Annotated in this window: 54 protein-coding genes, 1 tRNA gene and 4 pseudogenes (1 of these 59 cut by a window edge); 25 read left to right on the top strand and 34 right to left on the bottom strand. The window is 65.7% G+C overall.

From position 1 onward, the window contains the following. The 11 genes and pseudogenes from FJT57_RS04190 to FJT57_RS04140 all read right to left on the bottom strand — a co-directional run. Positions 1–314 carry the 5' portion of an Lrp/AsnC family transcriptional regulator gene (locus tag FJT57_RS04190; protein WP_144901975.1) on the bottom strand. The gene continues 181 nt to the left of window position 1, outside the view, so the window shows 314 of its 495 coding nt (coding positions 1–314); its start codon is at positions 312–314; its stop codon lies beyond the left edge, outside the window. Between the two features lie 159 nt (positions 315–473). Continuing rightward, on the bottom strand, positions 474–2684 hold the full coding sequence (locus FJT57_RS04185; RefSeq protein WP_144901973.1) for an amino acid permease: 2211 nt from the start codon (positions 2682–2684) through the stop codon (positions 474–476). Between the two features lie 430 nt (positions 2685–3114). After that, positions 3115–4797 (bottom strand): Na(+)/H(+) antiporter subunit D, encoded by a 1683-nt coding sequence (locus FJT57_RS04180; RefSeq protein WP_394348805.1) that lies wholly within the window; start codon positions 4795–4797, stop codon positions 3115–3117. Between the two features lie 131 nt (positions 4798–4928). Continuing rightward, a complete protein-coding gene (locus FJT57_RS04175) occupies positions 4929–6857 on the bottom strand; it encodes a cation:proton antiporter (protein WP_144901969.1) in 1929 nt (642 codons plus the stop codon). Then, the gene (locus FJT57_RS04170; protein ID WP_144901967.1) at positions 6854–8398 is read right to left on the bottom strand and encodes a monovalent cation/H+ antiporter subunit D family protein; all 1545 of its coding nucleotides are present in this window, start codon (positions 8396–8398) and stop codon (positions 6854–6856) included. Before FJT57_RS04170 ends, FJT57_RS04175 begins: the two co-directional genes overlap by 4 nt. Next, entirely contained in the window at positions 8391–8750 is a 360-nt protein-coding gene (locus tag FJT57_RS04165) for a cation:proton antiporter subunit C (protein WP_144901965.1), read from the bottom strand. Before FJT57_RS04165 ends, FJT57_RS04170 begins: the two co-directional genes overlap by 8 nt. Before the next feature lie 149 nt (positions 8751–8899). Further along, positions 8900–9331 (bottom strand): annotated as a pseudogene (locus FJT57_RS04160) (MnhB domain-containing protein); the annotation flags it as partial. Continuing rightward, positions 9328–9870 (bottom strand): DUF4040 domain-containing protein, encoded by a 543-nt coding sequence (locus tag FJT57_RS04155; protein WP_144901961.1) that lies wholly within the window; start codon positions 9868–9870, stop codon positions 9328–9330. The gene FJT57_RS04155 and the pseudogene FJT57_RS04160, both read right to left, overlap by 4 nt. Positions 9871–9998: 128 nt before the next feature. Further along, positions 9999–10301: pseudogene (gene mnhG / locus FJT57_RS04150) on the bottom strand (monovalent cation/H(+) antiporter subunit G); the annotation flags it as partial. After that, a complete protein-coding gene (locus FJT57_RS04145) occupies positions 10302–10586 on the bottom strand; it encodes a cation:proton antiporter (protein ID WP_144901957.1) in 285 nt (94 codons plus the stop codon). Continuing rightward, positions 10586–11677, bottom strand: coding sequence for a monovalent cation/H+ antiporter subunit E (locus FJT57_RS04140; protein ID WP_144901955.1), 1092 nt, complete (start codon positions 11675–11677; stop codon positions 10586–10588). The genes FJT57_RS04145 and FJT57_RS04140 overlap by 1 nt, the downstream gene beginning before the upstream one ends. A 250-nt stretch (positions 11678–11927) precedes the next feature. Between FJT57_RS04140 and FJT57_RS04135 the strand changes: the two genes are divergently transcribed. The 8 genes and pseudogenes from FJT57_RS04135 (at position 11928) to FJT57_RS04100 (ending at position 20757) form a co-directional block, all read left to right on the top strand. Further along, a complete protein-coding gene (locus FJT57_RS04135; RefSeq protein WP_144901953.1) occupies positions 11928–12359 on the top strand; it encodes a type IV pilin in 432 nt (143 codons plus the stop codon). Between the two features lie 136 nt (positions 12360–12495). Further along, positions 12496–13062 carry a hypoxanthine/guanine phosphoribosyltransferase gene (hpt, locus tag FJT57_RS04130; RefSeq protein WP_144901951.1) on the top strand — a complete coding sequence of 189 codons (567 nt, stop codon included), beginning with the start codon at positions 12496–12498 and terminating at the stop codon, positions 13060–13062. A gap of 201 nt (positions 13063–13263) precedes the next feature. Next, positions 13264–15090, top strand: a complete 1827-nt coding sequence (locus FJT57_RS04125; protein ID WP_144901949.1) for an ABC transporter substrate-binding protein — start codon at positions 13264–13266, stop codon at positions 15088–15090. Between the two features lie 148 nt (positions 15091–15238). After that, the gene (locus FJT57_RS04120; RefSeq protein WP_144901948.1) at positions 15239–16222 is read left to right on the top strand and encodes an ABC transporter permease; all 984 of its coding nucleotides are present in this window, start codon (positions 15239–15241) and stop codon (positions 16220–16222) included. Between the two features lie 101 nt (positions 16223–16323). Continuing rightward, positions 16324–17541 carry an ABC transporter permease gene (locus FJT57_RS04115; protein WP_144902563.1) on the top strand — a complete coding sequence of 406 codons (1218 nt, stop codon included), beginning with the start codon at positions 16324–16326 and terminating at the stop codon, positions 17539–17541. Positions 17542–17544: 3 nt separating this feature from the next. Beyond that, positions 17545–18381, top strand: a pseudogene (locus FJT57_RS04110) (ABC transporter ATP-binding protein); the annotation flags it as partial. A gap of 32 nt (positions 18382–18413) precedes the next feature. Next, the gene (locus FJT57_RS04105; protein ID WP_144901944.1) at positions 18414–19721 is read left to right on the top strand and encodes an ABC transporter ATP-binding protein; all 1308 of its coding nucleotides are present in this window, start codon (positions 18414–18416) and stop codon (positions 19719–19721) included. Between the two features lie 142 nt (positions 19722–19863). Next, positions 19864–20757, top strand: a complete 894-nt coding sequence (locus FJT57_RS04100) for an alpha/beta fold hydrolase (protein ID WP_238993897.1) — start codon at positions 19864–19866, stop codon at positions 20755–20757. A 106-nt stretch (positions 20758–20863) separates the two neighbouring features. Here the strand turns inward: FJT57_RS04100 and FJT57_RS04095 are convergent, their stop codons facing one another. Continuing rightward, a complete protein-coding gene (locus FJT57_RS04095) occupies positions 20864–21166 on the bottom strand; it encodes a transcriptional regulator (RefSeq protein WP_144901942.1) in 303 nt (100 codons plus the stop codon). 203 nt (positions 21167–21369) lie between these two features. Between FJT57_RS04095 and FJT57_RS04090 the strand changes: the two genes are divergently transcribed. Further along, positions 21370–22329 carry a sugar phosphate nucleotidyltransferase gene (locus tag FJT57_RS04090; protein ID WP_144901940.1) on the top strand — a complete coding sequence of 320 codons (960 nt, stop codon included), beginning with the start codon at positions 21370–21372 and terminating at the stop codon, positions 22327–22329. A gap of 81 nt (positions 22330–22410) precedes the next feature. Here FJT57_RS04090 and FJT57_RS04085 read toward each other — a convergent pair whose 3' ends face one another. The 5 genes from FJT57_RS04085 to FJT57_RS04065 all read right to left on the bottom strand — a co-directional run bounded on the left by FJT57_RS04085 (position 22411) and on the right by FJT57_RS04065 (position 27477). Continuing rightward, entirely contained in the window at positions 22411–22803 is a 393-nt protein-coding gene (locus FJT57_RS04085; protein ID WP_144901938.1) for a cupin domain-containing protein, read from the bottom strand. A gap of 106 nt (positions 22804–22909) precedes the next feature. After that, positions 22910–23644 carry a diphthine--ammonia ligase gene (locus FJT57_RS04080; RefSeq protein ID WP_144901936.1) on the bottom strand — a complete coding sequence of 245 codons (735 nt, stop codon included), beginning with the start codon at positions 23642–23644 and terminating at the stop codon, positions 22910–22912. A 69-nt stretch (positions 23645–23713) separates the two neighbouring features. Then, the gene (locus FJT57_RS04075; RefSeq protein ID WP_144901934.1) at positions 23714–23986 is read right to left on the bottom strand and encodes an NAD(P)(+) transhydrogenase (Re/Si-specific) subunit beta; all 273 of its coding nucleotides are present in this window, start codon (positions 23984–23986) and stop codon (positions 23714–23716) included. A gap of 150 nt (positions 23987–24136) precedes the next feature. After that, the gene (locus FJT57_RS04070) at positions 24137–24856 is read right to left on the bottom strand and encodes an HD domain-containing protein (RefSeq protein WP_144901932.1); all 720 of its coding nucleotides are present in this window, start codon (positions 24854–24856) and stop codon (positions 24137–24139) included. A 263-nt stretch (positions 24857–25119) separates the two neighbouring features. Continuing rightward, entirely contained in the window at positions 25120–27477 is a 2358-nt protein-coding gene (locus FJT57_RS04065) for a BGTF surface domain-containing protein (protein ID WP_144901930.1), read from the bottom strand. Between the two features lie 1229 nt (positions 27478–28706). Between FJT57_RS04065 and FJT57_RS04060 the strand changes: the two genes are divergently transcribed. Further along, the gene (locus tag FJT57_RS04060) at positions 28707–29108 is read left to right on the top strand and encodes a hypothetical protein (protein WP_144901928.1); all 402 of its coding nucleotides are present in this window, start codon (positions 28707–28709) and stop codon (positions 29106–29108) included. A 29-nt stretch (positions 29109–29137) separates the two neighbouring features. On the opposite strand, the gene FJT57_RS04055 is transcribed toward FJT57_RS04060, so the two are convergent. The 4 genes from FJT57_RS04055 to FJT57_RS04040 form a co-directional block, all read right to left on the bottom strand. Next, a tRNA-Gln gene (locus FJT57_RS04055) sits at positions 29138–29210 on the bottom strand. Between the two features lie 72 nt (positions 29211–29282). Further along, positions 29283–29519, bottom strand: coding sequence for a hypothetical protein (locus FJT57_RS04050; RefSeq protein WP_203229084.1), 237 nt, complete (start codon positions 29517–29519; stop codon positions 29283–29285). A gap of 68 nt (positions 29520–29587) precedes the next feature. Further along, complete coding sequence (locus FJT57_RS04045; protein ID WP_144901926.1) at positions 29588–30037, bottom strand: metal-dependent transcriptional regulator; 450 nt, start codon at positions 30035–30037, stop codon at positions 29588–29590. Between the two features lie 34 nt (positions 30038–30071). After that, entirely contained in the window at positions 30072–30563 is a 492-nt protein-coding gene (locus FJT57_RS04040; RefSeq protein WP_144901924.1) for a ferritin-like domain-containing protein, read from the bottom strand. 142 nt (positions 30564–30705) lie between these two features. Between FJT57_RS04040 and FJT57_RS04035 the strand changes: the two genes are divergently transcribed. The 4 genes from FJT57_RS04035 (at position 30706) to FJT57_RS04020 (ending at position 34554) form a co-directional block, all read left to right on the top strand. Next, positions 30706–31137, top strand: coding sequence for a DUF5791 family protein (locus tag FJT57_RS04035; RefSeq protein ID WP_144901922.1), 432 nt, complete (start codon positions 30706–30708; stop codon positions 31135–31137). Further along, on the top strand, positions 31137–32048 hold the full coding sequence (locus tag FJT57_RS04030) for an SDR family oxidoreductase (RefSeq protein WP_144901920.1): 912 nt from the start codon (positions 31137–31139) through the stop codon (positions 32046–32048). The genes FJT57_RS04035 and FJT57_RS04030 overlap by 1 nt, the downstream gene beginning before the upstream one ends. A gap of 108 nt (positions 32049–32156) precedes the next feature. Beyond that, positions 32157–33350: a DHH family phosphoesterase gene (locus FJT57_RS04025; RefSeq protein ID WP_144901918.1), complete on the top strand. Its 1194-nt coding sequence runs from the start codon at positions 32157–32159 to the stop codon at positions 33348–33350. Between the two features lie 109 nt (positions 33351–33459). Then, positions 33460–34554, top strand: coding sequence for an aldo/keto reductase (locus FJT57_RS04020; protein WP_144901916.1), 1095 nt, complete (start codon positions 33460–33462; stop codon positions 34552–34554). Between the two features lie 103 nt (positions 34555–34657). Here FJT57_RS04020 and FJT57_RS16585 read toward each other — a convergent pair whose 3' ends face one another. After that, positions 34658–34828 (bottom strand): HVO_0758 family zinc finger protein, encoded by a 171-nt coding sequence (locus FJT57_RS16585; RefSeq protein WP_203229083.1) that lies wholly within the window; start codon positions 34826–34828, stop codon positions 34658–34660. 134 nt (positions 34829–34962) lie between these two features. On the opposite strand from FJT57_RS16585, the gene FJT57_RS04015 reads away from it, so the two are divergent. The 4 genes from FJT57_RS04015 (at position 34963) to FJT57_RS04000 (ending at position 38828) form a co-directional block, all read left to right on the top strand. Further along, entirely contained in the window at positions 34963–36090 is a 1128-nt protein-coding gene (locus FJT57_RS04015) for an MFS transporter (protein ID WP_144902555.1), read from the top strand. A 325-nt stretch (positions 36091–36415) separates the two neighbouring features. Further along, positions 36416–37561, top strand: coding sequence for a glycosyltransferase family protein (locus FJT57_RS04010; RefSeq protein WP_144901914.1), 1146 nt, complete (start codon positions 36416–36418; stop codon positions 37559–37561). Further along, the gene (locus FJT57_RS04005; RefSeq protein ID WP_144901912.1) at positions 37558–38034 is read left to right on the top strand and encodes a DUF7109 family protein; all 477 of its coding nucleotides are present in this window, start codon (positions 37558–37560) and stop codon (positions 38032–38034) included. The genes FJT57_RS04010 and FJT57_RS04005 overlap by 4 nt, the downstream gene beginning before the upstream one ends. Before the next feature lie 194 nt (positions 38035–38228). Continuing rightward, positions 38229–38828: an NUDIX hydrolase gene (locus FJT57_RS04000; RefSeq protein ID WP_144901910.1), complete on the top strand. Its 600-nt coding sequence runs from the start codon at positions 38229–38231 to the stop codon at positions 38826–38828. Positions 38829–38870: 42 nt separating this feature from the next. Here the strand turns inward: FJT57_RS04000 and FJT57_RS03995 are convergent, their stop codons facing one another. The 6 genes from FJT57_RS03995 to trpC all read right to left on the bottom strand — a co-directional run bounded on the left by FJT57_RS03995 (position 38871) and on the right by trpC (position 43573). Next, positions 38871–39356: an Hsp20/alpha crystallin family protein gene (locus tag FJT57_RS03995; RefSeq protein WP_144901908.1), complete on the bottom strand. Its 486-nt coding sequence runs from the start codon at positions 39354–39356 to the stop codon at positions 38871–38873. Next, on the bottom strand, positions 39353–39511 hold the full coding sequence (locus tag FJT57_RS16580; protein WP_203229082.1) for a DUF7559 family protein: 159 nt from the start codon (positions 39509–39511) through the stop codon (positions 39353–39355). The genes FJT57_RS03995 and FJT57_RS16580 overlap by 4 nt, the downstream gene beginning before the upstream one ends. 186 nt (positions 39512–39697) lie before the next feature. Next, complete coding sequence (locus FJT57_RS03990; RefSeq protein WP_144901906.1) at positions 39698–40492, bottom strand: 2-amino-3,7-dideoxy-D-threo-hept-6-ulosonate synthase; 795 nt, start codon at positions 40490–40492, stop codon at positions 39698–39700. A 27-nt stretch (positions 40493–40519) separates the two neighbouring features. After that, positions 40520–41491, bottom strand: coding sequence for a tryptophan synthase subunit alpha (trpA, locus tag FJT57_RS03985; RefSeq protein WP_144901904.1), 972 nt, complete (start codon positions 41489–41491; stop codon positions 40520–40522). 1 nt (position 41492) lies between these two features. Beyond that, positions 41493–42740, bottom strand: a complete 1248-nt coding sequence (gene trpB, locus FJT57_RS03980) for a tryptophan synthase subunit beta (RefSeq protein ID WP_144901902.1) — start codon at positions 42738–42740, stop codon at positions 41493–41495. After that, complete coding sequence (gene trpC / locus FJT57_RS03975) at positions 42737–43573, bottom strand: indole-3-glycerol phosphate synthase (protein ID WP_144901900.1); 837 nt, start codon at positions 43571–43573, stop codon at positions 42737–42739. Before trpC ends, trpB begins: the two co-directional genes overlap by 4 nt. A 99-nt stretch (positions 43574–43672) precedes the next feature. Between trpC and FJT57_RS03970 the strand changes: the two genes are divergently transcribed. Continuing rightward, positions 43673–44137 carry an MGMT family protein gene (locus tag FJT57_RS03970; protein ID WP_144901899.1) on the top strand — a complete coding sequence of 155 codons (465 nt, stop codon included), beginning with the start codon at positions 43673–43675 and terminating at the stop codon, positions 44135–44137. A 77-nt stretch (positions 44138–44214) separates the two neighbouring features. Here the strand turns inward: FJT57_RS03970 and FJT57_RS03965 are convergent, their stop codons facing one another. From FJT57_RS03965 to lonB, 3 genes are read right to left on the bottom strand one after another with little or no spacing between them, the layout of a single operon-like run. Next, on the bottom strand, positions 44215–44544 hold the full coding sequence (locus FJT57_RS03965) for a hypothetical protein (RefSeq protein WP_144901897.1): 330 nt from the start codon (positions 44542–44544) through the stop codon (positions 44215–44217). Positions 44545–44589: 45 nt separating this feature from the next. Continuing rightward, positions 44590–45597 carry a CPBP family intramembrane glutamic endopeptidase gene (locus tag FJT57_RS03960; protein ID WP_144901895.1) on the bottom strand — a complete coding sequence of 336 codons (1008 nt, stop codon included), beginning with the start codon at positions 45595–45597 and terminating at the stop codon, positions 44590–44592. 6 nt (positions 45598–45603) lie between these two features. Then, complete coding sequence (gene lonB, locus FJT57_RS03955; RefSeq protein WP_144901893.1) at positions 45604–47799, bottom strand: ATP-dependent protease LonB; 2196 nt, start codon at positions 47797–47799, stop codon at positions 45604–45606. Between the two features lie 166 nt (positions 47800–47965). Between lonB and FJT57_RS03950 the strand changes: the two genes are divergently transcribed. Together FJT57_RS03950 and FJT57_RS03945 are read left to right on the top strand one after the other, a co-directional pair. Then, positions 47966–48493 carry a nicotinamide-nucleotide adenylyltransferase gene (locus tag FJT57_RS03950; protein WP_144901891.1) on the top strand — a complete coding sequence of 176 codons (528 nt, stop codon included), beginning with the start codon at positions 47966–47968 and terminating at the stop codon, positions 48491–48493. Between the two features lie 10 nt (positions 48494–48503). Then, the gene (locus tag FJT57_RS03945) at positions 48504–49310 is read left to right on the top strand and encodes an SAM hydrolase/SAM-dependent halogenase family protein (RefSeq protein WP_144901889.1); all 807 of its coding nucleotides are present in this window, start codon (positions 48504–48506) and stop codon (positions 49308–49310) included. 109 nt (positions 49311–49419) lie between these two features. Here FJT57_RS03945 and thsA read toward each other — a convergent pair whose 3' ends face one another. Further along, on the bottom strand, positions 49420–50988 hold the full coding sequence (gene thsA, locus FJT57_RS03940; protein WP_144901887.1) for a thermosome subunit alpha: 1569 nt from the start codon (positions 50986–50988) through the stop codon (positions 49420–49422). A 312-nt stretch (positions 50989–51300) separates the two neighbouring features. Between thsA and FJT57_RS03935 the strand changes: the two genes are divergently transcribed. Beyond that, positions 51301–52128, top strand: coding sequence for an amidohydrolase family protein (locus FJT57_RS03935; RefSeq protein ID WP_144901885.1), 828 nt, complete (start codon positions 51301–51303; stop codon positions 52126–52128). A 23-nt stretch (positions 52129–52151) separates the two neighbouring features. On the opposite strand, the gene FJT57_RS03930 is transcribed toward FJT57_RS03935, so the two are convergent. Together FJT57_RS03930 and FJT57_RS03925 are read right to left on the bottom strand one after the other, a co-directional pair. Beyond that, positions 52152–53054 carry a glycosyltransferase family 2 protein gene (locus FJT57_RS03930; protein ID WP_144901883.1) on the bottom strand — a complete coding sequence of 301 codons (903 nt, stop codon included), beginning with the start codon at positions 53052–53054 and terminating at the stop codon, positions 52152–52154. A 127-nt stretch (positions 53055–53181) separates the two neighbouring features. Beyond that, on the bottom strand, positions 53182–53904 hold the full coding sequence (locus FJT57_RS03925; RefSeq protein ID WP_144901881.1) for a class I SAM-dependent methyltransferase: 723 nt from the start codon (positions 53902–53904) through the stop codon (positions 53182–53184). 207 nt (positions 53905–54111) lie between these two features. On the opposite strand from FJT57_RS03925, the gene FJT57_RS03920 reads away from it, so the two are divergent. From FJT57_RS03920 to FJT57_RS03910, 3 genes and pseudogenes are all read left to right on the top strand, one after another. Further along, a complete protein-coding gene (locus tag FJT57_RS03920; RefSeq protein WP_144901879.1) occupies positions 54112–54384 on the top strand; it encodes a helix-turn-helix domain-containing protein in 273 nt (90 codons plus the stop codon). Between the two features lie 145 nt (positions 54385–54529). Further along, positions 54530–55330, top strand: a complete 801-nt coding sequence (locus tag FJT57_RS03915; protein WP_144901877.1) for an MBL fold metallo-hydrolase — start codon at positions 54530–54532, stop codon at positions 55328–55330. 116 nt (positions 55331–55446) lie between these two features. Beyond that, positions 55447–55735 (top strand): annotated as a pseudogene (locus FJT57_RS03910) (YkgJ family cysteine cluster protein); the annotation flags it as partial.

The following is a 55735-nucleotide window of genomic DNA, read 5'->3' as shown; positions in this document are numbered from 1 at the left end:
TCGCCGGTCATAATCTCTCTGACGAAGATCACGCCGTCGACTTCGAGCGCGCGCTCGGCCAGCCGCTCGCGCTTCGGGATCGGTGCCGTGCAGAAGATGATCGTGTAGAGCTGAAAGCCCATCTTCTCGTAGTCGACGTCGACGTGGGTCCCCCGGATGATGCCCGCCGATTCGAGCTTCGAGATTCGGTTTCTGACGGTGCTGGCTGAGACGCCTTTCGCCTCCGCGATGTCGCTGCTGGAGGTGTGTCTGGCGTCCTTCTGGAGCGCGTAGACGATGTAGCGGTCGAGATCGTCGAGATCGACTGCGGCCATACACTGTGTGCAAATCGAATACTAAATAGGTGTTGTGCTCGGCGGTGACCGCTCCCGTCGTCACTGGGATCCCGAAAAATCCACAGGAAAGCTCCGTTGTCGAAGCCGGGCAGCGATCGTTTCGGTTTCTACTCAGAACAGCGATTGTTCCGTCGCGACTCAGAACAACCGTCGTTCGAGCGCGCGCCCGATCCGCCCTCGCAGTTCGGTCTCCTGCTGGTGGACGATGAGGACGGGCCTGTCAGTCCCGGTGAGGTACGCGGCGATCGCGTCGTTCGTCCGTTCGGTCGCGCTGACGACGAGTAAATCCGCGTCCGAGAGATCCTCGTCGGACCTCATCTGGTGCGGGTCGCCGAACGAGACGCAGCTCTGAACCGGAACCGAACAGAGCGCGGCGACCGATGCGTGGTAGTCCTGGAGGGTTCGCCCCTGGATGTCGGAGGCGTCCGAGCGGCCCGCGTAGGCCAGCGTGATCGACCCGCCCGCGGCCGCGGCGATCGCATCGGCGACGGCGATCTTCACCGGATCGTACGGTCCCTCGTCGGAGAGGACCCCGACGACGTCGCAGTCGCCCAATCCGTTCGCACCCGGGTTCAAGAGACCGACGTCGCAGGGGGCGTGTCGGAGGACCCACTCCACGTCGGAGCCGAACAGGAGGCCCCGGAGGCCAGCGGGCGAGGCGTCCTCCATCAGGAGCATATCCGCGTCCTCGTGCTCGGCGTAGTTGACGACGGCGTGGCGGACGTCGTGGCAGACGATGCTTCCGCTGCTGATGGGCACGTCGAACTCGGCGTCGAGTTCGCCCGTCTGGGTCTCGAACTGGACGTCCGCTGGCGATTCCGTCTCGGAGGCGTACGTGAGCGAGATCTGATCGGGGACCTGCTCGAACCGCGCGACGACGACCTCGCCGTCGTTCGCGCGGGCGACGGCGGCGGCGATGCGAAGGAACCAGCGCTCCTCGTCCTTCGAGAGCTCGTGATCGAGCGCGACGAGCACGCGATGGTCGCGTTCGGTCTCGTCGATCGTCTCTCGCGTTCGGTCGACGGCGTTGCGACCGACCTGTCGACGGACCGCATCGACTGCGGCACCCTCGCGGTCGACGCGTCTCCGTCCGTAGGCGAGGAACCAGCCCACGCCCGCGGCGGTCATCACCACCGCGCCGACGAGCGGAACGGTTCCCATCTGCGTCAGTAAGACTACCCCGCCAATGGCTCCGAAGATCTGTATCCACGGGTACAGCGGCGACGAGAACGACGGCTCGTACTCGGCGCTCCCCTCGCGGAACGCGATGACGGCGAGGTTGATCAACACGAAGACGAGGATCTGGAAGGCGCTCGCGAGCTTCGCGATTTCGAGCAGCGGCACGAACGCGATCAGTAGGAGCAACACCACGCCGGTGAGCGTGATCGAGTTAGACGGCGTTCCGAACCGCTCGTGGACCGAGGCCATCAGATCCGGAACGAGGTCGTCGCGCGCCATCGCGAAGGGGTACCGCGACGAGGAGAGAATCCCCGCGTTCGCCGTGCTCACGAGCGCGAGGATCGCGGCCAGTACGACCGCTGCGACGCCAGCGGTTCCCAGCGTCGCGTCGGCGGCGACGGCCATCGGCGTCTCGCTGTCGGCGATACTCGCGGGGTCGGTGACGCCGATCATCACCGTCACGATGAGCGCGTAGAGAACCGTGGTGAACGCGAGCGAGCCCAAGATGCCGATCGGGATGTTCCGGTCCGGGTCAGAGACTTCCTCGGCGACGCTGGCGACTTTCGTCACCCCGGCGTAGGAGACGAACACGAGGCCGGTCGCTTCGAGCAGTCCCCCCGCGCCGCCGCGGAAAAACGGCGTGTAGTTCGCTCCCCGCAGCGAGGGTACTCCGCCGATGACGAACCAGACGAGCGCGGCGAGCATCACCACCACGATCCCGACCTGGAGCCGTCCGGTCTGTTTCGCGCCGAGCAGGTTCACGACGACGAGCAGGGTCGCTAGACCCAGCGCGACCGGCGTCGTAACGCTCGGCGGGACGTCGAAGACTAAAAGCAGGTAGGGAACGCCGCCGACGAGCGCGAGCGCGCCCTTGAACGAGAGCGCGAACCACGTGCCGATCCCGGCGACGGTTCCGAGGAGCGGTCCCATCCCCCGCTCGATGAACAGATAGGTCCCGCCCGCTTCGGGCATCGCCGTCGCCATCTCGGATTTCGAGAGCGCCGCGGGAAGCACGAGAACGCCGGCGACGACGTACGCGAGAATGACGGCCGGTCCGGCGATGTCGACCGCGAGGGCCGGAAGGATGAAGATCCCACTGCCGACCATCGCGCCGATGCTGATTGCGAGCACCGCGTAGAGGCCGAGGTCGCGTTCGAGCTCCTTCGGCACGTCAGTTCACCGCCCGTGAGCGCGTCGACTCCGGGGCCTTTCCGTCGGGCCAACCCCCCAAATTTTCGTCGCGGCGCCGCCACAGGCGGGTTCCGGACGTTCGAACGGTCCCGACGCTCTCTGGTCGATGGCCTGTGATCGATTCCCCTCCAGACGTGGGCCCGACGACCTGCGGATCGTTTCGGACGCGGTAGATGGCGCTTTGTCCTGTCATCGTGTCGTATCGCGGGACGGCGCGCGTGGCAGTCACGTGTTCGACTGTATCGGACAGAACGGAATAAGAACTTCGAACAGATACTGATCTGTCCTTCAAACTAGTATATGCTACCAAAACGTCTATTTTGATGGAGTGATAACAACTACCTTCCGCTGACTGGTTCCTGGCGGGCACCGCTTACGATATTGAACCGCGAAACAGAGATTCGGGAGGTTACAGCAGACCGACGAGCGTCGCACCCAACACGACGAGTACCAAGAGGACGCTCGTTGCGATGCTCGCCCGGAGGCTGCCGTCGCGGAGGTTTTCGCCGTCTCCGCCGACGAGCGCACCGAGTGGCCCGCGAACAGCGCCGTAGGGATCGGCCGCGGCTCGGAGCGACCGCGTCGTGAGATCGACCACGATGTGGTCGACGACCGCGAACAGGCCGGTGACGCCTCGGACGAGTCCGCGCATCCCGTAGAACGTCGCGGGTTCGATCACGGCGTCGACGTCGACGCCGGGACCGACCTTCGACAGCGGCTTTTTGAGGATCGCGAAGCCGACGACGCCGAGCGCCGCCAGCACGAATCCCTCGCCGAGGTGCCCCAGGGTGAAGGGGTGGGCGTCGGCGGTGCTGCCGGGCAGGAGTGCGAACAGCGCGTCGGGGTAGAGCCCGAGCGCGACGCACAGTGACGCGACGCTGAGCATCGCGACCCGTTGGCCGGTGACAGAGCGCTTCAGGTTCCACGTCCCTTTGCTCTCCTTGAGGAACGCGTAGTAGCCGAACTTGATGAACGACATAAACGTCCCGACGCCCGCGGCGAGCAGGATGTAGAAGATGCCGTCCAGATGCTCGTTGTGCGCGGCCGCGGTGATCATGCCCTTGCTCACGAAGCCGTTGAAGCCCGGGAAGCCGCTGATCGACAGGGCCGCGACGGTGAACGCCAGCGCGGTCACCGGGAGCGCGCGACCGAGGCCGCCGAGATACTTCAAGCGCTGCTCGCCCGCCCGCGCGATCACGACGCCCGCGGTCATGAACAGGAGCGCCTTGTACAGGATGTGGTTGAACACGTGCGCGAACGCACCGGCTGTCGCGAGCGCCGTACCGATGCCGACGCCCGCGACCATGTAGCCGACCTGCGACTGGATGTGGTAGGAGAGCAGCCGTCGCATATCATCCTGCAGGAGCGCGTAACAGACGCCGACGAGCGCCATCGCCGCGCCCATGTAGGCGATCGCGAGGTTGCCGTCGGGGAAGGCGCGCGCGAGGCCGTAGACGCCCGTCTTCGTGGTGTACACGGAGAGGAAAACGCTCGCGGCGACGTGCGGGCGCGGGTAGGTGTCGGGCAGCCAGGTGTGCAGGCCGACGAAGCCGACGTTGACCCCGATCCCGACGGCGGCGAGCGCGGCCGGGATCCCCACGACGATGCCGTCGCTCGCGCTGAAGAGGAACGAGCCCACGCTCGCGTAGTGCCAGACGACCGCGACCATCAGCAGACTCCCGCCGAGGCCGTGATAGATGGCGTACCGGAAGCCCGCGCGGACGGCCTCTCCGCCGTAGTCCCACACCAGTAGGGTGGAGGTGACGGCCATCAGCTCCCAGAAGAACACCATCGTCAGCCAGTCACCGGCGAAAACGGTCCCGATGCTGGTGCCGACGTAGCCGAGCGCGAACGCGGTCTGCCGGTTTCGCGCCTCCGAAGAGTACGAATACAGCACGGCGGCCGCGCCGATAAAGCCGAAGATGACGCCCATCAGCTTCGAGAAGGCGTCGACGTTGAACAGCACGGCGTCGAAGCCGAGGAAGGTGACGGAGAGGTACGTCCCCGCGGGCGCGAGGAGCGACCAGACGGCGACCCCGCCGGTGGCGAGCACGCCCAGCGCGTGCCCGAGTTTCCGCGAGAGGAACGGCATCACTAGCGCGACGGCGAGCACGACGAACGCGGGCGGAATCGCTGTCGGCACGTCGGCGGTCGGTATCGACACCGACGGCTCGCTGGCGAGGATCGTCGCTGTCGCGGCCGCGGCGGAGAACGCGCCGCTCATCAGAACACCACCCCCGTCGCGTCGGCGACGACGCGCTGGACGAGCGCGAGGAACACCATTCCCCGCGGCGCGATTCCGAGCGCGACGGCCCCGGCGACAGCGGCCGTGATCGGGCCGAGCATAAACCACGTGCTCTCCTCGCCGAACCCGCGGCGCTCCCACCCGGACGGCGGCGGGCCGCCGTGGTGGTGGCCGTGGTCGTCGTGGTGATCATCAGCGTCGTGGGCCGCTTCAGCGTAGTGATCATCAGCATCGTGGGCCGCTTCGGCGTGATCGTCGTCATCCTCGTTCGCGTCCGAACCCTTCGCGTCCGCACCGAGGTGATCACTCGGATTTCGGTCGACCGCGTACTCGCCCTCGACGCGGGCCTCGATCTCGACTCGGCCCTCGCTCTCGGACGGTTCGACGTCGGGCTCGACCCGGCTGGCGGTGTCGATCGGGACGTCGGCGTCGGTCTCGCCGCGGGATGAGTCGGGTGCGTCGCTCTCTGTGGTGTCGCCTCCCCCCTCTTCGGCTTCGTCGACCCGTTCGCCGCCGTCGGCCGCCAGGCGCGTGCCGCCGATCGGGAACTCGATGAGCGGTTTGGCGTCGGAGTCCTCTGGCGTCTGGAAGAACGCCTGATAGACGATCGGCCAGAAGTAGCCGATGTTCAGCAGGCCCGACACGAGCAGCACGACCGCGAAGATCGCGTTTCCTCCGTTGATGCTCCCGATCAGGAGGTACCACTTGCTCACGAACCCGGCCAGAAGCGGCAGCCCGGCCATCCCGAGGCTCGCGACGGCGAAGGCGACCATCGTGAGCGGCATCCGTCGACCGATTCCGGCCATATCGCTGATGTCGTCGGTGTGGGTCTCGACGTGGATCGCGCCCGCGCAGAAGAACAGCGTGAGCTTCATAAACGCGTGCGCCGGGATGTGAAGGAGGCCGCCGATCAGCGCGGCGGGCGAGAGCAGTCCCAAGCCGAGGACGATGTAGGAGAGCTGACTGATCGTCGAGTACGCGAGCCGTCGTTTCAGGTTGTCCTGCCGGAGGGCGATGATACTCGACACGACGATCGTCACCGCGGCGACCGCCGCCAGCGGCAGTCCCATCCCCAACTGCTGGACCGTTTCGGGGCCGAACACGTCGAGGACGACGCGCGCGATGCCGAAGACGCCGCTCTTGACGACGGCGACGGCGTGAAGCAGTCCCGAGACGGGCGTCGGCGCGACCATCGCGTCCGGTAGCCACGAGTGGACGGGGATGAGCGCGGCCTTCACGCCGAAGCCGCCCGCGAGCAGCGCGAACGCCGCGCGGGCCACGAGCGGATCGGCCGTCGCCAACTCGGCGATGCCGCCGGGCGTGAACGCGACGGTGCCGGTCGTCCAGAAGACGAGGACGGTCCCAGCCAGCACCGCGACGCCGCCGCCGAACGTGTAGGTCAGATACTTCCGTCCGGCCGCGCGCGCCTCGTCGCTCTCGTCGTGGGCGACGAGCGGGTACGTCGCGACCGTCAGGAGTTCGTAGAAGACGTACAGCGCGACGAGGTTCGACGCGAACGCGACGCCGAGCGCCGCGCCGACGCTGCCCGCGAACGCCGCGAAGTAGCGGGTCTGGGAGTGCTCGTCGAGCCCGCGCATATAGCCGATGCTGTAGAAGCTCGTGACGAGCCAGAGCGTGCTCGCCAGGAGCGCGAAGATCATCCCGAGCGGGTCCGCCCGCAGCGTCAGCTCCACGCCGGGGACGAACGTGCCAAGCCGCGAGACGTGGGGCGACCCCGAGAGTGCGGCGGGGACGAGGCTGGCGACGACGCCGAACGTCGCGAGCGCGGTGAGGATCGTGAACCCTTCCCTCACATTGGGTCTCCGGTGCGATGCCACGATCGTGAGAATGCCGAGGGCGGGGAGCAGCACCGCCACCAGCGGTCTGAGAGAGTCGATTTCGCTCATTCGAAGTACACCTCCAGAACCGGCTCGAAGACGGCCACGAGATCAGTCGCGAACAGTCCGAGAACGACCGCACCGACCGCGGCGACAACGACCACGACCTTCGCCTCCGTCGAGATCCCCGCCGCATCGTCCGAAGACGGCTCCGAACCGCCGTCGGAAGCCAAGGTGCCGTCGGTCGCACCGTTGTCGCCCACGGTCGAGTCGTCGGCATCGGCCGACGCGTCGATCGGTGCCTCGCGGAAGTACATCCGCTCGACGACGCGGGCGAAGTACGCGAGCGTCAGGAGCGTGCTCACGACCGCGACGACTGCGACGCCCCAGCGACCGCCCTCGACCGCACCGAGGACGATGTGCCACTTCCCGGCGAACCCGACGGCGGGCGGGACGCCGACGAGCGCGAACGCGAGCACGGCGAAGGCGGCGCTCGTGACCGGCGCGCGGTCCGCGATCCCCGCGAAGTCGTCGACGGTGCGACCGCCCGCAACGCCAGCGAGCGCGCCGACACCGACGAAGAGACCGGCTTTCATAATCGCGTGGCCGACCAGGTGGATCAGCCCGCCGGTCACGGCCGTCGCGTTCGCGACGGCGAACCCGGCGACGATCAGCCCGAACTGCGCCACCGAGGAGTACGCCAGCATCCGTTTGAGATCCGACTGCAGCACCGCGAGCACGGAGCCGACGACGACGCTGACCGCGGCAAGGATCACGAGCGCGTCGAGCGCGAACGGGGCCGCGGCGTCGAACGCGGGCGTGAACACCGCGTAGATGATGCGGAACAGCGCGTACGCCGCGGCCGTCGAAACAAGCGCCGAGATGTACGCGGTGACGCTGTCAGGCGAGTCCGCGTACGCGTCCGGCTGCCACGTGTGCAGCGGGAACAGCGCGGCCTTAACTGCGAGGCCGACGACGATGAGGCCGAAGCCGGTCAGCACCAGCGGCGAGTCGTAGCCGACTTCGGGGATCGTCGCCGCCAGATCGGCCATATTCAGCGTCCCCGTCGAGATGTACAGGTACCCGACGCCCAGCAGGTACAGCGATGCGCCGATCGTTCCGACAAGGAGGTATTTCAGGCTCGACAGCGCCGCGTCGGGCGAGCGACCCGTCGCGACCAGCGCGTACGTGGCGAGCCCGGTGATCTCGATGAACACGTACAGATTGAACAGGTCGCCGGTGACGAACACGCCCGAAATCCCGGCCGTCAGCAGCAGTAGCCCGCTGTAGAACCCGTTGGAATCGGGACCTGCCCGTCGGGCGTAGATCACGACCGCGAGCGTCACGACCGAGACGAGCAGCGCGAGCGTCGCGCTCACGCCGTCGGCGACGAGTTCGATGCCGAACGGCGGCGCGTAGTCGCCGACGGCGTAGGTGAACCGGCCGGTCGCCGCGACCTGACTGGCGACGACCAGCGCGAGACCCAGGTGTGCGAGCGCGGCCACGACGGCCGCGAGCCAGCCGGTGCGGTTCCACAGGCGGCCGAACGCGATCGGTGCGAGCGCCAGCACGATCGGGACCACGACGAGCAGCGCGATCGCGTCAGTCATTCAGCTGCACCTCCCGGATCGCGTCCTCGTCGAGCGTCCCGTACGCCTCGTAGATGCGGACGATGAGCGCGAGCGCGACGGCCGTCAGGCTGACGCCGACGACGATGGCCGTCAGGATCAGCACGTGCGGCAGCGGGCTCGCGTAGGGGCCCGATCCGTGGCCGACCAGGGGCGGGGCCGCGCCGTCGACGTACCCGCTGGTGACGAAAAACAGGAAGATCCCCACCTGGAAGATGTTCAGCCCGATGATCTTCTTCACGAGGTTCGTGCTCGCCGTCACGCCGTACAGCCCGATAGCGACGAGCGCGACGAACACTAGGTAGTTGTAGTGCGTCCCGAGGAGGTCGATCACGCGAGTTCACCTCCCGTCGCCCCGACCGAGGCGTCGACGCCGTCATCGCTCCCGTTGTCGGAGTCGCTGGCGGCATCGTCGCTGCCGTTCGCGGCGTTCTCGGACGGCTCCGCCTCGATGCCGTTATTCGCGGAAACGACGAGGAAATCGCCGCTCGCGAGGCTGAAGAACAGGCTGATGAGGACGCCGGAGACGATCGCGCCGATCGCGAGTTCGACGAGTTCGATGCCGTATTTCACGCCGTCACTTCCGAACCCGTAGGCCTCGTACTCGAGGAACGCGCCGTTCATAGCCAGCGCGCCGAGGCCGACGAACGCGAACGTCGCGCCGCCGACCGCGATTGTCGTCTTCACCAGCGGGCCTTCGAGCCACTCGCGCGTCGGTTCGATCCCGAACGCGAACGCCAGCAGCAGGACGGCCGAGGCGACGATGACGCCGCCCTGGAAGCCGCCGCCAGCGGACTCCGCGCCGTGGAACATCACGAACAGGCCGAAGGTGAAGACGAACGGGACCACCACCCGGACGGTCGTCATAATGATCGTACTCTCGACGTAGGTTTGGTCGGAATCGGCGTGACTCATACGTAGGCCTCCTGTCTGAGAACGAGAAGCACCGCGACACCGGCGGCGATGACCACCGTCGCCTCCCCGAGTGTGTCGAAGCCACGGTAGGCGGCTAACACGGCGGTGACGGCGTTCTCGACGCCGGTCTCGGGATAGGCGTTCTGCAAGTAGTACTCCGTGACCCGCGAGGTCGCCACCGGCGCGTCGGCCGATCCGACGGCGGGCAGCGACCGCACGGTGGTCAGAAGCGTTCCGACCAACAGCACGACGATCGCGACCGACCGCCATTCGACGGCTTCGAGAAGCCGTTCGCCGCTCGGTCGGACTGTCTTGGCGATCGTCACGAGAAACAGGACCGTCGTGATTCCCGCCCCCACGGCGGCTTCCGTCAGCGCGACGTCGGGCGCGGCGAGGAGGATCCACGCCACGGCGATGCCGAAACTGAACGCGGCGAAGGCGATGATCGCGTTGAGGACGTCTCTCAGGAAGATCGCGGCGAGCGCCGCGAGGACGGAGAACGTGAGCACGATGGCGAGCGTGGTCGACACGGTCGTCATTGGTCTCCCTCCGCCGACTGTGCCGCGTCGTTTCCTGCTGGTGACTGCGGCGCGTCATTCCCCGTTGTCGGCTGCCCGGTGTCGTTCCCCGCTACCGGTCCCGCCGACTCGTCGATTGCGTGGCGTCCGTCACCTCTCATCCACGGCGTGATGTCCTGATCGTAGGCAGCGCGCGTGATCGCGTGCGCGGCCGTCGGGTTCGTCACGAACAGGAATATCCCGAGGATGACCGTTTTCGCGACGGAGACGTCCGCTCCCAGCACCAGTGCGACGCCGCCGAGCGTCAGGATGATGCCGAGCGTATCACTCTTGGATGTCGCGTGCGCCCGCGTGTACAGGTCCGGTAGGCGGACGATGCCGACGACGGCCACGAGCCCGAAGAACGTCCCCGCGACGACGAGGAGTATCGCCACCAGTTCGACGGGGGTCATCTAGATCACACCCCCGCGCTCGACGGTGAACTTCGAGATGGCGATGCTCATCAGGAAGTTCAACATCCCGTAGACGAGCGCTACGTCGAGGAATCCCGGTTGATCGAGGGCCGCGGCCAGGAGCGCGAGGACGACGACCGCGTTCGTCCCGATGCCGTTGACGGCGATGACGCGGTCCTGCATTGTCGGTCCCGCGACGATCCGGTATACCAACACGATGGCGAACAGGACGAACGCGCCAGCCGCCGCGAGGAGCACCGTATCGATGATTCCGGAGACGGCCATCAGCTATCGTCCTCCCGTATCTCCGGCGGCGTTTCGACATCGTCGTCGCCGAGAAGCGAGATGCTCTCGCGTTCTTTCGGCGTCGGGATGCGCGCTCCCTTCCGCCCGTAGAAGACGAAGCGAACGGCGCGCTCTAACCCGCCAGCGGCGAGGTCGTCGCGGGCGTCGGCCGTCAGCGTGTGGATGACGAGGCCGTCGCGTCCGACGTCGACGGTCAGCGTGCCGGGCGTGAGCGTGATGCTGTTTCCGAGCGTCGTGACCGGGAGACTCCCCCAGACCGCCCCGCGGAACCGCCGCATCTCGGGGTCGATCGGGAGGTCGGGATGGAGGATGATGTACGCGATCGAGATGTTGGCTTTCGTGATCTCCCAGACCAGGTACGGAACGAACAGCGCCAGCCGGACGAGCCTGCGACCGGTCCGCCGCAACGAGGGCGACGTGACGAAGGAGACGTTCGAGAACGCGACTGCCGCGAGCAGTGCGGTCACCCCGCCGGTCGCGAGGTCGAACGGTGACAGCGAGCCCGCCACCGCCAGATAAAACACATAGGTGGCTCCGAACGTGAGGATCCCCTTCGAGAGCGTCGCGGCTGAGACGAGCCGCGTCCGCGTCGTCTGCCGCTCGACCGGTGCCTCCTCGACGGAGAGGTCGGTGCGCGCCAGCTCGACCTCGAACGGTCGCAGCATCGGGGCGTTGCCGCCGGGTCGGAACTCCGGATCGACGACGACGCGGTCGAGATCGAACTCCCGGGCGTACTCGACGAGCACCGCGGCGAAATCGCCGGGGCTGAACAGATAGCGATCGATGCCGACGACCGCCGTCTCTATCTCGATATCGGGTTCGTCGCCGTCGTCGACGTCGAGATCTTCGTCCGCCCACACGGTCACGCGTTCGAGCAGGTCGGCGGCGGCCGAATCGTCGAGCGCGTTGCCGTCGACGGCGCGCCAGCGCGCGGGGAACACGAAGTGAACGGCCCCCGTTTCTTCGCCCTCCGCAGCGGCTTGCGCCTCTCGGAGCGCGTACGCCACCGTGTTGCGGAACGTGGAGGATTCGCCCACCGGAACCAGGATGCGAGCGCTGTCGGCCGCCACTAGCCACCACCCACCAGGGTAGACACCGACCGATACCCGTCGGACTCACGACTCATACGTTACTGTACCGTTTACTAAGGGGGTCAAATACGTCTTCCGCTCTTTCGTTCACACGCTCTCGAATCGATACTGTTCTTTTTATACAATATGCTGATCTGTCCGTATTTCGGCGGTGTTCAGTCGACAACGCGTGGGGCGTGCTACGCTACATCCCATTACTATTATATGCTCATACTTCCTATAACTTACTATGAACATAATACAATTATTCAACGATGAGAAGGCGGTGTCCCCGGTGATTGGGGTCATCCTGATGGTCGCGATCACGGTCATCCTCGCCGCCGTCATCGGCGCGTTCGTGCTCAACCTCGGTCAGGGACTCCAGCAGACGGCCCCGCAAGCGAGCTTCGGCTTCGATTACAACAGTGCCACCAATGTCACAATCACTCACGAGAGCGGCGATTCGATCGATACGGCGCAGCTCAGTACGAGCGGCCTCGCGGCGGATTCTGTCGAGTGGGACGGGCACAACGGGCTGACGGGTACGGTGTCAGCCGGGACCTCCGCGGAATTCAACAACACTGCGGACTGGAGCGGTGAAACCGTCCGCGTCGTCTGGGAATCCACTGACGGATCCTCTTCCGCGACGCTGAGCCGATCGACGGCTCCGACGATCAACTGATCGTCGTAAAACGCTGTTTCTGTCTTTTTGGTTGACACTATTTGTTTGTGCTCCCCGTTGACGCACACCGTGTCCCGTCCTGTACCAGCGCGGACCGAACCGCCAGTTTTTATTTTGGACCCGAGGAATCGTCGGCATGGATCAACTGCGGCAGTCGCTCCTCGACGCGCCAATTATCGAGAAGGGCAAGTACGAGTACTTCGTGCACCCGATCAGCGACGGGGTGCCGATGCTCCGCCCGGAACTCCTCCGCGAGATCGTTATCAAGATCATCCGCAAGGCCGAGATCGACGACGTCGACAAGATCGTCACGCCCGCTGCGATGGGAATTCACATCTCTACGGCGGTCTCGCTGATGACCGACATCCCGTTGGTCGTCATCCGCAAGCGACAGTACGGCCTCGAAGGCGAGCAGCCGCTGAGCCAGGAGACCGGCTACTCCGAGAACGAGATGTACATCAACGACGTCGAGGAGGGAGACCGCGTGCTGGTCCTGGACGACGTGCTCTCGACGGGCGGAACGATGCGCGCGGTCCTCGACGCGCTCACTCACATCGGCGCGGACATCGTCGACACTGTCGCCGTGATCAAGAAGGCCGGTCCCAACGAACTCGACGACAGCGGCCACCACGTCAAGACGCTGATCAACGTCCGCGTCGAGGACGGCGAGGTCGTCATCGTCGACGAGCACGGCGATGACTGACCGCCACGACTGGCAACGACCTCCATAGGACGATTGCCGGGATACGGCTGGAACGGCTGACTCGAGTCAAGACCACTATCAAATCTGCGAGTGCGCCCCGTCTGACCGGACTCCCCACATTCGGATAATACGGCCGACAGAACCCGAAATTTTCGCTGAGTGATCGAAGAGTATTTCAGCGGATAGTCGCACGTAGACGCTATGCCATCCGGTACCAGTCTTGACGACTGTCGACCGACTCTCCGCGGTCGGTCCCGACGGTCGTTTCTCTCGCTTTTAGGCCTCGGTGGGGCGGCGGCGCTCGCGGGATGCAGTGCACCCGAAAGCGACGGGACAGTCGCAGAACCCGTCGAATACGTCGAGGGAACGGCGACGGGGACGCGAACGTTGAACTTCCTCAGCGTCGACGACAACCCCGCTGTGAACCGCGTCCAGTTGGCGCTGGACGGCGCGTATGCGGTCACGCCGGAACAGGAGATCTTCCCGCTGTGGGCGGACATCTCAACCGACGAGGGCCGCGTTTACACGGTCGAACTCAGGGACAACCTCGAATGGGGCGCGGAGTACGGCCAGATGACCGCCGAGGACTGGATCTATACGATCACGGAGGTTTTCCAGGCCGATCCCAACTGGGCGGGGTTCCCCAACACGGGCGATTGGCGGCAGAACGGCGAGCCCATCCCCGTCGAGAAGACCGGCAGGCGCTCCTTCGAGATACAACTGCAGTCGGTCGACCCCGCGTTCCCGCTCCGACCGGTTATGTGGGGCGCGTTCTGTATGCCGAAGGCGCTCATCGAACAGTACCGCCCCGGCGGGGATCAGGCGGGGCTGCAACAGGACGAGGAGGTCCAGACGCTCACGTACGCCGGGAACCTCGGACCGTATCGGTTCGAGCGGTGGGAGCGCGAGTCCGAGTTCGTCGCCGTCAGGAACGACGAGTACTATCTTCGCGAGGTCGACGGCGTTCCCGACGAGTGGCGAGACGCGCCGTACTTCGATTCCTACACCTACCAGGTCGTCCCCGAGGGGAGCAGTCGGTTGTCCGCGCTTCGATCCGGAGAGCTCACTGCCACCGACGTGCCGGAGACGAGAGTCGAGCAGTTGGAGGGGGTCGACGGCATCGACGTGAAGGTGTTCCCGCAGGCGTTTATGACCTCGCTCATCTACAACCAGCGCTCGAACGGGTCGTTCTACGAGGCGCTTCGGGAGCCCGCAGTCAGGCGAGCGCTGGCGCACGCCGTCGACAAGGAGCACATCGTCGACGACGTCCTGCGGGGATACGGGAACGTCGCGCACACGTTTCAACCGACGTTCTCGCAGTGGTACGCTGACGACGAAGTGACCGAGTACGGCGTCGGCGACACGTACGGCCACGAACGGGCGCGAGAGCTGCTCGAATCGGCCCTCGACCCGACACCGTACCGCTACGACGGTGACCGCGTCGTCGACGAAGACGACGAACAGGTCACGCTGGATCTCGTGTTCGTACAGGGTTCTCAAGCGGTGCAGACGACGGCGCAACTCGTCGCTCAGGAGTACGACGCGGTCGGTCTCGACGTCGAAATCACTGGAAAGGAGTACGGCACGCTCGTCGAGCAGCACGTGTTCAACAGTTGGCAGGGCGACGGTGACCCGCCGTGGAACGCCGGACCGTACAACGGCGGTCCGCGAGACGGATCCGTGAGCCAAGACCCGTGGGACTTGATCCTCGGCGTCACGTTCAACACCTACCCGCGGACGCCCTCGGCGACGCGCGGGTTCACGATCGAGCGCGGCGGTATCAACTTCTACGGCTACGTGCCGGAGACGGATTTCGGATCGCTGTTCGAGACGGCCACCGGCACCGTCGACGAGACGGAGCGCGGAGAGACGCTCGCCGAAATATTCGGTGCGCTCTCCGCGGAGCAGCCGTTCAACTTCCTGAATATGGGCGTCAAAATCGTCGGCTACGACAGCGCCGTCCGCGGCCCCGAGGAAGTGTTCGGCTACACGTGGAACCGAAACACCTGGCGGCTCGATTCGGCCTGATCGTCGCGGTCGAGGGGGCGGACCGACCGGTGCGAATGCACGACTGAGGCGGACGGCAAAGACGAAGACCGACCTGACCGAAACGAACGACCGAGACGAAGAACGACCCGATCGAAGGGGCGAAACGAAAACTAATCGAGGATCTCAGATGGGACTGAAATGGTACACTGCGCGCCGGGTCGCGTGGGCTGGCGTCGTCGCCGGGGTGATTCTGACGGTCACCTTCGTCCTCCTCGAACTCGCTCCCGACTCGCAATTGGCCAGCGTGCAGTTCCAGGCGGCCGCCCGCGGCGGGAGCGCCGACGCCGCCGCCGAGGCGTACGCCCGCCGCCGCGGACTCGACGGCCCGCTCTGGGAACGCTACGTCGACTACCTCGCGAACCTCGCGACGGGCGATTGGGGTTGGTCGGACACGCGCTCCCAGCCCGTCGGAGAGGCAATTCTGACCGCGCTGCCGTACTCGCTGATGTACACCGTCCCGGCCGTGATCGCCTCGACCGCGCTCGGCATCTCGATCGGCCTGTACTCGGCGTTCAACCAGTACACCAAGACCGACTACGCAGCGACGTTCGTCGCGTTCTTCGGGATCAGCGTCCCGAACTTCTGGTTCGGAATCCTCCTCCTGTTGGTCTTCGCGGTTCACCTTGGGTGGGTGCCGGTCCTGTTCGACGCGGAGTTGGCGCGAACGCACACGTTCTCGCTGGCGAACGCCCGGCAACTCGCGCTTCCGGTGTTCGTTCTCGGAACCAGCGCGGTCGCGGGCACGATGCGCTACACTCGGGCTGAGGCGCTCGAATACGTCCGCGCGACGTTCGTCAAGGCCGCCCGCGCGAAAGGCGTGAGCGAGCGGCGCATCCTCACGCGACACGTCCTCCGCCCGACGCTCGTCCCGCTGTCGACGATCCTCGTCGGCGACCTCCTCGGCGTCGTCCTCTCGGCGTCGTATCTCGTGGAGGTCGTTTTCGGGATCCCCGGACTCGGACGCCTCAGCCTCGAAGCCATCCGGCGGCAGGACACGGCGTTAGTGCTCGGTACGACGCTCGTACCGGTGTTCGTCGCCGTGGTCGGAAACCTCCTGCAGGACCTCGCGTACGCGGTCCTCGATCCGCGGATCGACTACGGTGATCGGTGATGAACGGAGACGACGGCAACGACTCGATGAGAGACCAAGTCAGCGGCACATCGACGGACCAAGCCAGCGACTCGACGACGGACCAAGCCAGCGACTCGACGATGGATCGGGTCCGCGATAACGTGGACCGGAACGGCCCGGAGCGGTTCGAGGACGTCGACTGGGACGCGATCGACGCCGAGGGTCGACGACTGACGAAGACCCGCCTCGCCGCCTTCGTCGCGTGCGGTCTCTACGTTCTGACGCTCGCCTACGACGTCCTCGTCGCGGGCGACGATGCGACGTTCGAGATCAGCGTCGGCCTCCCGTGGTCGACTACCGAGTCGGCGTACGTCTGGGACGTGACCGCCGTCGACTGGCTGTTCGTCGCGTCGCTGTTGGTGGTCGGCTTCGCGCTCGTCCCGGTGGCGCGGAACCGTCGGCTTCGGGCGTACTACTGGCGTCGGTTCCGACGCCACCGACCTGCCGTGATCAGCGCGTGGTATCTCCTCTGTATCTTCCTCCTCGGCACGGTCGGCACGCTGTTCATCGAACCGCCGAGTCTGGACGTCGCGGCCGCGTACCAGCCGCCGGTCTTCCTGAGCGTCGAGGCGTCGATCCCGACCGAGTGCGTCGGCCCCGTCGTCGACGGACGGTGTCGCGGCACGTGGGAGTATCCGCTCGGGACGACGGGCGAGGGGAAGGGACTCGCAGCGCTCGCGGTCTTCGGGATGCGCGTCAGTATGCAGGTCGGCCTGATCGCGACGCTGATCTCGGTCGCGATCGCGACGCTCGTCGGGACGACGGCCGCCTACGCGGGCGGTTGGATCGACGAGGCGCTGATGCGCTACGTCGACATCCAACAGACGTTTCCGACGTTCTTCCTGTTTCTCTTCCTCGCGTATCTCTACGGCGGCAGCCTGTTCGTCCTGATCGTCATCTTCGGCGTGACCGGGTGGGGCGGCATCGCCCGGATCGTGCGCAGCGAGGCGATCCAGCGCAGACAGGAGCAGTACATCGCGGCCGCGCGGGCATCCGGTGCGTCGACGCTGTCGGTCGTCCGTCGGCACGTCGTCCCGAACGTCTCGAACTCGATCGTCACGGCGGCGACGCTGAACGTCCCGTTTCTCGTCCTCTCGGAAGCGGCGCTGTCGTTCATCGGTCTCGGCGACGTGACGCTCCCCTCGTGGGGACAAACGATCGCGACGGGGCGCGGAGACCTCGGCACGGCGTGGTGGATTTCGACGGTCCCCGGGCTGTTCCTCTTCGCGACCATCCTCGCGTTCAACTTCCTGGGCGACGCGCTCAGAGACGCGCTCGACCCGCGGCAGGAGGTGTAACCGATGCGAGATCGAGATGGCGACCGACGCGAGACGAGAACGAAACGGACGGAGCCGCTGCTTCGCGTCGAGAACCTCCAAACGAAGTTCCACACCGACGGGAGGACGGTTCGCGCGGTCGAGGACGTCTCCTTCGGCGTCGAACGCGGCGAGACGGTCTGTCTCGTCGGCAAGTCGGGAAGCGGAAAGACCGCCGTCTGCGAGTCGATCACGCGGCTGATCCGGGAACCGTCGGGAGAGATCGCTGGGGGCGCGGTCCGGTTCGACGGGCGAGACGTGCTATCGCTCTCGGATTCGGCGCTTCGAGCGCTTCGCGGCGATCGGATCGCACACGTGTTTCAGAACCCCCAGAGCGCGTTCAACCCCGTCTACACGATCGGCTGGCAGTTGATCGAGGCGATTCGGATCCACTCCGAGTGCTCGAAGCGCGAAGCGAGAACGCGTGCGATCGAGCTTCTCGACCGCGTCGGTATTCCGAACCCGGACGGGCGGATCGACGATTACCCGCACGAGCTCTCCGGCGGGCAAAAACAGCGCATCGCGATCGCGACGGCGCTCGCGGGCGAGCCGGACCTGTTGATCGCCGACGAGCCCACGACGGCCCTCGACGTCACGATCCAGGCGCAGGTGTTGAGCGTCCTCGACGACGTCCAGTCCGCGTTCGGGATGGGGCTGCTCTTGGTCACGCACGATCTGGGAGTCGTCGCGTCCGTCGCCGACCGCGTCGTCGTCCTTCGTGGGGGTCGCGTGGTCGAGCGCGGCGACGTCTACGAGATCTTCGAGAACCCGTCGCACCCGTACACCCAGGAGCTGTTGGACTCGATTCCGGGGCGTCGAGCGCACCTCGATTTCGCTGAGAGAGGTGACGCGGAATGACCGACGAAGCGCCGCTGTTGGACGTCCGCGGGCTGGTGAAACACTACCCGATCACCGAGGGATTTTGGAACCGCGAGGCGGGTCGCGTGCGGGCGGTCGACGGGATCGATCTTTCCGTCGAGCGCGGGGAAATCGTCGCGCTCGTCGGCGAATCCGGCTGCGGGAAGTCGACCGCCGCCCGGGCGACGTTGCGGATTGACGAGCCGACGGCGGGGACCGTCCGATTCGACGGCGACGACGTCACGGCGTACGATCGACGACAGTTGAAGCGGTTCCGGAGACGGGCGCAGCTCGTCTTTCAGGACCCCGATTCGAGCTTCGACCCGCGGCTGTCGATCGGCCAATCGGTCGCTGAGCCGCTCACCGTGCACGGAATGGCCGACAGAGCGCGTCGCCGCCGACTCGTCGAGGGGACGCTCGAACGCGTCGGACTCGCCGCGAGCGACGCCGACCGATACCCGCACGAACTCTCCGGCGGGGAGAAACAGCGCGCTGCCCTGGCCCGCGCGCTCGTCACCGACCCCGATCTCCTCATCGCCGACGAGCCCGTCTCCGCGCTCGATATGTCGGTGCAGGCTGACGTTCTGGACCTCCTGACCCGCCTCCGCGACGAACTCGGACTCGGCGTCCTCCTCGTCACGCACGACCTGTCGATCGTCCGCGCGTTCTGCGACCGCGTCTGCGTGATGTATCTCGGCGAAATTGTCGAATCGGGGCCTGCCGAAGCCGTCTTCGACGACCCGCGACACCCGTACACCCGCGCGCTCTCGGCCTCGGTCCCCGTTCCCGATCCCAGAGCACCCCGTCCCGCAGCCGACCTGGTCGGCGACGTCCCCGACGCCGCCGCGCCGCCGTCCGGCTGTCGCTTCCACACCCGATGCCCGGAGGTGATCCCGCCCGCTGACTACGACCTCGAAGCTGACGGCTGGCGACGGCTGCTCCGATTTCGACTGCGTCTCTCGGGACAGTCGTCCGACGTCGACACCGCCACCGCAACAGAGTTCACCGACGGAATCGACGGCGACGGCGGCGATCACGACACCCCCTCTGCGACCCTCAGGAGCGAGTTCGACCTCCCGATGCGACTCTCGGACGACGGGGCTAATCGGATCCTCGACGAGGCGTTGGAGTCGCTCGCGGCGGGCGAACGCGAGGCGGCGTCCGAACTGCTCGAAACCGAGTTTCAGACGGTTTGCGAGCGCGAATCGCCACCGAGCCGTTCGGACGCTCCGGACCGCGAGGCGTCGTGCCACCGCTTGCGTGACGAGTACGAAGCGAAGCCCGACGAGTACGAGGTACATTGAGAGACGCGTCGAATCGAGAGACGCGCCGAATTGAGATACCCGTGGGATTGGATTCTCGGTGTACGGGGGCGAGTCGGATCTCGATGTAGGAGGGCGAATCGGATCTCGGTGTACGAGGCGAATCAGATCGTGGGAGTTCGAGATGAAACGCACGACTGGCTTCATCTCCGTGGCGGGCGTAGGACATCATATGCCGACCGTTCAGACTAACGGCGTGGAGACGTACTACGAGCGCCGCGGCGACGGGCCGCCGATCGTCTTCGTCCACGGCGCGGTCGTCGACCACGGCCAGTGGCTGCCGCAGGCGGAGGCGCTGAGCGATTCGCACACGACAGTCGTCTACGACGTCCGCGGCCACGGTCGGACCGGGGGCTCGACCGTCGATCGGTACACGCTCGAACTGCTCGCTGACGATCTCGACGCGCTCATCGCGGAGCTGGATCTCGACCACCCCGTCCTCTGTGGGCTCTCGTTGGGCGGCTGCATCGCGCAGGCGTACGCGACGAAGCATCCCGACCGGATCTCGGGACTCGTCCTCGCGGACACCTTCACGTCCGGCGACTGGCGTTGGCCCGAACGGCTTCAGTGGGGACTGCTGGGAGCGGCGATACCGATCGCTCGGCTCGTCGGCTACCAGCGGGTCGAACGGGCGATGGTGTGGCTCCAGGAACGAGTCCGAGGGGAGGAGGCGAGCGGCGACTACGACAGGATCGAGGAACTCCGAAAATCGGGGCCGACGATGACGACAGAGGAGTTCGCAAAGGTGATCCGAGCACTTCGCAGCGTCCCGCGAGCCTCGTTCGATTTCTCCGACCTGTCAGTGCCCGCGTTGCTCATCTACGGAGAGCACGAGATGGGGTTCGTCAAGCGCCACGCAGCGAAACTGGCCGCCGAGATCGACGACGCGGACGTCGTGGAAGTCCCCGGCGGCGCGCACGCGTCAAACCTCGACGAACCCGAATTCGTCACGGCTGCGCTCCGTCGATTTCTCTCCGAGCGCGTCTACACCGGGGAATGGCCCTACACCGGGGAATGACCCTACACCAGTGAGTGACCGTTCGGATAACGAGTTCTCTCGGATCGGCGAACTCTCTCGCGACTTTGGCGATCGCGACCGCAGCTAAGCCACGCCGACGACCCTCTCACTCGATCAGGAACCGGGGCTCCGCGATCCGCTCGGAGCGACACTCCGGACACCGGGAGGGGTCGTTCAGCGGATCGTCGAAATCGTCGAAGCCGCACGCGCGACACTCCGGCGGCGCGACGAGAAACCGCTCGTCTGCGGCGTCGCTTTCGATCGTCCGCGCCACGTGATCGAGGTGTCGGTACACCGCCGAGCGCGGGACTCCGACCTCCGTCGAAAGTTCCGCGGCATCGTAGTCCTCCGTCCGGAGCGCATCCGTGATTCGCTCCCGCGTCGTCGGCTCTTCGCCCGGTTCGACCATACTCGGTACACGCACTGATTGTGTTTATATTGCCCGCTCCGGTGTCCTGTGGTTCATTTTCACAACCGATGCGCTGCCATCGGCGAAACCCAGACGCGGCCAACGAACGCACTTCGATCCGCTTGCAATCGCGGTATTTCCGTATGCGGCCAAATACTCTGTGTTGGGAAACACACTTGGGAGTCCGGACAAACTGGATTGGTATGAAGGCAGTCGTCCTCGCAGGCGGGTACGCGACTCGGATGTGGCCGATCACTAAACACCGGCCCAAGATGTTTCTTCCCGTCGGGGATGGGACGGTCATCGACGTCATTTTCGAAGACCTCGAAGCGGACGAGCGGATCGACGAGGTGTTCGTGAGCACCAACGAGCGGTTCGCGGAGACGTTCGAGACGTTCATCGCCGACGCGCCGTACGAGAAGCCGACGCTCTCGGTCGAAGAGACCGTCGAGGAGGACGAGAAATTCGGAGTCGTCGGCGCGCTCGCCCAACTCATCGACCGAGAGGGCGTCGACGACGACCTCGTCGTCATCGCCGGTGACAACCTGCTCTCGTTCGACGTCGCCGAGTTCGTTGACTTCTTCAAATCGAAGGGGACGCCGTGTCTCGCCGCGTACGACGTCGGATCGAGGGAGCGCGCGAAGTCCTACGGCCTCGTCCAACTGGACGGCGACCGCGTGATCGACTTCCAGGAGAAACCTGACGACCCCCAGAGCACGCTCGTCTCGATCGCCTGCTACGCCTTCCCCAGGGAGACGCTGCCCGACTTCGAGACGTACCTCTCCGACGGGAACAACCCCGACGAGCCGGGGTGGTTTATGCAGTGGCTCCAGGCGCGCGGCACCGTCCACGCGTTCACCTTCGACGGGGCGTGGTTCGACATCGGCACGCCGGAGAGCTACCTCGACGCGGTCTCGTGGTATCTCGACGGCGAGACGTTCGTCCACGAGGACGCGACGGTCGAGGGCTCGGACCTCGGCGCGAACGTCCACGTGATGGCCGACGCCTCGGTCACGAACTCCCGACTGGAACGATCGGTCGTCTTTTCGGAGGCGGTCATTCGCGACGCCCACATCCGCGATACGATCGTCGACGAGGACACCCACATCGAAAATCTCGATCTCTCGAACGCGCTGATCGGCGCGCACTCGCATCTGGAGTGAGGTTCGGTTCTCGGGAATTGCAACCGGCTGACTCTTCGCATCGGATCTGCTCTCGAAGGCTCTGTCACCCTGCCAGCGACGTCAGGATTCGCCGTCGGGCATCGTGTACTCGCCGAAGTCGTCGACCGTTCCCACCGGCGGCGCACCGAACATAATCCACGTCTGCGTGGTGTCGTCGGTCACGTTGTGAACGCTTCGCGTCGAATCCGGACCGACGCGGACGACGCCGCCCGATTCGACGTCGTAGATGTTGCCGTCGATTTCGACGCAACCTCCGTCGAGCGCCACGTAGACCTCTTCTTGCCGTGTGTGGGTGTGGGACGCCGTCTGCTCTCCCGGTCGGAGCGTCACTGAGTTCACGCGCATCTCCGTACACCCCAGCGCCTCGGTGAGCTTTCGATGGAGGTTTCCGGATTCCGGGAAGCGCTCCTGCTCGACGGTCTCGGGATTGACGACGCTGAACTCACTGGTCATAGCACTACCTCGGTCGAGGTCGGTATAGTCGACCGGGTTGAGATCGCAACACGTTGATTTCTGCCCCGTCGCGATCGAAGCTAACTGTCGACACGGTAACTGTCGATCACGCGGACGTATCCCCGAGCCACGCGTCGGTCACGCGGATGTGTCCCCGGGTCCCGTCCCAGACGGTCTCGTACTCCAGTTCGATGGGCCGGTGCATGTGCGGCCCGTCGGTGACGAGCGTCTCGAACTCGCCGCCCTCGCCGAGGACGTGGACGCCGTACTCCTCGTTGAGGTCGACCAGTTCCGAAAGCGCGTCGGCGTCGAGGGTGCGCCCCAGCCACGACTCGTCGAGCCCGTAGGCGGCGACTTGGACGATTCGGATCTCGAATCCGGCGTCGAGCATCTCTCTCGCTAACTCGCGCGGATCGCGCTGCCATAGCGGCGCGAAGAGCTCGATCCCCAGCCGATCGCACATCCCTCGGATGCGCGAGGTCTGGAACTCGCTCTCGACGGCTCCCGCGGTCACGCCCGCGATCTCACCGTCGATCTCGGACTGTAGCTCCCCGAGCACGGCTTCCAGCGGTTCCAACTCCCGATCGCCCTGCTCGCCCGCGTCGTCGACGTCGTCGGCACCGAGGTCGCCGGGCTCGATATCGATGAGTTCGATCCCGACGCTCTCGGCCGCGAGCCCGGCCAACTGCGTCTCGGGAACGTGGTACATATACGAGTCGTCGCCGGGGTGAACGGTCAGGAGGTGCGACACGTCGAGTCCCTCCTCCAGCGCGCGATAGAGCGCCCACGAGGAGTCTTTGCCGCCGGAGAAGAGGCTCACCCACGAGCCGGAGTCGGTCATTGGCAGCGCTACGGCGTCGTCGTACAAACGGACACCGGTTCAGGCGTCGTCATACAAGCGGACACCGGGTCAGGTGTCGTCGTCAACGGCGTCACTCGTTCGGTTGTCGGAGCCGACCTCCGCCTCTTTCGCCGCGGCGAGACGTTCGACCGCTTCGACCAGCCGAAACACGGCGATGACGAGCAGCCACGCGATGTACGCCCCCACGACGATCCCGACGAGCACGAACCAGAGGAGGATCTGCCCGGCGATGACGACGCTGTAGGCGAACGTCGCGAGTACGGCGATGACGACGGCGATTTTCGTGCGACGCGATGGAGTTGGAGGGAACTCGGCGGACACATTCGATGCTCCCGAGCAGTGATTGTAACTCTTCCGACGATCGCGGCTCTCGATGCGCGAAGCCGAGTGAGTGATCTCCGTTTCGACGGATCTCCGATCCGGATCGTCTCGGTCACACGCGAAATCGCACGGTCCTCTTTCGGCGGTCGCTCACTCCGGTTTCGGCTCTCCCGATTCTTCGAGCGCTTCCGCGGTCGCGTGGTCCATCTCCGGGACCTCGCCTTCGAGCCACTCGCGGAACCACTTCACGCGCGTGATCCGCTTGTGCGCGATGCTCTCTGCGGTGTCGGAGTTGACCCGGACTGCGGCGTCGCGGCCGCGTTCCAGCACCCGCTCGACCATCTCGGCTGCGTCCATGTGCGTCCGGGCCTCATAGCCCATCCGGAGCAGCATCAGCGCCGTGCCGTTCGCCCCGACCTTATCGAGAATATCGGCCTCGATGAGGCTCTGCGTCTCGAGGGAGACGTCCGAGAGCGGGCCCTGATAGGAGTGATCGGCGACGACCTGACACACCTGCTCGACGAACGACTGCGGGAAGTCGCCGTGTGCGGTCAGGTACTCACGCGCGACGCGTGCACCCTCCTCGGCGTGAATCTCCTGGTCGGCTTCGAGTTTCGAGATGTCGTGGAAGAGCGCGGCGACCCGGACGACGTCGGTGTCTGCGCCCTCGCGCTCTGCGATCTCCGTCGCGATGTCGACGACGTTGAGGATGTGGTTGAAGCGGTACTCGGCGCTGTGCCACGGGTACCACCGCATCCGGCCGCCGTCTTCTTCGCTCTCGACGCTCGCGGCGAGGTAGTCGCGGACGAACCGCTTCATCTCCTCGAACTCCGCCTCGTCGACCGTCGATTCCTTGATCTCAACGCCCACGGAACCACCCCTCGTTCGTGTCGGTGGGGGGGCCAACGACGTTCGCTTTCGACTTCGAATTCATTATCAGATAGAATGGTTCTCCGGTTCTTAGGCGTTACGACGAGAGAGGCGTTTTTCGAGCGACGACCGAACCGTTACAGCCCGGAACCGATACGACCCGGAACCGATACGGCTCGACGAACTGAGTAATCCTGGACTGACGGCCCCTCACTCGGTGCGTAGATCCGCTGAATCGAAACACCGCGTCGATATGCGACCGCCTATCCCGCTCGACGGGCGACGAAGAGCGTCACCGCCGTCAGCGCGCCGAGAGAGACCAGCACGTCGAACCCGAGTAGTCGACTCCGAAGCGATTCGTCGCCGGACTCGTCGACGAACGTTCCGAGCACGCCGCCGACGAACCGCTTCGTCGAATCGATGACTGACTCGTCGGAATCGGCGGTCTTCCCGGGAGTGGTCGATGGTTCACCGGTATCCCGGTCTGAGGCGCCCCCGGCGTCAGCACTGCCGCTCGGACCGCCTTGTCCGCCTTCATCACCGCCCCCTGCGTCGGTGGTCCTCGCCACCGATTCGACCGATACCGACGGGGCGACTGCGCGGACGACACCGTCGACGAGGAGTTCGTCGACGGCCGGGATCACGTCGACGGCCGAAGTCACGATGAACTCGTCGCCGACGCGCTGTGCGCCGAAATCGACCTCGGCAACCCAGCGCCCGTCGGAGTCGACGACCGCGTTGGCCGTTTTCAGGAACTTGGGTTCTGTTCCGTTCGCAGAACGGATTCGAAGTTCGAGCTCGGTTCCGGGTGCCGCAGTCGTCGTCCCCGTGATCGACTGATTGGTCGTGTTCGCGACGCGAATCGGACCGACTGCGTCGATTGCCGCATCGACGAGGGCGTACTCGGTCGTGAGCGTTCGATCTTCGGCATCGAGGCCGCCGTACGCGCCGGTTTCGTTAACCTCGATTGACGCATTCACCGACTCTCCAGCGTCGAACCCCGCCACGCTGCCACCCTCGTAGGCGACGACGTAGGTGTCGTTCGCGGGATCAGCGACGACGGTCGCGTTCTCTTCAGTCAGTGCGTGCTGACGCGCTTCCTGATTCGCCGTCGACGCTCGTCGCGTGAGGGTGAGCGCGAACCGCGCGTCGGCGTCGCTGCCAGCGAGTGCGAAGAACGCCTCTGTCGGAGTCCCTTCCTGGCCGGTGAACGCCCCCGCGATCCCCGGGAGGACGATCCGATGGACGACGACGTCGCCGACAGCGATTTCGGTCGCAGTCGTCAACTGACCGGAGTCGACAGCCGCGGCGAGGTCGCCGCGTGTCGACACGTCAGTACCCATCGGTGCGACCCAGTTGCGCACCTCCGACGGCGTGGCCCGCTCGATGGCGACCACACCCGTGTGCTGGGCCGGGACCGCCGGATCGTCACCGGGGCGAACGGCGAGCGCGTACTCGTCCGGTTCGATCGACGCCGCGAGTCCTCCACCATCCACGTCGGCTGCGAGGACCGCGTCGTCGCCGCCCTCGCTGGGTGTCCCCACGCCGAAGACGTCCCCGCCGTCATCGGGGAGGGTCTCGGCACCGACCGCCGCGGCGGTGTTGAACCACACGTCGACAGTCCCGTCGCGGTTCTCGTCGGCGACAGTCACGTTGGCGCGGAATCCCGAATCGGGGGAGCCGACGGTCACCGTCGCGGTGTCTGTGTACCTGAGGTCGACGCCGAATTCGACGACGTCGCCAGCGTGTTCCTCGACGGTCGCTGTCCGAAGCGACGCGGCCGTCTCGTCGGCATCGACGACGTGGACCGGGATCGATTCGTTCGTCTCGCCCGTTCCGGCGTCCGTGACCGCGACCGTGTAGTTTCCGGGACCGGCCGCTGCCAGTGTCGACTCGTCGAACGCGAACGGCGTCGCCCCGTTCCCGTCGAGGGTGATGTTCTGCCGGGTGAGGACCGCAGTACGTGCGTCCAACAGGGTCGCTTCGACGACTCGGCCGCCGGAGTTCGCGCTGATCGATACCTCGATCGAGTCGGCGGTCGTGACGGTCCGATCGTCGGTATTCACGGTCAAATCCAGCGCTCGAAGCGTGGTGTCGACCGTTTCGTCCGCTGTCCCGTCATCGAGAAGCGTCGTGAACACGTAGCCCTCGCTCCAGTTTCGCGCGTCGGTGTCGAAGGTGAACACTTGGCTCCCGGCACCGGTGTCTCCGGCGAAGACGAACGCGCCGGATTCCTCCTCCACCTCGAAGGACTGCTGGCGGTCTGCGGAGCCGTCGTTCGCGACGAACGCGATCACTTCGCCCTCGTAGACGTTCGCGGACCCTTCGTCCTCAGAGACGGTCGCGCCCGCGTTTATCACTTCAACTGCGCCCGGTTCGATGGTCTCGGTGTCAAGTGAATCGTTCACGGCGTCGATTTCGACGTGCACCGCCGATCGCGGGTCGATCGCGGTCGACGAACTCAAAACCACCTGTCCGTCGTCGGCGCCGTCGGCGTCGAGAACGTAGCGGCTGGTCACGTCAGCGCCGTCGACGAGCACTGTGATGTTCTCCGAGAGCGTCAGCGCGCCCGACTCTCCGCCCGCCTTCGAGACGTCTTCACTGAACGGGATTTCGATCACGCTCTCGGTGTGGGTCAGTGTCGATCCATCGAGTGCGTCGATCTCGAATTCCGTGAGCGGTCCGAGCGTGAGCTGTTCTGGGTCTTGGTCTGTTTGCTTTTCCTTTATTGTTGCCGTAGCTGATCGGTCCTCTCCTTCGCTCTCATCAGAATATATTGCTGAAACCGTATCTTCATCTGAAACTTGGAGAATACCTTGACTATCTGAGAAGTTAATTTCAATAGATCCAGAAAATTCACTTCCATCACGGTGAGCCAACTTCACTGATTCACCACTAGTATATCCTATTGTGTCATCAGAATCTGACTGTGATACTAATTCGATATCAACTGTTCCATCGCTATTTCTGGATATACTATTAATAACCCCCGACCCATCCCCATTATTGTCGTATACAAAGTCCAAATATGTTATTTTATTATCTCCATTTACATCTGCAGCGGGGTGATTAGTTGTTACTCGCTTAACGCCATCTTCGACATCTTCCGATAGAATACTTTCTTGCGACTCTGTATCTGACTCAATATTCACGACATAGTCCTCACTAGCCGCTAGATCATCGTCGTCAACGGTGACGGTAATTGTCTCTCCATCCTGATACGTAGCGTCATCGAACGCGATACTACCTTGTGCAGCCGCGGTCGGGTGAACCCCAACACCCGCGAGGAGGCTGATTGAGAGGATCGATACCAGAAAGACTGCTCGAACGGAGTTCGTGTAGTCTGACATAGCATAGCTGGCGGAAAATCAGCAGGTGGCGGAGTGGATCGTCGCTCGCAGTACCGACCGGTAGTGAGAACTGGAATCGACCGCAATCGACCGTCTGTCCAACTGCACCCCGTCGCTGCTTCCGCAGAGGTGTGCAGATCTTGCTGTGAGTCGAGTAGGGGATGACGCTCCGATACGTCCGCATCTGTCTGTCGATTTTCAACCTACGTGAGACGTCCGATATTTGCTATAAGTATCCTTGTTTTCAATTCTCAAATTAGATACTTTATCGACTACTACTCGTGTTTTTACTATTATTTCATTGAAATTATCTCTCTGAATGACTGTACTTTAGTAGCGCTCGCAACCGATCACCCAACCACGCTCGCGGGTGAGGACGCACAAACGGTACCGTAGTTTGACGCCGTATTTGGTGGGGCACCCAACTATCGACAACAAAATTACTGTAACCGAAAGAACGAGGCCAATAGTTATGTATTCTCAGAATCATTAACTCGACTATGGCTCACCGCCGGGGAGAACGTGCACAAAAGGTCGTCAATCGGTGGGACCGCGTTGTAGAGAGTATGACTGCGGAGCCCCGTCGTCAACTGATCGTGGCATTGTTGGATGCCTCTCCGGGCGTTTCTGTGGAGCTCCCCGAGGCCGCAATCAATCCGAATGTCCCCACCGATCCCGAATCGCTGCGGATCGAACTCTGTCACCAGCACCTCCCGAAACTTGCGGAAATGGGGTTTATCGAGTGGGATACCGAACCGTTGAGGGCGACTCGCGGGCCGCGTTTCGAGGAGGTTGGCGTCGTCGTCGAAGCGGTTCATCGCTCGGCGGGCGAACTTCCCGACTCTCTCGTTTCCGGGTACCAGCGACTCGAAACCGAGCGGCGGCTGTCGTCTACGAACTGACGCCCGCACAACCGCTGAAGAATTTTGAGTAGTCCCGGGCGGATTCGAACCGCCGTCATAGGCTCCAAAGGCCCATATGATTGGCCACTACACCACGGGACTGTACTCGTTACTCTCGTCGCAGTGTTTGAAAACCCATCGGGTTACGACGACGCGATGCCGCTCCCGACGACCTCACTCGGTCGTGGAATCATCTCGATCGGTCGTCTCGGATGCCGAGGGGCAGTCGTCTTGCACTTGCAACTCGACGGAGAACCCGCCGCATTCCGGGCAGACGTGATACTGCACGTCGTACGCCGAGTCACATCCCTGGCATCTGTACTGGACCGATCGCTCCGCGTCGTTGGTCGACTCGCGGGGTCCCACTCCCGCGAGTTCGAGGAGACGGCTGATCGCCGCTGTCCCATCCATACCCGCTCCTGTTTCGCAGGGGTCTTGAAGATAGGGGCTTCCGCTGCCCTACTGGAATCGGAAATCGCTCAATCCGCGCTCTGTTCGGTTTCAGCGCTCTCGGTGCTGATTTCGAGGTGACAGCAGGCGTCGGTCTCGGGATCGAAACAGTCTGGACAGTCGTCGTTTCGGTCGATGATCGTGTCGAGTCGCTCCGCGACGAGATCGTCGATAACCGGTTCGAGTTCGCGCGCTTCCGTGCGGAACTCCGAGACGGACAGGACGTTCGCGAGGAAGCGCTCGATGATACAGTAGGTCTGGAGCGCGTCGCGTGCCCTGACGATTCCCTCGTCGGTGAGCGTGACTCCCTTGTACTTCTCGTGTTCGGCGAGCCCTCTGGATTCGAGCTTTCCGATCATCTCGTTTGCGCTCGCGGGGCTCACGTCCAGACGGTCCGCGAGCGCGCCGGTCGATGCGGGCCCGTTCTCCATCTGCTGGAGGAGGTAGATCGCCTTGACGTACTGGTCGGCCGTGTTCATCTCCGTCCTCCGTGTTGCGTCGTGTCTCGTCTCATTAGCGGGTGTTCATCAGCTTCGTGACTTCTTCGACACCTTCGGCTTCCTCCTCGCGGATCTCCACGAGCGTGTCGATGAGGTGGCCGCGGTCGATCCCGAACGTTGCATCCGACGCGCGCAGCGCCCCGATGAGGTCGTCGTAGAACTTGTACGCGGTCTCCTCGTTGCACAGCTGATCGTAGAGGATGTCGTCGAAGTCCTCGGGCTCGGTTCCGCCGTAGCGCGCTTCGACGAGCGTTTTGATCTCCTCGAACGGAATGCTTTCGGCGTCGAGTCCTTCGATCAGCCCTTCGAGTCGCTTGCGGTGCTCGGCCGACTCCTCCGCGGCGTGTTCCAAGAGCGTCTCGATGTCGGGATCCAACGTCGGCGCGTCCTCCAGCGACTGGTAGTGGTGATACGACCGAGCCTCGACGACCTCCTCGAGGACGATCCCGATCTGGAGGAGTCGCGCGAGCTGGTGGTCGGAAGTGACGCGGTGGCCGACGCTCACGGGTGCACCTCCCCGGTAGCGGGCGACACACGGTTCATACTCGTTGGGTGGGTAGTGACCGACTTAAGCGGTTCCCTCGCAACCGGCGTCGCTCACTGATCCGTTCGGAAACCGTTTTGCCGCCGGAGCGGCGAGTGCGGGTATGCTGTACGACGCGGCCGAGGAACCCGCATCGCTGACGCCCGCGGAGGTACGCGAGGCGTACGAAGCACAACTCCGAGCCGTCGTGACGGACCTCGGCGTCGAAACCGTCGCCGCCGACGCCGACGTCGATCTCGATACGGTCGCCGCGCTCGCCGACGGCCCCGTTCCGCACCTGCGAGTCGCCGACGCCGCGTCGATCCTCGCACTCGACGACGCCCGCCCGGACGCGGACTCGATCGTTCTCGAACTCCGCGATCACCTCCTGATGGCGATGACAACCGGCGTCGTCGACGTCGACGCCATCGCCTCGAACGTGGACCTCGATCTCACCGGACAGGAGGTCCAGCAGGCGCTCGAAGGGCGAACCGCGATGACGCTCGAACAGCTCGCGGCGGTCCAACGGTATCTCGCCGTCCGGAACGATCGCTGATGGTCCGCGCCGTCATCGTCGGCTGCGGTTACGTCGGTCTCGAACTCGGCCGACAGCTCCGCGAGGCCGACCACGAGGTGACCGGCGTCCGTCGGTCTGACGACGGGCTCGACGTCGTCGAAGCAACCGGACTCGATCCCTGTCGAGCGGACGCGACCGCTCCCAGTTCGCTCGCATCGCTCCCCGACGCGGAGTGGGTGATCTTCGCGGCGAGTTCCGGCGGCCGTGGTGCTGAGGACGCCCAGCGGGTCTACGTCGACGGCCTGCGCAACGTAATCGACGAGTACGCCGCCCGCGCGTCGCCGCCGGACCGACTCGTCTACACCTCCTCGACCGGCGTCTACGGCGACCACGGCGGCGACTTCGTCGACGAGGAGACGCCGATCGACCCCACGACCGAAAAGACGCGCGTCCTCGCCGAAGCCGAGCGCGTCGCACGCGAGGAGGCCGCCGCCGCGGGAATCGACGGGACGGTCGCGCGCTTCGCCGGGCTGTACGGTCCGCGCCGCTATCGGCTCGCGCGATATCTCGACGGGCCGGTGACGGAGGGGTACCTGAATATGGTCCACCGCGACGACGCCGCGGGCGGGGTCGCCTTCCTCCTCGACGCCGACGCAGCGCGCGGAGAGGTGGTCCTGGTGGCCGACGACGAACCCGTCGACAAGTGGACGTTCGCGGACTGGCTGGCCGCGGAGTGCGGTGTTCCCTCGCCGCCGAAACGCACGATCGAGGAGCGTCTCGACGATCCGGACCTCTCGACGGCCGCCAAGCGGCGTCTTCAGACCAGCAAGCGCTGTTCGAACGACCGACTCCGCGAACTGGGCTACGAACTCCGGTACCCGACGTACCGCGAGGGGTACCGCGACGCGATCGAGTCGTTTCGAGCAGGGACGAACCCCGACGACATCTGACTGTCGAAGGCGTCCTCGACGTGATTGGACCAGATCAGCTCGTCAGTTGTCCAGTGTCGGCCACACTTCGTGGGAATCTTCTTAGGGGTGCACTCTCACTCGGCACGTATGGGTCTGTCTCGCTCCGGCTTCGGGCAAGTCTCCGGCCAGGAGCTTTTCGATTCGGTCTTCTCCCTCATTCGGGCGTACCCGGCACTCACTCTCGCGACCCTCGTGGGACTGTTCGCGATCCTCGTCGGACTGTACGCGTTCCAGCGGTACAATCGGCCGATGGGCGCGCGGTTTCTCGAGGCGGTCGCCGGTCTCGACGAGGTCGCGGTGCTCCTCCATCCGAACCCGGACCCGGACGCGATGGCGACGGGGGTCGCCGTCGCGGCCCTCGCAGAACAGGCCGGGGCGTCCGCTTCGGTCCAGTACCCGGGACAGATCCGCCACCAAGAAAACCGTGCCTTTCAGACGGTTCTCGACCTCGACGTCGAACAGATCCACCACGTCAGCGACGTCGCGGCCGAACACGTCGTCCTCGTCGATCACAACCAACCGCGCGGGTTCGCCGGATCCGACAGCGTGCTGCCCTTCGCTGTCGTGGATCACCACCCGGGCGACGGGACGGGCGAGGCGTTCACCGACGTCAGAACCGACTACGGGGCGTCGGCGAGTATCGTCGCCGAGTACTTCGACGATGTCAACGGCAAACCGGTCCCGCCAGCCAAGCACGCGAGCGAGGTCAACGCCGCCTACACCATCCCCTCGACAGTCGCGACCGGGCTGCTCTACGGTATCCTGACCGACACGAAGCGGCTCACTTCGGGCTGTTCGGCCGCGGACTTCGCCGCCGCGGGCTTTCTGTACTCCGGCGTCGACGAGGACCAGCTGGATCGGATCGCCAACCCGGAGGTCTCGACCGAAGTCTTAGAACTCAAAGCCCGAGCGATCGCGGGTCGCGACGTCAGGGGTCCGTTCGCCGTCAGCGACGTCGGCCGCGTCTCGAACGCCGATGCCATCCCGCAAGCGGCCGACGAACTCGTGCAATTAGAGGGCGTCACCGCGGTCGTCGTACTCGGCGAGCGAAACGGCGTCGTGCACCTCTCGGGGCGCTCCCGCGACGACCGAGTTCATATGGGCCACACTCTCGAAGCCGCCCTGGAGGACCTCCGCGACGGCTCCGCGGGCGGCCACGCTCGGATGGGCGGCGGCCAACTCTCGCTGTCGAACGGGACGATCAAAACCGAATTCGGCGGCGAGATCTCGCGTGAGGCCCTCCGCGAACGGCTCTTCGACTCGTTATCTGGGGACGTTTAACCCGGCCCCCCGACTGCTAGCGATCCGACCTCCTGATCGCTGTCGATCCGATCCCACGACGCACTACCGATCCGACGCTCGTTTACCTACCTACCCCGTACGCACCGCTATGGCGACGAGTCAGGGGACCTGGGGCTATCGCGATCGGTTCGGCGACGCGTTCGCGAGGACGTACTTCCGGCGGTTCGGTCCGGGCGTCGCTTCGAGCATCGGCCTCGGGACGTACCTCGGCGAGCCGACAGACGCGCGGGACGAGCGATACCGCGAATCGATCGCAGAAGCGCTCTCCTCCGGGATCAACGTGGTCGACACGGCGATCAACTATCGTCATCAGCGCAGCGAACGCGTCGTCGGCGAGGCGCTCCGCCGAGCCGACGTCGACCGCGAGGAAGTCGTCATCGGGACGAAAGGCGGGTTCATCCCGTTCGATGGAGTGCGCTCGGATGACCCGAGCGCGTACGTGCGCCGGGAATTCCTCGAGACCGGTCTCCTCGACACCGACGACCTCGCCCGCGGGAGCCACGCGATCGCGCCGGAGTTCCTGGACGCGATGCTCGACCGCTCGCTCTCGAACCTCGCCGTCGACTCCGTCGACTGCTACTACGTCCACAACCCCGAAACGCAGCTTCACGCCAGGCCTCGGGACGAAGTGTACGACGCGCTAGAAGCCGCGTTCGAGCGCTTGGAACGACGGCGCGCCGCGGACGATATCGGCGGCTACGGCGTCGCGACGTGGGAGGCGTTTCGGGTGCCGCGCGATCACGACTCGTACCTGTCGCTCCCCGAGGTCGTTGCCCGCGCGGAGGCCGCGGCCGAAACCGTCGGCGTCGACGACGCCGGTCTGATTGCGGTACAACTCCCGTTCAACGTCGCGATGGCGGACGCGTTCACCGTATCCGCGCACCGACACCCGACGGAAAACAGAGACGTCAGCGCGCTTGAATACGCGCAAGCGGCCGGAATCGACGTCGTCGCGAGCGCGACGCTCGCGCAGGGGCAGCTCGCGTCATCGATTCCCGACGCCGTCGACGCGGAGTTACGAGGCGACACGAACGCTCAGCGAGCGATCAATTTCGCGCGGAGCGCACCGGGCGTCACGACCGCGCTCGTCGGCACGAGCTCTCCCGAACACGTCCCCGAGAACGTCGCCGCGGGGACGTTCGAGCCGCTCGGGGCGCGCGCGTTCGACGCCGTATTCGAGTAGCGTCCCGGTCGAAAATCGAGTTCGTTTCGAGCCTGCTTCGGTGCACTGAGTTGCCGAATCCCGTACAGCCAGACGGCCGTCGCGTCGCGAGTCGATAGCGGCTCTATCGGAGTTCTTTCCACTCGCGTTCGCAGCTTTGGCACCGACGCACCGTGAACACCTCGTCCGGATCGTTCTTCGTCTTCAACGACTCGCCGCATTCCTGGCAGTTCAGCCGCCCGTACGTGTCTTTCTCGAGCTCCCCCTCTCGAAGCCCCTTCCGAGTCGTCTTCATACTCACTCGGGTACGCGCCCGTACGGTAAAAAGACCCAGTCTCGAATCCCCGGTGTCCGACCGCAACAGTTGAAGTTCTCCGGCGGCGAAACGCCTCCGTGTCCCGGCGACGTCTCTTCGGTACGCTCTGTTCGCTGATCTTCCTCGTCAATTTGGGGCGAGTCATCTTCGCGCCGCTGCTCGGTGAGTTCATCGCCGTGTTTCAGATCGGCGAGGGGACGGCCGGACTGATCGCGACGCTCGCGTGGCTCGGTAGCGCGTTCCCGCGCGTTCCGACGGGATGGTTGCTCACGCGTGTTCCGCGTCACCGAGTGATTCTGGCTGCCGGAGGCGTCCTCACGGGGGCGTCAGTGTTCATCGCCAGCGCGACGTCGGTGGCAATGGTCGCCATCGGGGCGTTCCTGATGGGCCTCGCGGCGGGCGCGTACTTCGTCGCCGCAAACCCGCTGGTCAGCGAACTCTATCCCGATAGCGTCGGCTGGGCGCTCGGCGTTCACGGAATGACGAGTCAGATCGCGGCGGCGGCGGCCGCGCCGCTCGTCACGCTCTTTCTCACGCTGTTTTTCGACTGGCGGGTCGTCTTCGCAGCGATTGCGGTCGCGGCCGCTCTCGTCACGATCACTCTGTTTTTCGTGGCTCGCTCGACGACGCTTCCCGACGCTGGCTCGGCGGACCGCGACATCGTCGCCGCGATCCGCTCGGAGTGGCGGGCCGTCCTTCTCGGCGTCGTCGTCGTCGGTGCGACCGGCTTCGTCTGGCAGGGCCTGTTCAACTTCTACGAGCTGTACATGATCACGAAGGGGCTCTCCGACGCGACGGCGAAGAACCTCCTGACAGTGATCTTCGCGGCGGGCGTGCCCGCGTTTTTCGTCTCCGGGAGACTGGCGGACGAACTGCCGCGCGTGCCGTATATCCTCGCGATCATCAGCGGGTTCACGATCTGCGTGCTGGTGCTGACGGTCACCACCGGAGTCATCGCAATCGTCGTTCTCACGGCGGTGATCGGATACGTCCTTCACAGCCTGTTTCCCGCTGTCGACACCTATCTGCTCGATACGCTCCCCGATGAGTCGAGAGCGAGCGCGTACGCGTGGTACTCCGGCGGGATGATGGTCGTCCAAGCCACGGGCTCCTCGGCGGTCGGCGCGCTTCGCGAGGCGGGGTTCGCGTACGACGCCATCTTCACGCAGCTGTCGCTCGGGCTCACGGTCGTCGCCGTGGGGCTTCTCGTGCTCCAGCGCAGTAACCGGCTCCCGCAGTGAGCGTCCTCTGCTAATCCGTCGGCCGCGATCGGTCGTAGATGGCGATCGGGACTCGCTCGTATCCGTGGACGTGTTGTCGGGACTCCCAAGTAGTCCATAGACGTGTTGCCGGGACTCGCAAATACGTCTGGGCGTGCAGTCGGCACCCGCATTGACCGTGGCGCGCCCTCCTCGCGCCAGGATCGCCCCGCGTCGACGTGCCGAACAACCGCAGCCCGACGCGAGGTCGCTCTCAGATCACGGCGCGTCTGGCCGCGCGTTGACATAAAAATGCTCGCCGCCGGAACCCCCGCGCTTTTGCTCGTGCCGTCCTGAGGAGACTCCGATGGAGTACGTGCAATCGCGGGTGGCGACCCTCCACGACCTCGCGGACCCGTTCCCGAGCGCCCCGACAGATCGGACCGCGGTCGTCGTGCCGATGGCGGAGCGCGAGTACGAGACGCCCGCCGCGAACCGGGTGCTGGGCGTGCTCGAAGGGCTCGATCCCGCCCGGGTCGTCGTTCCCTTGCGCGCATCCGCCGACCGCGTCGCCCCTGTGCGCGAGTGGCTCTCGGGATTCGATCTGGATCTCGATCTGCTGTGGTGCGACGGTCCGCGAGTGGCCTCGTTGCTCTCGGAAGCCGGACTCGACGGCGAGCGCGGGAAAGGCCGCGACGTCTGGCTCGGGCTCGGCTGCGCGACCGCCGAACCGTTCGTCGTCGTCCACGACGCCGACACGACGACGTACGACGAGTCGTTCGTCCGACGGCTACTGTTCCCGCTCACGCGCGGCTACGACTTCTCGAAGGGCTACTACGCCCGCGTCGAGGACTCCCGCCTCTACGGACGGCTCTTTCGTCTCTTCTACGTTCCGCTCGTCCGCACGCTCGTGGAGGCGAACCCGGCTCCGTACCTTCGGTACCTCGATTCGTTTCGCTACGCCCTCGCGGGCGAGTTCGCGACGACTGCCGAGACCGCCCGTCGACTCCGCCCGCCGCGGAAATGGGGGCTCGAGGTCGGAACGCTCGGCGACGCCTTCGACGTCGCCGGATTCGACGGCACCGCGCAGGTCGACCTCGGAACGTACGAACACGACCACCGCGCGGTCGGCGGGTCGACCGGGCTTTCGGATATGAGCCGGTCGGTCGGCGAAACGCTCCTCCGGAGCGTCCTCGAACACGGGGTCGAGGTCGATTTCTCGACGCTCAGAGGTCGCTACCGCGAGACTGCACGGACGCTCGTCGATCAGTATGCGTTGGATGCGGCGTTCAACGAGTTGCGGTTCGACCGCAACCACGAGCGCTCGCAAGTATCCCAGTACGCGGCGGCGATCACCGAACCCCCGGAGGCCGACGACAGACTGCCCGCGTGGGAGGACGTCTCGCTCTCCCCCGACGCGGTGGCCACCGCGGCCGAAGCGGACCTCAAAGGTGCGGCGAATTCGGAGAAGAGCGACCTCGCCGCCGCCGACGTCCGGGGGATCGGCGAGTGACGACCGAACTGCAGACCGACGAATTGGCGGGCGTCGTCGACCTCTTCGGCGCGCTTACCCCCGCAGAGCTGCGACAGGCGCTCGACGAACTGGCGTTCAAGCAAGGCGGCGCGGTCGACGAACCGGTGGCTTCGGACGCCGTCGAGGACGCGGTCGATGCCTACGCAATCGTCCGGTACGAGCGCGACGGTCAGTCGTTTCTCGTTCCCGGCCCCGCCGCGTTTCCCACCCTCCCGGCGAACGCCGAGGACCTCCCGCACATCCTCGAGATTCCTGAGCGCGACGTCGACCGCGACGCCGCGAGCGACGCGGTCGAAGCGCGGCTCACCGCGGAAGCGGCTCGCGCCGTCGACGCGGGCGACGAAGCGGCGATGCGAGACGTCCTCGACGTCACGTACGACGTGGCCGTGTGGTCCGATCGAGTCGCCGTCGACGACCTCCGTGACCGCTTGGCCGACGCGCTCGATGAGTGAGAAGCGATTCGGTGTTTGCGGAGGGGGAGCGGTCTGAGGAGTGAGGGGAGCCGGAAGCGGTCTGAGGAGTGAGATGGAAGGAGGGCGATCCGAGAAGCGAGGAGAACGGCGTGCTCTCTCGGGGTTCACCGCGAATCCTTCACGAATCCTCAGCGGACAGTATAAGCACTCCGAGGTCGTACGTCCCTCTCAAGATGGAGCTCTCGCGTGTGGCGGCGCACGCACCGACCGCGGTCGACGGTGCGGGCCAGCAAGCGGCGGTCCTCGCACCCGTCCTCGAACGGGACGGCGAGCCGTACGTCCTCTTTACGCGACGCGCGGACCACCTCGGCGAGCACCCGGGCCAGATGAGCTTTCCGGGCGGGTCGCGGGAACCCGTCGACGCCGACCTGTGTGCGACGGCACTCCGCGAAGCGGACGAGGAGATCGGCCTTCGGCCCGACGAGGCGAGCGTCGTCGGTCGACTCGACGACATTCGAACAGTCACCGACTACGCCGTGCGGCCGTACGTCGCGCGGATCCCCGACCGCGAGTACGACCCGGACGAGCGCGAGGTCGCCGAGGTCGTCGCGCTCTCGGTCGCGGAGCTCACCGACCTCGACAACTACGAATCCGAACGGCGCGAGCACCCGACCTACGGCGCGCGGCGAGTCCACTTCTTCCACGTCGGCGACTACACCGTCTGGGGCGCGACCGGCGTGATGCTGCTCCAGCTACTCGAACTCACGACCGACTGGCGCGTCCCCGACGACCCCGATCGGGTCGTCGGACCCGACGCCGAGCTTCCGGTCTGAAATCCGAACGTCCGTCAGAATCTAATTCCTCCCGCTGGGACGCTACTGCTCGACGTCGTCGGTCTCTCGTTCGGCGGAGCCACGCTCGGTGGAATCCCGCTCGGCAGAGTCACGCTCCCGTTTGGGGATCTCTACCTGCAGCGTTCCCGCCTCGGTGACCGTCGCCGTCGCCTCTGCCGGATCGACTGAGACGCCCTCCGGGAGCGGCGCTCGACCATCTAACGAGAGCCCGCGGCCGGGGAAGCGCATCTCGAACCCCTCGTGGAAGTTCCGGAAGCGGTCGATTCTGACGCGGACCTCGTTGTCGACGAACCGGACCTGGACGTCCTTCTGCCGCACGCCGGGGGCGTCGAAGACGGCGAGGAACGCGCCGTCGCTTTCGAGGAGGTCGTACGGGAGGGGCGCTCGCTCCTGGAACCGCGCGACGCCGCGTCCGACGCGTTCGAGCGCGTCTCCGGCGATCGACTCGCCCAACTCCCGGAGTCGGTGCGGCGCGTCCGCGGGGTCGATCCGTCCGCAGTCGCTCATAACTCGATCGCCTCCAAACGCTCCGAAGAGCGGCAGTACGGACAGACGAAGTCGGCGATGCCGACCTCCTCGGGCATATCGTACGTATAGTGTAACTCGAACATATCGAGTTCGCACTCGTCATCGGTGCAGCGAATTTCGAGCGTCGTGGGCATACGGGCGGGTTGGCCCGCCACGCTCATAAGCGCGCGGGCTCGGGGCGGGAGCGGTTCGTGGGGTTGACAAAAGCGGTCCGCGTTTCGAGTGCTGGCAGACGGTGTTTCGAGTGCTGGCAGACGATGCCTCGATACGCGGCAGACGATATTTCGACTCGTTGCAGACGACGCTTCGAGATTGGCGGCTTACGCCTCGATTCCGAGGCCCGCGGCGTCGATAGCGGCGTCGACGCTCTCGTCGTCGTGGACGATCGCGCTGACAGCCCGCGTGATGGCCTGTGGCTCTTCGTGCTGGAAGATCGACCGCCCCATCGAGACGCCGGACGCACCGGCATCCATCGCGCCGCGGACCATCTCCGCGGTCTCATAGTCGGTCCCGCGGCTCCCACCGGCGATGACGACGGGTTTCCGCGTGGCTTCACACACGCGTTCGAAGGAGTCGGCATCGCCGGAGTAGGCAGTTTTGACGACGTCAGCACCGAGTTCCTCGGCGATTCGGACGGCGTGAGCGAGGCTCTCGGCGTCGTGCTCGTCGACGCCCGGACCGCGCGCGTAGCTCATCGCGAGCACCGGAATCCCGAACTGGTGAGCCGTTTCGGTCAGATCACTGAGTTCGGTCAACTGGCCGGGTTCGTGGTCGCTACCGACGTTGATGTGGAACGAAACGGCGTCCGCGCCCGCGCGGATCGCCTCTTCAACCGACCCGGTGCGCCGCTTGTCGTTCGAGTCGGGGCCGATCGAGGTCGAACCGTTGAGGTGGACGATGTAGCCCTTGCCGTTCTTGTTCGGGTGGACGCGAGGGGCGACGCCCTTCTGCGTGAGGACGGCGTCGGCCCCGCCGCGAGTGATCGCGTCGACGGTCGATTCGAGGTCGACGAGCCCCGTTACGGGCCCGAGTGTGATGCCGTGGTCCATCGGGACGACGAGGTATCGCCCCCCTGTCGAGATGCGGCCGAGCCGCGCGGAGAGTCCTGCGTTCATCGTGTGTTATCCTGTGGCAACCGTCGGTTATGTGCGTTCCGCTTGGGGCACACGTTGTTCGTATCCGCGCAGTGCTCCCTGCTTGAGTTCCCGGGCCTTCTCTTCGAGACGTGAGGCGACGGAGTCGGCAGATTCTCCGGCGTCGTTCCCCGCGGCCACGATATCGACGAGCGCGCTCCCGACGATGATCCCGTCCGCGCCCGCGGCCACGATTCGCTCGGCATGCTCGCCGGTCTTGATGCCGAATCCGACCGCCTTCGGCACGTCGTGGTCGGCGAGGCGTCCGAGGCTTCCCTCGGTCTGACCGGAGACGTCGTCCTGCGCGCCCGTGACGCCGAGACGCGCCTGCACGTAGACGTACCCCGAGACCTGCGACATAATGCGCTCCAGTCGCTCCCCCCGAGTCGTCGGCGCGACGATGAACACGAGATCGAGCCCGAACTCGTCGCAGGCGTCCCGGAGCGCCCCCGCCTCTTCGGCGGGAAGGTCGGGCACGACGAAGCCCGAGAGACCCGCCTCGGCGGCGCGCTCGACGAACGGACGCGGGCCGTTGCTCGCGGGTCCCCCGTCGTCTCGCGGCTCCGCCGCTCGACTGTCTGCGGAGCTCCGCTCCGCGCTACTCGCGTTCGAGGCGCTCTGCGCCTCGCTATCCCCGTACTGATAGATCAGGTTGTAGTACGTCATACACACGAGCGGCACGTCGACGTCGAGTTCCTCGACGAACTCGAAGAACCGCTCGGGCGTCATCCCGCCTTCCAGCGCCCGCACGACGGCGCTCTGGATCGTCGGCCCCTCCGCGATCGGCTCCGAGAAGGGAAGTCCGAGTTCGATGACGTCCGCGCCGCCGCGTTCGAGCGCCTCGACGTATTTCAGCGAGGACTCGTAGTCCGGATCGCCCGCGGCGAGATACGGGACGAACGCCGGGCCGTCAGCGAAGGCCGCCGCGAGTTCCGGGTTCGCCGCCGTTTCGGTTGTCACCGTTTCGTTCGCGTCCCCCATCTCAGATCCCCCCCGAGAACTCGGCCAGCGACGGCGCGGCCTCGATGTCGCGCTTCTCGGTCTCCTCGATCACCGTTTCGAGGTCCTTGTCGCCGCGGCCGGAGACGTTCACGAGGACGACGTCGCCCAGATCCTCGTAGTTCGATTCGAGGAAGCCCAACGCGTGTGCGGACTCCAGTGCGGGGATGATTCCCTCCAGTTGCGAGAGCCGGTGGAACGCTTCCAAGGCCCCGTCGTCGTCGACGTTGACCGCGTTCACTCGACCGTCGTCGACGAGTCGGGCGAGTTCCGGTCCGACACCGGCGTAGTCGAGTCCGGCGGAGACGCTGTGACTCTCCATAATCTGGCCGTCCGTGTCTTGGAGCACTTTGGTTCGCGCGCCGTGCAGCACGCCCTCGTTGCCCGTCGACAGCGACGCGGAGTTCGGCGCGACGCCCGCGTCTTCGTCGACGGAGAGGCTGGACCCGCCCGCCTCGACGGCGTAGAGACTCACACTCTCGTCGTCGACGAAGTTCGCGAACGCGCCCATCGTGTTCGAGCCGCCACCGGCGCACGCGAGCACGGCGTCCGGGAGACCACCGGTCTTCTCGCGCAGTTGCTCGCGCGCCTCCTCGGAGATGACCGCCTGGAAGTCTCTGACCATCGCGGGGAACGGGTGCGGGCCGACGACGGAACCGATGACGTAGTGGGTGTCCTCGACGTTCGTCGCCCAGTCGCGCATCGTCTCCGAGATCGCTTCTTTGAGGGTTCCCCGCCCCGTCGTCACCGGGTTCACTTCCGAGCCGTTGAGCCGCATCCGGAACACGTTCGGCCGCTGGCGGTTGATGTCGGTCTCGCCCATATATATCTCACAGGGCATATCGAGGTGCGCCGCCGCCATCGCCGTCGCCGTCCCGTGCTGGCCCGCGCCGGTCTCGGCGACGATCCGCTCTTTGCCCATATACTTCGCGAGGAGCACCTGTCCGAGGGCGTTATTGAGCTTGTGCGCGCCGCCGTGGACCAGGTCCTCGCGCTTCAGGTAGACCTCGCGCCCGTATCGCTCGGAGAGTCGCTCGGCGTACTGCGTCGGGGTCGGCCGCCCGCCGAAATCCCGTAGCCGCGCGCGAAAGTCGTCCATAAAGCCGTCCTCGTTTTCGAGCACGTACCGCTCGTAAGCGTCCGTCAGCTCTTCGATCGCTGGCATCAACGCCTCCGGTACGTACTGTCCGCCGTACTCGCCGAACTTGCCGTCCGCGTATTGCTGTGTCATCGTGTTGAGTCGGTGTGTTTCGTCTGTCGCCCGGTGTGTTCCGCCTGTCGTTCAGTGTGTTCCGCCCCGGCCGTGAGTCGTTCGGTGTTCGATTCGACGTCGCCGTCCATTATCGCGGTCCCGATCAAGAGCGCGTCCGCGCCCGCGGCGCGCATCCGGCGGACGTCTTCGACGGTTTTCACGCCGCTTTCCGCCAAGAGCGTCACGTCGTCGGGGACGTGGGGCGCGATTCGCTCGAAGGTCGCGAGGTCGACTTCCAACCGCCCCAGATCGCGGTTGTTGACGCCGACGATCTCCGCGCCGACATCGAGCGCGCGGTCCAGTTCCTCGCGGGTATGGACCTCGACGAGCGGCTGAAAGCCGCGGTCGCGCGCGGCGTCGTACAGCTCTCTCAGCGAGTCTGTCCCCTCCTCGTCGAGGAAGCGCGCGATCAAGAGGATCAGATCGGACTCGACCGCGTCGAGTTGCGCCTCGCGGACGACGAAGTCCTTTCTGAGCACGGGGACGTCCACCGCGTCGCGGACGCGTCGGAGGTTCTCCGTCGACCCGCCGAAGTGCTCCGGCTCGGTGAGCACGGAGAGCGCGGTCGCGCCGCCCGCCACCATCGCTCTCGCCAACTCGACGGGGTCGTCCGCTCGCTTTCCCTCGGTCGTCGGACTCGTCGGCTTGACCTCCGCGACGACGGGGACGCGACCTGCGGTCTCCGTCTCCGCGACCGCCTCTGGGAACGGTCTCGCGCCGACGTCGAGTCGCGTCTCGCCGCCGGGACGCTCTCGGGCCGCCGCGAGGATCGATCGCACCGCGGGGGCGAGTTTGTCCTCATTAGCGTTCATCTATGTTCATTAACGGACGCTTTTGCACATAAGGCTTGCGCGTCGGGGGCGATGGGGTGCCCGGTCAAGGTTCAAGTCCGAAGACGGGATACCGAAAGTATGGACATCGGGACGGACGTCGGAATCTTCGCCCGCGAGTCGGACCGGTTGGATCGGGCAGTCGAGATCGGTGTCGTGAGCGGCCGCATCGTCGGCGCGTCCTTTCCGGCGACGGCGGCCGAGGACGCCGAGACGGACCACCCGATTCTCGATCGGATATTCGCGTATCTCGACGGCGAGCACGACCACTTCGACGACGTCGACGTGGCGCTCACGGTCCCGACCGAGCACCGTCGCGTGCTGGACGCCGTCCGCAACGTCCCCCACGGAGAGACGGTCGCGCTCGCGCGGGTGATCCGGATGGCTGGCCTCGATCCGGACGATTCAGCGGACGTCGAGACGGCGCGGCGCGCACTGGCCGAGAATCCGGTGCCGCTTCTGATCCCCGACCACCGCGTGCGCGACGTGACGGGTGCGACGCCGGATTCGGTAGCGAGACGGTTACGAGCGATCGAATCGGCCTGACCGGCCGCTTCTGACCGCTCTGAACGGATCCTCCCAGCCGACGGAGCAGTCGGATCCGGCCACCGCGGCTCACCCGATCAGCGCCGTCGCAGGTAGAAGTATCCGATGAAGCCGACGACGAACAGCACCGTCGCGGCCACCGCGGCCACGCCGAAGCCCGGAAGCAGTCCGAGCAGTTGGGCGATCCCGGCGAGGACGAACGCCGCGGCGGTGATCAGTACCACGCGTTCGTCGTCCGACGTCGAGCGAGTCGTGTACACGATATAGCCGAAGACGCCCGATAAGACCGCGAATCCGAAGTCAGCGGCTCTCGCCACGATCGGATTGCCGGTGAGAATCGACGCGACGAGTAGCGCGAGGTAGCCGATGAGGATCGACTGCAGTATGGTCCGTGACCGGTATTCCATACGGATTCAGATCGCCCGAGACGCAAAAAGCATCGGTGTCGAGCGTCAACCGCTTCGGACCCACTCGACGACCGCGCCCTCGTGGACGACGAACTCCAACGCGTTCACGAGATAGTGCGCGATGACGACGACGACGAGGCTCTCGGTCAGGATGAACGCCGCCGCGAGGACGAAGCCGAGCGTCGCGGTTACCAGCACACCGACCCGCCCCTGCGCGCCGTGGCCGACCCCGAACGCGACCGAGGAGCCGAGCGCGAGAAGCCACGGCGAAACCCCGTAGCCCGCGGCGAGGACGCCGACGAGCGCACCGCGAAAGAGGAGTTCCTCGAAGGCGGCGATCACGGGGAGGACGACGAACAGGAGCGCCGCCCAACCGAGCGGCGAGTCGGGAGCGAGCGCGCGTCGCAGCCGCTCTCCCTCGCCGAGGCCGAACCGCGCCCCGACGGTCGCGCCCGCCTCGTTCGCGACGTAGAGCGCGACCCCGAGTCCCACGCCGAGCGCGGCTGCGTGCAGCGAGACCGCGTCGGTGGCGACGCCGAACGCCCACGCCTGGATCTCCGCGTACCACGCGCCCGCCAACAGGAGGACGCCGAAGAGCCCCTGCGAGACGGCGACGTTCGCGAGCAGCGACGCCGTGGAGAGATCCGGAACCGGTGGTTGATCCGTGTGCCGTGTCGTCGCCGACGGTTCCGTGCGTCTCTGCGGTTCCGTCGGTGTCCGCGACCCGCCGGTATCGGTGCCTCGCTCGTCGTTATCGATACGCGCGTCGTCGCGGACGGCGTGTGAATCGTCGTTGCCGACCTGTGAACTATCGTTGCCGACCTGTGAACTATCGTTGACGGCGCGGTTTCTGTCGCGTACCCGAACGCTGACGCCCGATTTCGGAAGGACGATCGTCTCCTCGGCGTCGTGTCGTGGCTCGCTATCGTTCGAACTTCGCGCCGCGCCGTCGGCATCCGTTCCGTCGATAACGCCGCGCGACGCGTGCGAGAGAAGAAGTAAGCCCGCGGTGACGACGATCGCGAATCCCGCGAACGTCGCCCACTGGGGCATCTTCGCTTACTGCGGGCTCGGACTGGACGGCCCGGAGACGTTCTCGTTGCCCTGCGAGAGCGCCGAACCGGTGATGCTCTTGAGGCGGTCGACCAGCGAGTCCTTCTCGGGCTCGCCCTCCAAGGCGATGTCGAGGACCTCGCTGATGTGGCTGACCGGGATGATCTCGACCATTTCCTCGTACTCCTCTTCGATCATCACGTCCTGCATATTCGCCGCGGGGATGATGACCCGCGTGCAGCCGGATTTCGCGGCCGCCTCGATCTTGTGGGTGACGCCGCCGACCGGGAGGACGTCGCCGCGGACCGAGAGCGAACCAGTCATCGCCAGCGACTGATCGACGCCCACGTCTTCGAGCGCGGAGATGACCGCGGTCGCGACCGTGATCGACGCGGAGTCGCCGTCGACGCCCTGCTGACCCGCCTGAACGAACTGGATATGGATATCCATCTCCGAGATGTTCTCGTCGGAGAACTTCTTGATGATCGCGGAGACGTTCGACACCGACTCCTGTGCCATCTCCTTCAACTGACCGGTCGCGATGACTTCACCGGGGCCCTGCGAGGGCGTTACTTCGGCCATCACGGGGAGCATAATTCCCGAGTCCTCGCCCATCACGGCGAGACCGTTGACGCGGCCGACCTGGTAGCCGTCGGACACCTGCAGTTCGTAGTCCTTGCGGCGCTCGATGTAGTCGTCCGCGAGCTGCTGTTCGATCGAGCGGCTGCGGCTCTTCGCGCGCAGCACGTGATCGCGCGTGACGACATCGGCGTCGCCGTCGGAGCGAGCGATGTCGCCCGCGACGCGGACCAGCCCGCCGAGATTCCGAAGCTTGAGGGTTAGGTGACCTTTGCGGCCCGCGCGACGCCGCGCTTCGAGGATGACCTCCTCGATCGCCTCGGCAGAGTACTCCGGCAGCCGTCCGTCCTTCGCGACCTCCTGGGCCACGAAGCGGGCGTACTTCCGGCGCATCTCGGGGGTGTCCTCGATGGTGTCGTCCATGTACACCTCGTACCCGTAGCCCTTGATCCGCGAGCGAAGGGCGGGGTGCATGTTCTCCATCGCGTCGAGGTTCCCCGCGGCGATCATGATGAAGTCCGTCGGGACGGGCTCGGTCTGGACCATCGCGCCCGAGGAGCGCTCGGACTGGCCGGTGATCGAGAACTCGCCCTCCTGGATCGCCGTCATCAGGTGCTGCTGGCTGCGGATGTCGAGCGTGTTGATCTCGTCGACGAACAGCACGCCCTTGTTCGCCTTGTGGATCGCTCCGGGTTCGACGCGGTCGTGGCTCGGCGTCTCCATTCCCCCTGACTGGAACGGGTCGTGGCGGACGTCGCCGAGTAGCGCTCCCGCGTGCGCGCCGGTCGCGTCCTCGAACGGCGCGGTCGTCGTGTCCGCGTTGTTGACGATGAGGTTCGGCACCATCGCGTCGCCGCCGCGTGACCCGTAGCGGAACGCGAGGTAGATCACACCGGCGGCGAGGATTCCCAAGAGGACCTGCCCGGCGATAATAAAGGAATAGCCGATGACGATCGCGATGATGATCCACATGAGGAACGAGCGCATCTGGTTGCGCTTTCTGGCTTCCTCTTTGTGGGCCTCGACGATCTGATCGCCTTTCCCGGCCGGAACCGTCCGGACTTTCGGGTTGTTTCCGTCGTCGGGGTTGTGGTAGACGAGGACGTCCTGTAGCTCCTCCGGCGGGAGAAGTTCGGACATCGCCTTCGCCAGCATCGACTTGCCCGTCCCGGGCGAGCCGATCATCATCACGTGCCGTCGCTGCTTCGCCGCCTTCATCACCACGTCGCGGGCGTGTTCCTGTCCGATGACCTGATCGACGAGTCGGTCCGGGACGTCGATCTCCCCGGTGGACTCGATCCGCAGACCGCCGAGGAGGTCGTCATCGTCGACGTCGTCTACGACTTCCGCGTCGACCTCGACGTCGCTCCCCAGATCGTCGATCGTCCGCTCGACGGGCGCTTGGGACTGCCCGTTTTGGCTTCCCGGCTCGTCGGCCTGCCCGTTCTGACCGCCGGGCACCTCGCCGCGCTCGTCAGGTCCGACGGAGGGGTCGGACGGTTCGTCGGCGACGCCGCGAGGGGCCTCCTCACCGCCGTCTGACGGCGGCGACTCGGACACCTCGTCGGTGACGCCGCCCCCCGATTCGGGGGCGTTCTCGTCGGCTTCCGTGTCGTTACTCATAGAATTCTTCGCTACCGTTACGGAAGGCCGCGCGACTGATATACTTTCTCCTCCAGTGCACCCCCACTGCATCCTCGAAATCGGGCGCCTCGTGCTATCTAAACGCTATTTCACGGAATCATCGAATCTCGCGGTATTTATAAGCAGTGCGACCGACAACTGAGGTATGCGGGGGTTCTACATCGGCCGGTTCCAGCCCTACCACAACGGGCACCACCGGATGGTCGAGGAGATCGCAGACGAAGTCGACGAACTCGTCCTCGGGATCGGATCGGCGGGCGATTCACACAGCCCCCGAAATCCGTTCACGGCGGGCGAGCGAGTGATGATGGTGACGAAATCCGTCGCCGAACTCGATCTCACCACCTACGTCGTCCCGATCGAGGACCTCGACCGAAACTCCGTGTGGGTGAGCCACGTCCAGAGTATGTCGCCCGCCTTCGAGGTCGCCTACTCGAACAATCCCCTCGTGATCCAACTGTTCTCGGAAGCGGGCGTCGAGGTTCGGCAGTCTCCGATGTTCAACCGCGACGTTCTCGAGGGCACGGAACTGCGCGCGCGAATGATCCGAGACGACGACTGGCGACATCTCCTCCCGGACGCCGTCATCGACGTCGTCGAGGAGATCGGCGGCATCGAGCGCATCCAGCGCGTCAGCGCGACGGACGCCAACGGCGACGCGGCCGACGAGTGAGGGAGAGACCGTGATCACGCTCGCCTCTGACTTCGGCTCGGCCTACCCGGCCGCGATGAAGGGGGTTCTCCTTCAGCGGACCGACGCGCGCCTCGTCGATATCGCACACGACCTCCCCCGCCAAGACGTCCGCGCGGCGGCGTTCTGGTGCCGCGAGACGCTCCCGCACTTTCCGCCAGCCGTCCACCTCGTCGTCGTCGACCCCGGCGTTGGAACCGAGCGGGACGCGCTCGTCGTCCGCGTCGGCGATCACGCCCTCGTCGGCCCCGACAACGGCGTGCTGCTCCCGGCGGCCCGCCGGATCGCCAAGTGGGACGACGACGAGCCAGCGATCGAGTGTTTCGTTTACGAGTACGACGACCCCGTGTCGACGACGTTCCACGGTCGCGACGTGTTCGCTCCGATGGCCGCCGCGGTGCACGAAGTCGGCGTCGGAGCCGTCGAGTCGCTCGACGGCGTCGCGCCCGTCGACCGGTTTTCGCCGTCGGCCTCACCCACCTCCGTCGTCGACTGTCGGTTCCCCGAGGCGACGGTCGATCACGACACTGCGACGGCACGCGGCGAGGTGCTCGTCGTCGACGACTTCGGGAACGCGATCACGAACGTCCCGGGTTCGTTCCTCGGCGGCCGAGAGGGCGAGACCGTCAACGTGAACGACGTCTCAGCGGCCGTCGCGACAGCCTTCGCGGACGTCGCACCGGGCGAGCGACTCGTCACTGTCGGCAGTCACGGCTACGTCGAGTGCGACGTCAACCGGGACCGCGGCGACGAGGCGTTCGGGCTCGTGCCCGGCGACGAGGTCGTCCTCGCGGGATAACGGCATTCCCATCACGGACCCGTACCAGTACCAGAAGAGATTACCGCCGGGGAGCAGACAGCCGAGAGCGAACTGCAGTCTGCACCGGATTTCGCAGTCCGCTACCGTTTCATTTCGCGGCGATGACGTCGTCGATGCGGACGATCATCGTCGCCGCCTCGGTCGCCGCGGTGACGGCTTCGCGCTTCACGGCGGCGGGGTCGAAGACACCCGCCTCGATCGGGTCGCCGATCTCGCCGTGTTTCCCCTCGGAGATGATGCCCGCGATCCCCTCGCGGTCGAACGTCGACCGGAGTTCGACGATCGCGTCGATCGGGTCCATCCCGGTGTTCGTCGCGAGCGTTCGCGGGATCGCCTCGACGGCGTCGGCGAACGCCTCGACGGCGAGTTGCTTGCGTCCCTCGACGCCGCCCGCGTTCGAGCGGACGTACTCGGCGATCGCGACCTCGGTCGCGCCCGCGCCGGGGACGACGCCGCCGGAGTCGATCGCGGCGACGGTCACGTCGACCGCGTCGTTGATCGCCCGTTCGAGTTCGTCGATGACGTGCTCGGTCCCGCCGCGGAGGAGGAGCGTGACGGTCTCCGCGGCCTTGCCGCCCTCGACGAAGGTGAGTTCGTCCTCGCCGAAGCGCCGGATCGAGATCCGCTCGGCGTGGCCGAAGTCGGACGCTTCGAGGTCGTTCACGTCGCCAAGCTGTTTCGCTCCCGTCGCGCGGGCGATAGCGCGCGCATCGGCGGTCTTCAGGCTCTCGAAGGCGACGATGCCGTGTTTCGCGAGGCGGTTCTGCACGCGGTCTGCGATCTTCTTGGTGCAGAAGAGCACATCGACGCCCGCGTCCGCGAGCGCGTCGGCGTAGCGTCGGAGCTCGGCGTCCTCGGCCTCGATGGCGGCTTCGAGCTGGTCGACCGAGGAGATGGTGTACTCCGCGTCGGCCTCGCCCTCGCGGACGTCGAGCTTCGTCGTCAGGACGGCGACCGTCGCGTCCTCGACGGAGCGGGGCATCCCGTCGTGGACGCGCTCTTTGTCGATGACGACGCCCTCGACCAGTTCGGTCGCCGAGGAGGACGCGCCCGTGCGGGTCAGGATGCGAACGTCGTCGGGGTCGAAGCGGTCGCTGCCGTCGTGGACCGCACGGACGGCGTCGACGACGTGGTGGGCCAGCACGTCGGCGGTGACGTCGCCGGTTCCTTTTCCGGTCATCGACGATTCGGCGACCGACGCCAGCACGTCGTCGTCGAGTTCGACGTCGAGCACCTGCTCGTCTATCGCCTCCTGCGCCAGTCGGGCCGCTTCGTAGTACCCCTCAACGACTACCGTGGGATGGAGGTCGTCGTCGAGGAGGTCCTCGGCGTGCGAGAGGAGTTCGCCTGTCAGGACCGATGCGGTGGTGGTGCCGTCGCCGACGCTGTCCTCCTGCGTCTGCGCGACCTCGACGATCATCTGTGCGGCGGGGTGCTCGATATCCATCTCCTCGAGGATCGTCGCGCCGTCGTTCGTGACGACGACGTTCCCCTCCGAATCGACGAGCATTTTGTCCATCCCGCGCGGTCCGAGCGTCGTCCGCACGGCGCTCGCGACGGCCTTCCCCGCTCGGATGTTCGAGCTCTGGGCGTCGCCGCCGCTGGTCCGCTCGCTGCTCCCGGAAAGAACGTACAGTGGCTGCATACGTGTCGACATTGTTATGGAAACCTCACGGAAAATGACGTTAGCAGTTCTATAAATAGTTTTTGGTAATAACGGTCAGAAAATCACTTAGAGAGACGCTAACAGACAGTCCGATTCCGGAGACTTTGGGGATCCGGCGCGGCGGGTGCTGATTCCGGGCGGTACGGTCCCAGGCGGCAAGTACAGCGTCCGGGCGGTGAGTACCGATCACTGTCGGCGCGTACCGAGATCAGGGTGCGAGTGTCGAGAGCGGGCGGTGACCCGCTCAGGATGACAACGGGATGTCGACAAGGTATATTTAGATCGCCGCAACAGTGTTCGACGATGCTGGAGTTGAACCACGGGTTCCGGGTCGTCGACTTCCACGCGCGATTGGACCCGAGCGACCAGGCGGAGGTCGCGAGTCGGGGTCGGGAGACGACGCCCGAGGCGCTCGAGCGCGAGCTGCACCAAGCTGGCGTCGTCAGGGCGGTCGTCTCGCCGGGTGGGCGCCCCAGAGACGAAGGCTACCTCCGCGCCAACAACGCCGTCGCCCGACTGAGCGTCGACCGGCCCTTCCTCGCGTTCGCCCGGATCGACGGCCCGCGCGATCCGAGTTCCCGTGCGACCGCGCGACTCCGGAACCTCACCGCGGCGCGCGCGCCGCATCACACCAGCCCCGCGGACATCGAACAGTACGCCTACGACGACCGGTTCCACGGGTTCACGCTCGCACCCGAGCGGGACGGCCTCCCGGACGAGGAGACGCTGGATCAACTGGACGACGTGGGGCTCCCGGTCGTCGTCCGCGCCGGACGCGCGTTCCCGCCCGCTGCGGTCGCCGATACCCTCCTGGGTCGCGAGTTCCCGGTCGTCTTGGCGGGGTTCGGCGGGTATCCACTCGACCGCGAGCTGATGGCGCAGTCAATCGATCTGCTCGGCGACTACGACCACCTGTACCTCGATACGCGGTACGTCCGCTTCAGAAGCGTTCTCGAACGTGCGCTGCTTGAGCATCCCGATCGGGTGCTGTTCGGGAGCGGTGCGCCCGAGACGCATCCGAACGTCGGCGTGATGGAAGTCCTGACGCTCGACGTGAGCGAGGACGCGATGCGCCGGGCGTTCTCGACGAACCCGGCGCGGGTCGTTCCCGCTCTCGCACCCGGGGAATAGGTACGCCCTGACCGTACGAGCGATCAGCGCCAGTCATATTTCGCGACCGCCCGGTCCGCGCGCTTCGAACAGCCGTGCGGGTTTCGCGTCGGGGATCTGTCCCGCGCCCGCGCGACGAGTCCGTCCGACCAGCCGGTCGCGACGCCGGAGACGACGTCTCGGCCGGTGCCGACCCATCCCGTCGGCGTGGCGTCGCCGCTGAGCACGTCGCGAGCGGCCGAAATCGCGTCGGCTCCCGCGTGCGAGACGATTCGACGCAGGATCGTCGGGCGCACGCCGTAGTTCTTGACCAGTCGATAGGAGAGCGCGCGGTACTTCCAGCCCTGGCTCCGCTCCTCGATGCCGCCGTCGGCCTCGAACTCCGTCCGCACGCAGAGTTCGGACTCCCAGCCGACGTCGTGACCGATCGCGGCCAACCGGTGGGCGGCGTCGCGGGCACCGCCGGTCTCGAGGTACTCGTCGAATCCGTCCAGATCGTCTAATACGTCGGATCGAAAGGCGACGTTGCCGCCGTTGAAGTACGTCACCGTTCGGTTCCGAATTCGGCGCGTCTCGGGCGACGTCGTCGTCATTCCCGCGGGCAGCGTCTCGTGGACGGGTCCGGTGACGACCGGCGCGCGCTCGATACCCGCCTCGATCGCCTCTCGCCAGGTCTCCTCGACGGCGAGGTCGTGTCGAAGGAACGCGACGACGTCGCCGGAGGCCGCGCGGATCCCGGCGTTGCGCGAGACGTTCAGCGTTCGATCCGACACCTCGACTAACACGTCGACGTCGTCGCGCTCTCGGACCATCCCCGTCGTCCCGTCCGCCGAGGGGCCGTTGACGACCACGACTTCGGCGTCAGGCGCGTATGCGGCCAATCCGTCGAGCGTGGCCGCGAGGTGATCCCGCCCGTTCAGCGTCGGGACCACTACCGAGAGCTCCATACCGGTCGGTTGCGATACGAGCACTTAAATGTCGCACCTCGGGACGGTCGCCGGGTACGCGCCGTATACGACGCGTAAACGACCTAATCGGCGATTAACCGACTTCCCATACGTATCGGTTCGAGACTCACTCGGTGGGGTCGCCGTCGACGCGTGCGGTCCAGTACGACACCGACGCGAGCGCGTCTCCGATCGACGTCGCTCCGATCGAGGTGTCGAGGTCGCGGAACTCTCTGGCGATCCCGTTCGGGATCTTCCGGTAGAACCCGTACGGGAGGCGGAAGTCGTGTTCGCCGTTCACCAGTCGAAGCCCGGCGTCCTCCACTAACCGTTCGACCTGCGCGCCCGAGTAGAGGTGCGACCCCATCGGAAGCAGCCAGTTGTAGACGATGCGAGCGCTGCCGCCGTTGAACGTGTCGAAGAAGACGACGTCCTTCGAGACGCGGGCCATCTCGGCCATAAACTTCGCTGGTGTGTCCGCGAGGTGGAAAAACCGCATCGCGAAGACCGCATCGAAGTGATCGTCGGGGAAGGGAAGCCGCGCGGCGTCACCGCGGAGGAACTCGATGTGGTCTGCGACCCCGGCCCGTCGGGCCTTCTCGCGGCCCTGCGCCAGCATCGCGTTGGAGATGTCTAGTCCGACGATGTTCGCGCCGCGTTCGGCCAGCATCGCCGTGAACCGTCCCGTTCCGCAGGCGATTTCGAGGATCTCCTTGTCCTCGACGGGACCGATGGCGTCGATGACGGCTCGCTTCTCGCGATCGTCGATGAGTTTCCCCCCGCGCGAGAATCGCTTCGAGTCGTACTCCTCGGCGACGTCGTCGGCTTGGTACCACTCCTTTCCTTTCACACTATCTCTCTGTCCTCACTCGCAGACTAAAACCGTACTGGATGCGTGCCGTACCGCGCAATCGATGGACGGCTCCGCTATTTCCGCTCTCGCGCGCGATATGCGACATATCCGACATCTTCTGTCCTTGTATGTGTATAAGGTCTACGGATTGTATTGTCACACTTGTAGGCAACCTTTACCAAGCGCGATTCTCTTGCGTTCTGTATGAGCACCAGTACCGCAGAGCTCAACGGTGACAACCTCTTCTCGGAGTCGGAGTACCGCGAGCGCCTCCGAGAGCTACCGCCGAGCGCCAAACTCGTCGCAAAAGTCCTCGAAAGCGACGCGCCGCTGTCGCAGGGCCAACTCGCCGAAGAATCGCTGCTGCCGGATCGGACGGTCCGCTACGCGCTCAACCGACTCGAAGACGCCGACCTCGTCGGTTCGCGCTACAGTTTCAAAGACGCCCGAAAGCAAGTTTACTACCTCAACGCGTAGTCGCCCACATCCTCTCCTCGACTGGAACGACACCACCCATCGACTGGAACGACACCACCCATCGACTGGAACGACACACTGTCGTTGTCACCGATCCTCGTCGGGCCTGCGGCAACGTTTTCTATCGTCGATCTGAACTCAGAACGTGACCACCGCGTCCGCCGATCTCGTCTCGATCCGCCGCGTTCCCGTCCCCGACGATTCGGTTCCAACCGGTGCGACCAACGCCTACGTCGTCGGCACCGGTCCGGCGCTGCTCGTCGATCCCGCGGACAGAACGTCGGCCCTCGACGACGCCATCGCCGACAGGAACGTCGAGCACATCGCCCTCACCCACGCGCACCCCGACCACGTCGGCGGCGTCGCCGCCTACGCGGATGAAACGGGTGCGACCGTCTGGTGTCGCCGCGGTCGCGACGCTCGTTTCACCGAGGCCACCGGCATCGAACCGGACCGAACGTTCATCGAGGGAACCTCTCTCCCGATCGGTGACGGCGTCGACGTCTTCGACGTCCCCGGCCACGCGCCGGATCACGTCGCGTTCGAGACCGCGGTCGGAACCCTCTGCGGCGACGTCGCCATCGCTGAGGGCAGCGTCGCCGTCGCGGCCCCCGATGGCGACGTCCGCGCGTACCTCGTCGCGCTCCGGCGGCTCTACGCCCGAAACCCCGCGCGGCTCTTTCCGGGTCACGGCCCGACCATCGAGGAACCGCGGGCGGTCTGTGAGCGATTGCTTCGACGGCGACTCGACCGCGAGCGCGACGTGCTCGCGGCCGTCGAGTCCGGCGCTCGCGACATCGACGCCGCTGTCGACGCCGTCTACGACAGAGACCTCACGGGAATCCGCCGGTTCGCGCGGGCGACGATCCTGGCGCACGTGGAGAAACTCGCCGCCGAGCGTCGCGTGCGGTTCGACCGCGAGACCGAGACCGTCGCGCCGTATTGAACGCGGATGCCTGTCTGCTGTGCTGCGTGCGGCCTCCCGACCGCGCCGCCCAGCGTCGTCCATCGCCTCAGTCGCGCAACCGGGAGCGTTTTGTCCGCGTCGGTTCGAGAGACGCTGTGAACGACGGACCGTCGCTCGAAACCGAACTCGACCGCGCCCGCGACCTGTCGGTGTCGGAACTGGCGGACGCCATCGAGTCCATCGGCTTCGAGTGCACGCGCTGCGGCGCGTGCTGCAAGGGCCACGAGCGCGCGGACGGCGAGGGAACGGAACCCCACACGGCGACGGTCTTTCCGGACGAGGTTCGGGCGTTGCAGTCGGCGGCTCCCGGATCGAACACCGGAGAGGACGCGGACGACCCGGGGGAAGAAGGTGCAGACGATGGGGAGGGGGCAGACGACGGAG

Source organism: Halobellus captivus, from assembly GCF_007655485.1.
Lineage (GTDB): Archaea > Halobacteriota > Halobacteria > Halobacteriales > Haloferacaceae > Haloquadratum > Haloquadratum captivum.
The sequence above is the reverse complement of the archived record's forward strand: the minus strand, read 5'-3'. Positions and strand labels throughout refer to the sequence as shown.

What these genes read in the sequence shown, in the direction of transcription:
- FJT57_RS16580 (WP_203229082.1), bottom strand. Translation starts at nt 39,511, where the DNA reads ATGCCCACGACGCTCGAAATTCGCTGCACCGATGACGAGTGCGAACTC.
- FJT57_RS04175 (WP_144901969.1), bottom strand. Translation starts at nt 6,857, where the DNA reads ATGAGCGAAATCGACTCTCTCAGACCGCTGGTGGCGGTGCTGCTCCCC.
- FJT57_RS04115 (WP_144902563.1), top strand. Translation starts at nt 16,324, where the DNA reads ATGGATCGGGTCCGCGATAACGTGGACCGGAACGGCCCGGAGCGGTTC.
- FJT57_RS04090 (WP_144901940.1), top strand. Translation starts at nt 21,370, where the DNA reads ATGAAGGCAGTCGTCCTCGCAGGCGGGTACGCGACTCGGATGTGGCCG.
- FJT57_RS04125 (WP_144901949.1), top strand. Translation starts at nt 13,264, where the DNA reads ATGCCATCCGGTACCAGTCTTGACGACTGTCGACCGACTCTCCGCGGT.
- FJT57_RS04085 (WP_144901938.1), bottom strand. Translation starts at nt 22,803, where the DNA reads ATGACCAGTGAGTTCAGCGTCGTCAATCCCGAGACCGTCGAGCAGGAG.
- FJT57_RS04095 (WP_144901942.1), bottom strand. Translation starts at nt 21,166, where the DNA reads ATGGTCGAACCGGGCGAAGAGCCGACGACGCGGGAGCGAATCACGGAT.
- FJT57_RS04170 (WP_144901967.1), bottom strand. Translation starts at nt 8,398, where the DNA reads ATGACTGACGCGATCGCGCTGCTCGTCGTGGTCCCGATCGTGCTGGCG.
- FJT57_RS03970 (WP_144901899.1), top strand. Translation starts at nt 43,673, where the DNA reads ATGGACATCGGGACGGACGTCGGAATCTTCGCCCGCGAGTCGGACCGG.
- FJT57_RS03935 (WP_144901885.1), top strand. Translation starts at nt 51,301, where the DNA reads ATGCTGGAGTTGAACCACGGGTTCCGGGTCGTCGACTTCCACGCGCGA.
- FJT57_RS04035 (WP_144901922.1), top strand. Translation starts at nt 30,706, where the DNA reads ATGCTGTACGACGCGGCCGAGGAACCCGCATCGCTGACGCCCGCGGAG.
- FJT57_RS04145 (WP_144901957.1), bottom strand. Translation starts at nt 10,586, where the DNA reads ATGGCCGTCTCCGGAATCATCGATACGGTGCTCCTCGCGGCGGCTGGC.
- FJT57_RS04050 (WP_203229084.1), bottom strand. Translation starts at nt 29,519, where the DNA reads ATGGATGGGACAGCGGCGATCAGCCGTCTCCTCGAACTCGCGGGAGTG.
- FJT57_RS04135 (WP_144901953.1), top strand. Translation starts at nt 11,928, where the DNA reads ATGAACATAATACAATTATTCAACGATGAGAAGGCGGTGTCCCCGGTG.
- FJT57_RS04080 (WP_144901936.1), bottom strand. Translation starts at nt 23,644, where the DNA reads ATGACCGACTCCGGCTCGTGGGTGAGCCTCTTCTCCGGCGGCAAAGAC.
- hpt (WP_144901951.1), top strand. Translation starts at nt 12,496, where the DNA reads ATGGATCAACTGCGGCAGTCGCTCCTCGACGCGCCAATTATCGAGAAG.
- FJT57_RS03960 (WP_144901895.1), bottom strand. Translation starts at nt 45,597, where the DNA reads ATGCCCCAGTGGGCGACGTTCGCGGGATTCGCGATCGTCGTCACCGCG.
- FJT57_RS04155 (WP_144901961.1), bottom strand. Translation starts at nt 9,870, where the DNA reads ATGACGACCGTGTCGACCACGCTCGCCATCGTGCTCACGTTCTCCGTC.
- FJT57_RS04105 (WP_144901944.1), top strand. Translation starts at nt 18,414, where the DNA reads ATGACCGACGAAGCGCCGCTGTTGGACGTCCGCGGGCTGGTGAAACAC.
- FJT57_RS04060 (WP_144901928.1), top strand. Translation starts at nt 28,707, where the DNA reads ATGGCTCACCGCCGGGGAGAACGTGCACAAAAGGTCGTCAATCGGTGG.
- FJT57_RS04180 (WP_394348805.1), bottom strand. Translation starts at nt 4,797, where the DNA reads ATGCCGTTCCTCTCGCGGAAACTCGGGCACGCGCTGGGCGTGCTCGCC.
- FJT57_RS04030 (WP_144901920.1), top strand. Translation starts at nt 31,137, where the DNA reads ATGGTCCGCGCCGTCATCGTCGGCTGCGGTTACGTCGGTCTCGAACTC.
- trpC (WP_144901900.1), bottom strand. Translation starts at nt 43,573, where the DNA reads ATGAACGCTAATGAGGACAAACTCGCCCCCGCGGTGCGATCGATCCTC.
- FJT57_RS03930 (WP_144901883.1), bottom strand. Translation starts at nt 53,054, where the DNA reads ATGGAGCTCTCGGTAGTGGTCCCGACGCTGAACGGGCGGGATCACCTC.
- trpA (WP_144901904.1), bottom strand. Translation starts at nt 41,491, where the DNA reads ATGGGGGACGCGAACGAAACGGTGACAACCGAAACGGCGGCGAACCCG.
- FJT57_RS04000 (WP_144901910.1), top strand. Translation starts at nt 38,229, where the DNA reads ATGGAGCTCTCGCGTGTGGCGGCGCACGCACCGACCGCGGTCGACGGT.
- FJT57_RS16585 (WP_203229083.1), bottom strand. Translation starts at nt 34,828, where the DNA reads ATGAAGACGACTCGGAAGGGGCTTCGAGAGGGGGAGCTCGAGAAAGAC.
- FJT57_RS04120 (WP_144901948.1), top strand. Translation starts at nt 15,239, where the DNA reads ATGGGACTGAAATGGTACACTGCGCGCCGGGTCGCGTGGGCTGGCGTC.
- FJT57_RS04025 (WP_144901918.1), top strand. Translation starts at nt 32,157, where the DNA reads ATGGGTCTGTCTCGCTCCGGCTTCGGGCAAGTCTCCGGCCAGGAGCTT.
- thsA (WP_144901887.1), bottom strand. Translation starts at nt 50,988, where the DNA reads ATGTCGACACGTATGCAGCCACTGTACGTTCTTTCCGGGAGCAGCGAG.
- trpB (WP_144901902.1), bottom strand. Translation starts at nt 42,740, where the DNA reads ATGACACAGCAATACGCGGACGGCAAGTTCGGCGAGTACGGCGGACAG.
- FJT57_RS04020 (WP_144901916.1), top strand. Translation starts at nt 33,460, where the DNA reads ATGGCGACGAGTCAGGGGACCTGGGGCTATCGCGATCGGTTCGGCGAC.
- FJT57_RS03965 (WP_144901897.1), bottom strand. Translation starts at nt 44,544, where the DNA reads ATGGAATACCGGTCACGGACCATACTGCAGTCGATCCTCATCGGCTAC.
- FJT57_RS03950 (WP_144901891.1), top strand. Translation starts at nt 47,966, where the DNA reads ATGCGGGGGTTCTACATCGGCCGGTTCCAGCCCTACCACAACGGGCAC.
- FJT57_RS03920 (WP_144901879.1), top strand. Translation starts at nt 54,112, where the DNA reads ATGAGCACCAGTACCGCAGAGCTCAACGGTGACAACCTCTTCTCGGAG.
- FJT57_RS04045 (WP_144901926.1), bottom strand. Translation starts at nt 30,037, where the DNA reads ATGAACACGGCCGACCAGTACGTCAAGGCGATCTACCTCCTCCAGCAG.
- lonB (WP_144901893.1), bottom strand. Translation starts at nt 47,799, where the DNA reads ATGAGTAACGACACGGAAGCCGACGAGAACGCCCCCGAATCGGGGGGC.
- FJT57_RS03990 (WP_144901906.1), bottom strand. Translation starts at nt 40,492, where the DNA reads ATGAACGCAGGACTCTCCGCGCGGCTCGGCCGCATCTCGACAGGGGGG.
- FJT57_RS04010 (WP_144901914.1), top strand. Translation starts at nt 36,416, where the DNA reads ATGGAGTACGTGCAATCGCGGGTGGCGACCCTCCACGACCTCGCGGAC.
- FJT57_RS03995 (WP_144901908.1), bottom strand. Translation starts at nt 39,356, where the DNA reads ATGAGCGACTGCGGACGGATCGACCCCGCGGACGCGCCGCACCGACTC.
- FJT57_RS04100 (WP_238993897.1), top strand. Translation starts at nt 19,864, where the DNA reads ATGAAACGCACGACTGGCTTCATCTCCGTGGCGGGCGTAGGACATCAT.